The sequence below is a fragment of the Enterobacter sp. 241F3 genome (assembly GCF_034106785.1).
Taxonomy (GTDB): domain Bacteria; phylum Pseudomonadota; class Gammaproteobacteria; order Enterobacterales; family Enterobacteriaceae; genus Enterobacter; species Enterobacter vonholyi.
Genome location: NZ_JAWNDD010000003.1, coordinates 1 through 57,671 on the forward strand (window position 1 = coordinate 1; position 57,671 = coordinate 57,671).

Annotated in this window: 49 protein-coding genes, 4 tRNA genes, 1 pseudogene and 1 other annotated feature (1 of these 55 running past the window's edge); of the genes and pseudogenes, 26 read left to right on the forward strand and 28 right to left on the reverse strand. The window is 55.9% G+C overall.

The window, feature by feature from the left end:
• The 5 genes and pseudogenes from UR504_RS10430 to ugd form a co-directional block, all read left to right on the forward strand.
• Positions 1-596: pseudogene (locus UR504_RS10430) on the forward strand (hypothetical protein); the annotation flags it as partial.
• Between the two features lie 6 nt (positions 597-602).
• On the forward strand, positions 603-2,030 hold the full coding sequence (gene cpsB / locus UR504_RS10435) for a mannose-1-phosphate guanyltransferase (RefSeq protein ID WP_210867535.1): 1,428 nt from the start codon (positions 603-605) through the stop codon (positions 2,028-2,030).
• A 67-nt stretch (positions 2,031-2,097) separates the two neighbouring features.
• Positions 2,098-3,468, forward strand: coding sequence for a colanic acid biosynthesis phosphomannomutase CpsG (gene cpsG, locus UR504_RS10440; protein WP_274240324.1), 1,371 nt, complete (start codon positions 2,098-2,100; stop codon positions 3,466-3,468).
• Positions 3,469-3,635: 167 nt separating this feature from the next.
• A complete protein-coding gene (gndA, locus tag UR504_RS10445; RefSeq protein ID WP_028013772.1) occupies positions 3,636-5,042 on the forward strand; it encodes an NADP-dependent phosphogluconate dehydrogenase in 1,407 nt (468 codons plus the stop codon).
• 226 nt (positions 5,043-5,268) lie between these two features.
• Entirely contained in the window at positions 5,269-6,435 is a 1,167-nt protein-coding gene (gene ugd, locus UR504_RS10450) for a UDP-glucose 6-dehydrogenase (protein WP_133294762.1), read from the forward strand.
• A gap of 48 nt (positions 6,436-6,483) precedes the next feature.
• Here the strand turns inward: ugd and UR504_RS10455 are convergent, their stop codons facing one another.
• A complete protein-coding gene (locus tag UR504_RS10455; RefSeq protein WP_302235153.1) occupies positions 6,484-7,488 on the reverse strand; it encodes an NAD-dependent epimerase in 1,005 nt (334 codons plus the stop codon).
• 192 nt (positions 7,489-7,680) lie between these two features.
• Here UR504_RS10455 and wzzB point away from each other — a divergent pair, with 192 nt between their 5' ends.
• Entirely contained in the window at positions 7,681-8,661 is a 981-nt protein-coding gene (gene wzzB, locus UR504_RS10460) for an LPS O-antigen chain length determinant protein WzzB (protein WP_182930939.1), read from the forward strand.
• 39 nt (positions 8,662-8,700) lie between these two features.
• On the opposite strand, the gene hisIE is transcribed toward wzzB, so the two are convergent.
• The 9 genes from hisIE to hisL form a co-directional block, all read right to left on the reverse strand.
• Positions 8,701-9,312, reverse strand: coding sequence for a bifunctional phosphoribosyl-AMP cyclohydrolase/phosphoribosyl-ATP diphosphatase HisIE (gene hisIE, locus UR504_RS10465; protein ID WP_271369707.1), 612 nt, complete (start codon positions 9,310-9,312; stop codon positions 8,701-8,703).
• The gene (hisF, locus tag UR504_RS10470) at positions 9,306-10,082 is read right to left on the reverse strand and encodes an imidazole glycerol phosphate synthase subunit HisF (RefSeq protein WP_111966136.1); all 777 of its coding nucleotides are present in this window, start codon (positions 10,080-10,082) and stop codon (positions 9,306-9,308) included. Before hisF ends, hisIE begins: the two co-directional genes overlap by 7 nt.
• Positions 10,064-10,801 carry a 1-(5-phosphoribosyl)-5-[(5-phosphoribosylamino)methylideneamino]imidazole-4-carboxamide isomerase gene (gene hisA, locus UR504_RS10475; RefSeq protein ID WP_271369708.1) on the reverse strand — a complete coding sequence of 246 codons (738 nt, stop codon included), beginning with the start codon at positions 10,799-10,801 and terminating at the stop codon, positions 10,064-10,066. Before hisA ends, hisF begins: the two co-directional genes overlap by 19 nt.
• Positions 10,801-11,391 carry an imidazole glycerol phosphate synthase subunit HisH gene (hisH, locus tag UR504_RS10480; protein WP_115875775.1) on the reverse strand — a complete coding sequence of 197 codons (591 nt, stop codon included), beginning with the start codon at positions 11,389-11,391 and terminating at the stop codon, positions 10,801-10,803. The genes hisA and hisH overlap by 1 nt, the downstream gene beginning before the upstream one ends.
• Positions 11,391-12,458 carry a bifunctional histidinol-phosphatase/imidazoleglycerol-phosphate dehydratase HisB gene (gene hisB, locus UR504_RS10485; protein ID WP_271369709.1) on the reverse strand — a complete coding sequence of 356 codons (1,068 nt, stop codon included), beginning with the start codon at positions 12,456-12,458 and terminating at the stop codon, positions 11,391-11,393. Before hisB ends, hisH begins: the two co-directional genes overlap by 1 nt.
• Positions 12,455-13,516 (reverse strand): histidinol-phosphate transaminase, encoded by a 1,062-nt coding sequence (gene hisC, locus UR504_RS10490; protein ID WP_115875773.1) that lies wholly within the window; start codon positions 13,514-13,516, stop codon positions 12,455-12,457. The genes hisB and hisC overlap by 4 nt, the downstream gene beginning before the upstream one ends.
• Complete coding sequence (gene hisD, locus UR504_RS10495) at positions 13,513-14,817, reverse strand: histidinol dehydrogenase (protein ID WP_302235159.1); 1,305 nt, start codon at positions 14,815-14,817, stop codon at positions 13,513-13,515. The genes hisC and hisD overlap by 4 nt, the downstream gene beginning before the upstream one ends.
• 5 nt (positions 14,818-14,822) lie before the next feature.
• The gene (hisG, locus tag UR504_RS10500; protein WP_000886595.1) at positions 14,823-15,722 is read right to left on the reverse strand and encodes an ATP phosphoribosyltransferase; all 900 of its coding nucleotides are present in this window, start codon (positions 15,720-15,722) and stop codon (positions 14,823-14,825) included.
• 45 nt (positions 15,723-15,767) lie between these two features.
• Positions 15,768-15,891 (reverse strand) — a sequence feature (His leader region).
• Positions 15,867-15,917 (reverse strand): his operon leader peptide, encoded by a 51-nt coding sequence (gene hisL, locus UR504_RS10505; RefSeq protein WP_001364200.1) that lies wholly within the window; start codon positions 15,915-15,917, stop codon positions 15,867-15,869. It overlaps the preceding feature by 25 nt.
• Before the next feature lie 175 nt (positions 15,918-16,092).
• On the opposite strand from hisL, the gene UR504_RS10510 reads away from it, so the two are divergent.
• From UR504_RS10510 to plaP, 4 genes are all read left to right on the forward strand, one after another.
• A complete protein-coding gene (locus UR504_RS10510; protein ID WP_143345288.1) occupies positions 16,093-16,917 on the forward strand; it encodes an SDR family oxidoreductase in 825 nt (274 codons plus the stop codon).
• 41 nt (positions 16,918-16,958) lie between these two features.
• The gene (locus UR504_RS10515; RefSeq protein WP_248174574.1) at positions 16,959-17,888 is read left to right on the forward strand and encodes a LysR substrate-binding domain-containing protein; all 930 of its coding nucleotides are present in this window, start codon (positions 16,959-16,961) and stop codon (positions 17,886-17,888) included.
• Between the two features lie 219 nt (positions 17,889-18,107).
• Positions 18,108-18,170, forward strand: coding sequence for a membrane protein YoeI (gene yoeI, locus UR504_RS21550; protein WP_111966150.1), 63 nt, complete (start codon positions 18,108-18,110; stop codon positions 18,168-18,170).
• Positions 18,160-19,518 (forward strand): putrescine/proton symporter PlaP, encoded by a 1,359-nt coding sequence (plaP, locus tag UR504_RS10520; protein ID WP_023312362.1) that lies wholly within the window; start codon positions 18,160-18,162, stop codon positions 19,516-19,518. The genes yoeI and plaP overlap by 11 nt, the downstream gene beginning before the upstream one ends.
• Positions 19,519-19,640: 122 nt before the next feature.
• Here the strand turns inward: plaP and sbcB are convergent, their stop codons facing one another.
• Entirely contained in the window at positions 19,641-21,077 is a 1,437-nt protein-coding gene (gene sbcB, locus UR504_RS10525; protein WP_302235546.1) for an exodeoxyribonuclease I, read from the reverse strand.
• A gap of 198 nt (positions 21,078-21,275) precedes the next feature.
• On the opposite strand from sbcB, the gene dacD reads away from it, so the two are divergent.
• The 4 genes from dacD to UR504_RS10545 all read left to right on the forward strand — a co-directional run bounded on the left by dacD (position 21,276) and on the right by UR504_RS10545 (position 24,680).
• Positions 21,276-22,442, forward strand: coding sequence for a serine-type D-Ala-D-Ala carboxypeptidase DacD (dacD, locus tag UR504_RS10530; RefSeq protein WP_032646438.1), 1,167 nt, complete (start codon positions 21,276-21,278; stop codon positions 22,440-22,442).
• A gap of 119 nt (positions 22,443-22,561) precedes the next feature.
• On the forward strand, positions 22,562-23,035 hold the full coding sequence (gene sbmC, locus UR504_RS10535) for a DNA gyrase inhibitor SbmC (RefSeq protein ID WP_149367481.1): 474 nt from the start codon (positions 22,562-22,564) through the stop codon (positions 23,033-23,035).
• Positions 23,036-23,127: 92 nt separating this feature from the next.
• Entirely contained in the window at positions 23,128-24,186 is a 1,059-nt protein-coding gene (locus UR504_RS10540) for an FUSC family protein (RefSeq protein WP_133294755.1), read from the forward strand.
• A gap of 158 nt (positions 24,187-24,344) precedes the next feature.
• Positions 24,345-24,680, forward strand: coding sequence for a DUF496 family protein (locus UR504_RS10545; protein ID WP_008499467.1), 336 nt, complete (start codon positions 24,345-24,347; stop codon positions 24,678-24,680).
• A 46-nt stretch (positions 24,681-24,726) separates the two neighbouring features.
• On the opposite strand, the gene UR504_RS10550 is transcribed toward UR504_RS10545, so the two are convergent.
• Complete coding sequence (locus UR504_RS10550; RefSeq protein ID WP_302235162.1) at positions 24,727-25,062, reverse strand: gamma-glutamylcyclotransferase family protein; 336 nt, start codon at positions 25,060-25,062, stop codon at positions 24,727-24,729.
• A 53-nt stretch (positions 25,063-25,115) separates the two neighbouring features.
• Positions 25,116-25,191, reverse strand: a tRNA-Asn gene (locus UR504_RS10555).
• Positions 25,192-25,352: 161 nt separating this feature from the next.
• On the opposite strand from UR504_RS10555, the gene emmdR reads away from it, so the two are divergent.
• Together emmdR and UR504_RS10565 are read left to right on the forward strand one after the other, a co-directional pair.
• Positions 25,353-26,807, forward strand: coding sequence for a multidrug efflux MATE transporter EmmdR (gene emmdR, locus UR504_RS10560; RefSeq protein WP_127731578.1), 1,455 nt, complete (start codon positions 25,353-25,355; stop codon positions 26,805-26,807).
• A 103-nt stretch (positions 26,808-26,910) separates the two neighbouring features.
• Positions 26,911-26,986, forward strand: a tRNA-Asn gene (locus UR504_RS10565).
• 136 nt (positions 26,987-27,122) lie between these two features.
• Here the strand turns inward: UR504_RS10565 and UR504_RS10570 are convergent.
• The 3 genes from UR504_RS10570 to shiA form a co-directional block, all read right to left on the reverse strand.
• A complete protein-coding gene (locus tag UR504_RS10570) occupies positions 27,123-28,895 on the reverse strand; it encodes an aminopeptidase P family protein (RefSeq protein ID WP_302235165.1) in 1,773 nt (590 codons plus the stop codon).
• Between the two features lie 18 nt (positions 28,896-28,913).
• The gene (locus UR504_RS10575) at positions 28,914-30,368 is read right to left on the reverse strand and encodes an AMP nucleosidase (protein ID WP_111966061.1); all 1,455 of its coding nucleotides are present in this window, start codon (positions 30,366-30,368) and stop codon (positions 28,914-28,916) included.
• Between the two features lie 73 nt (positions 30,369-30,441).
• The gene (shiA, locus tag UR504_RS10580; RefSeq protein WP_320739680.1) at positions 30,442-31,755 is read right to left on the reverse strand and encodes a shikimate transporter; all 1,314 of its coding nucleotides are present in this window, start codon (positions 31,753-31,755) and stop codon (positions 30,442-30,444) included.
• A 254-nt stretch (positions 31,756-32,009) separates the two neighbouring features.
• Between shiA and pagP the strand changes: the two genes are divergently transcribed.
• Positions 32,010-32,585 carry a lipid IV(A) palmitoyltransferase PagP gene (gene pagP / locus UR504_RS10585; RefSeq protein WP_045403108.1) on the forward strand — a complete coding sequence of 192 codons (576 nt, stop codon included), beginning with the start codon at positions 32,010-32,012 and terminating at the stop codon, positions 32,583-32,585.
• On the opposite strand, the gene UR504_RS10590 is transcribed toward pagP, so the two are convergent.
• The 3 genes from UR504_RS10590 to UR504_RS10600 are packed head-to-tail and all read right to left on the reverse strand — an operon-like array spanning position 32,582 to position 37,691.
• The gene (locus tag UR504_RS10590; protein WP_271369717.1) at positions 32,582-33,547 is read right to left on the reverse strand and encodes an acyltransferase; all 966 of its coding nucleotides are present in this window, start codon (positions 33,545-33,547) and stop codon (positions 32,582-32,584) included. The two genes, pagP and UR504_RS10590, sit on opposite strands and share 4 nt — an antisense overlap.
• Positions 33,544-36,606: an efflux RND transporter permease subunit gene (locus tag UR504_RS10595; protein WP_320739683.1), complete on the reverse strand. Its 3,063-nt coding sequence runs from the start codon at positions 36,604-36,606 to the stop codon at positions 33,544-33,546. The genes UR504_RS10590 and UR504_RS10595 overlap by 4 nt, the downstream gene beginning before the upstream one ends.
• The gene (locus tag UR504_RS10600) at positions 36,606-37,691 is read right to left on the reverse strand and encodes an efflux RND transporter periplasmic adaptor subunit (RefSeq protein WP_302235172.1); all 1,086 of its coding nucleotides are present in this window, start codon (positions 37,689-37,691) and stop codon (positions 36,606-36,608) included. Before UR504_RS10600 ends, UR504_RS10595 begins: the two co-directional genes overlap by 1 nt.
• A 396-nt stretch (positions 37,692-38,087) precedes the next feature.
• Between UR504_RS10600 and UR504_RS10605 the strand changes: the two genes are divergently transcribed.
• The 3 genes from UR504_RS10605 to ldtA all read left to right on the forward strand — a co-directional run bounded on the left by UR504_RS10605 (position 38,088) and on the right by ldtA (position 42,218).
• Positions 38,088-38,519 (forward strand): universal stress protein, encoded by a 432-nt coding sequence (locus UR504_RS10605; RefSeq protein WP_127731568.1) that lies wholly within the window; start codon positions 38,088-38,090, stop codon positions 38,517-38,519.
• A 47-nt stretch (positions 38,520-38,566) separates the two neighbouring features.
• Positions 38,567-41,260, forward strand: coding sequence for a cation-transporting P-type ATPase (locus tag UR504_RS10610; protein WP_302235173.1), 2,694 nt, complete (start codon positions 38,567-38,569; stop codon positions 41,258-41,260).
• 61 nt (positions 41,261-41,321) lie between these two features.
• The gene (gene ldtA, locus UR504_RS10615) at positions 41,322-42,218 is read left to right on the forward strand and encodes a L,D-transpeptidase (protein WP_302235174.1); all 897 of its coding nucleotides are present in this window, start codon (positions 41,322-41,324) and stop codon (positions 42,216-42,218) included.
• 117 nt (positions 42,219-42,335) lie between these two features.
• Here ldtA and UR504_RS10620 read toward each other — a convergent pair.
• A tRNA-Asn gene (locus UR504_RS10620) sits at positions 42,336-42,411 on the reverse strand.
• 320 nt (positions 42,412-42,731) lie between these two features.
• On the opposite strand from UR504_RS10620, the gene nac reads away from it, so the two are divergent.
• Together nac and cbl are read left to right on the forward strand one after the other, a co-directional pair.
• The gene (gene nac / locus UR504_RS10625; protein WP_111966053.1) at positions 42,732-43,649 is read left to right on the forward strand and encodes a nitrogen assimilation transcriptional regulator NAC; all 918 of its coding nucleotides are present in this window, start codon (positions 42,732-42,734) and stop codon (positions 43,647-43,649) included.
• 96 nt (positions 43,650-43,745) lie between these two features.
• Positions 43,746-44,696 (forward strand): HTH-type transcriptional regulator Cbl, encoded by a 951-nt coding sequence (cbl, locus tag UR504_RS10630; RefSeq protein ID WP_111966052.1) that lies wholly within the window; start codon positions 43,746-43,748, stop codon positions 44,694-44,696.
• Between the two features lie 54 nt (positions 44,697-44,750).
• Here the strand turns inward: cbl and UR504_RS10635 are convergent, their stop codons facing one another.
• Positions 44,751-45,671 (reverse strand): LysR family transcriptional regulator, encoded by a 921-nt coding sequence (locus UR504_RS10635; protein ID WP_127731566.1) that lies wholly within the window; start codon positions 45,669-45,671, stop codon positions 44,751-44,753.
• Between the two features lie 141 nt (positions 45,672-45,812).
• On the opposite strand from UR504_RS10635, the gene UR504_RS10640 reads away from it, so the two are divergent.
• A complete protein-coding gene (locus UR504_RS10640; RefSeq protein WP_302235178.1) occupies positions 45,813-46,202 on the forward strand; it encodes a RidA family protein in 390 nt (129 codons plus the stop codon).
• 191 nt (positions 46,203-46,393) lie between these two features.
• Here UR504_RS10640 and UR504_RS10645 read toward each other — a convergent pair.
• The 6 genes from UR504_RS10645 to UR504_RS10670 all read right to left on the reverse strand — a co-directional run bounded on the left by UR504_RS10645 (position 46,394) and on the right by UR504_RS10670 (position 54,600).
• Positions 46,394-46,469: transfer RNA gene (locus tag UR504_RS10645), tRNA-Asn, on the reverse strand.
• A gap of 164 nt (positions 46,470-46,633) precedes the next feature.
• Positions 46,634-48,823, reverse strand: coding sequence for a TonB-dependent siderophore receptor (locus UR504_RS10650; RefSeq protein WP_115875755.1), 2,190 nt, complete (start codon positions 48,821-48,823; stop codon positions 46,634-46,636).
• Positions 48,824-48,849: 26 nt separating this feature from the next.
• Complete coding sequence (locus UR504_RS10655; RefSeq protein ID WP_302235179.1) at positions 48,850-50,175, reverse strand: lysine N(6)-hydroxylase/L-ornithine N(5)-oxygenase family protein; 1,326 nt, start codon at positions 50,173-50,175, stop codon at positions 48,850-48,852.
• The gene (iucC, locus tag UR504_RS10660; RefSeq protein WP_302235180.1) at positions 50,172-51,914 is read right to left on the reverse strand and encodes an aerobactin synthase IucC; all 1,743 of its coding nucleotides are present in this window, start codon (positions 51,912-51,914) and stop codon (positions 50,172-50,174) included. Before iucC ends, UR504_RS10655 begins: the two co-directional genes overlap by 4 nt.
• Positions 51,911-52,858 (reverse strand): GNAT family N-acetyltransferase, encoded by a 948-nt coding sequence (locus tag UR504_RS10665; protein WP_302235181.1) that lies wholly within the window; start codon positions 52,856-52,858, stop codon positions 51,911-51,913. The genes iucC and UR504_RS10665 overlap by 4 nt, the downstream gene beginning before the upstream one ends.
• Entirely contained in the window at positions 52,858-54,600 is a 1,743-nt protein-coding gene (locus UR504_RS10670; protein ID WP_302235182.1) for an IucA/IucC family protein, read from the reverse strand. The genes UR504_RS10665 and UR504_RS10670 overlap by 1 nt, the downstream gene beginning before the upstream one ends.
• A gap of 138 nt (positions 54,601-54,738) precedes the next feature.
• On the opposite strand from UR504_RS10670, the gene UR504_RS10675 reads away from it, so the two are divergent.
• Positions 54,739-55,950, forward strand: coding sequence for an MFS transporter (locus UR504_RS10675; protein WP_115875750.1), 1,212 nt, complete (start codon positions 54,739-54,741; stop codon positions 55,948-55,950).
• Here UR504_RS10675 and mtfA read toward each other — a convergent pair.
• Entirely contained in the window at positions 55,947-56,744 is a 798-nt protein-coding gene (mtfA, locus tag UR504_RS10680) for a DgsA anti-repressor MtfA (RefSeq protein ID WP_111966040.1), read from the reverse strand. The genes UR504_RS10675 and mtfA overlap by 4 nt on opposite strands.
• 215 nt (positions 56,745-56,959) lie before the next feature.
• On the opposite strand from mtfA, the gene UR504_RS10685 reads away from it, so the two are divergent.
• Together UR504_RS10685 and UR504_RS10690 are read left to right on the forward strand one after the other, a co-directional pair.
• Complete coding sequence (locus UR504_RS10685) at positions 56,960-57,106, forward strand: DUF2256 domain-containing protein (RefSeq protein WP_071530926.1); 147 nt, start codon at positions 56,960-56,962, stop codon at positions 57,104-57,106.
• A protein-coding gene (locus UR504_RS10690) for a cryptochrome/photolyase family protein (RefSeq protein WP_302235184.1) crosses the window boundary here: on the forward strand, positions 57,103-57,671 show its 5' portion. The gene runs 961 nt beyond the window's last position; 569 of the gene's 1,530 nt are visible here — the first part of the coding sequence; it begins with the start codon at positions 57,103-57,105; its stop codon lies beyond the right edge, outside the window. Before UR504_RS10685 ends, UR504_RS10690 begins: the two co-directional genes overlap by 4 nt.

Consider the following 57,671-nt stretch of genomic DNA (forward strand, 5'->3'; position numbering starts at 1 on the left):
GTCAAAAATATAAAATACCATACTTACCTCTATTTTATAATTCATGTCATCATGATGAACAACATGATCACGATAAAAAAATAATATTCGACTATTGCTTCATTGGTAGCTATCATGGTGATCGTGTAAATGTGCTTTCTCGTTTTTTAGGTCCTAAAAAAACAATCAAGTCTTATGTTAAGATATATTTCCAAAGTCGATTGCAGTACATTTTTTATTACCTCTTAAATCCCGCATTGCGTTCTTGTCCAAAAGAATGGGTAACTTTTAAACCAATCTCAAGAAAAAAACTAGAAGAAATTACTGCTGTAAGTCATCATACTATTGATATCCATCATCAGAAACAAACGGGTCTGACGATGCGTACATGGGAAACACTCCAAAGTAATAGCAAGCTCGTGACAACTAACCCAACAGTGCTGGCACATATTAATAGCCATAATGTTACGGTTATTGATCGAGATACAGGGCTTGAGTGGTCTACCGAGCAATGTGATAAATATATTAAAAATCTTATTAGTGAAGATGAACGTGTTAAAATTTCAGGATGTTTATCTTTATCTGAATGGGTTGATGCGTTGTTAACAAAGGGTTGATTATATATGAGTCTTTTTCCAGTAATTATGGCTGGGGGAGCAGGTAGTAGGTTGTGGCCGCGTTCTCGTGAGCTTTATCCGAAACAGTTTCTTTGTCTAACAGGGGAGCTGACTATGCTGCAAACAACCATTAATCGTCTTAATGGTATTGCATGTGAAAACCCGATTGTGATTTGTAACGAGCATCACCGTTTTATTGTTGCTGAGCAGTTGCGTCAGCTTGATAAACTAACTCAGAATATCATTCTTGAACCAACAGGAAGAAATACTGCTCCTGCTATAGCATTAGCTGCTCTAACCATTTTACGTACTACGCAGTCTGAGGATTCTCTTATTCTTGTTCTTGCTGCAGATCATGTCATCAAGAATGAAGATGCTTTTCGTCAAGCTGTTAGTAGTGCAATACCTCTTGCAGAGATGGGAAAGTTAGTCACATTTGGTATTGTTCCTAATCAACCTGAAACGGGGTACGGTTATATTCGTCGTGGTACATGCGTATCTGAAAATAACTTTAAATTTGCCTTTGATGTAGCTCAATTTGTTGAAAAACCCGATTTGGTTACGGCTAAGGAATATATTGCCAGTGGTGATTATTACTGGAATAGTGGCATGTTTTTGTTCAGCGCATCACGTTATTTGGAAGAGTTGGCGAAATTCCGACCTGATATATTGGCCGCTTGCGAAGAGGCAATCGCTGGCGTTGACCCTGATCTGGATTTTGTCAGGGTAGACGAACAGGCATTTCTGGCCTGTCCTGACGAGTCAATTGATTATGCCGTTATGGAAAAAACTGCTGATGCGGTGGTCGTGCCAATGAATGCAGGCTGGAGCGATGTTGGCTCCTGGTCTTCATTATGGGATATCAGTGATAAAGATCTCAGCGGCAATGTTCATCATGGCGATGTCATCAGCTATGCAACGGAAAATAGCTACGTCTACGCTGAGTCTGGCCTGGTGACTACGGTTGGGGTGAAAGATCTGGTGGTTGTCCAGACCAAAGACGCTGTGCTGATTGCCGATCGTAACGCCGTGCAGGACGTTAAAAAAGTGGTGGAGAAGATCAAGGCGGATGGCCGCCACGAGCACCACATTCACCGCGAAGTATACCGTCCGTGGGGCAAGTATGACTCGATCGATACGGGTAATGGGTATCAAGTGAAAAGACTGACTGTGAAGCCAGGTGAAGGATTGTCTTTACAGATGCATCATCACCGAGCTGAGCATTGGATTGTGGTTTCAGGTACTGCCCAGGTAACTTTGGGTGAGGAAGTGAAATTGCTCCGAGAAAATGAGTCTATCTATATCCCTCAGGGAGTTCGTCACTGCCTCGAAAATCCAGGAATAATACCTCTTAATATCATTGAAGTGCGTTCCGGAACGTATCTTGGAGAAGATGATATCGTTCGTTTTAAAGATCGCTACGGGCGAATCTGATTACCATTAATCCATGCCATTAACTACATATTTGAAATGGACATGATTCTCCGAAGGAGCGAAGCCTATGAAAAAATTAACCTGTTTTAAAGCCTACGATATTCGCGGCAGGCTGGGCGAAGAGCTGAATGAAGACATCGCGTGGCGCATTGGCCGCGCGTACGGCGAATACTTAAAACCGCAGACCATCGTGCTGGGCGGCGACGTGCGTCTGACCAGCGAATCCCTGAAGCTGGCCCTGGCGAAAGGGCTGCAGGATGCGGGTGTGGACGTGCTGGATATCGGCCTTTCCGGAACCGAAGAGATTTACTTTGCCACGTTCCACCTGGGCGTGGACGGCGGTATCGAAGTGACGGCCAGCCACAACCCGATGGACTACAACGGGATGAAGCTGGTGCGCAAGGGCGCCCGTCCTATCAGCGGCGACACCGGCCTGCGTGACGTGCAGCGCCTGGCGGAAGCCAACGATTTCCCGCCGGTGAACGAGGCGAAGCGCGGCAGCTACAAAAAAATCAACCTGCAGAAAGAGTACATCGACCACCTGCTGGGCTACATCAACGTGGCAAACCTGAAGCCGCTGAAGCTGGTGATTAACTCCGGCAACGGCGCGGCCGGCCCGGTTGTCGATGCCCTGGAAGCGCGCTTTAAGGCCCTGAACGTGCCGGTGACCTTCGTGAAAGTGCACAACACCCCGGACGGCAACTTCCCGAACGGTATTCCTAACCCGCTGCTGCCGGAGTGCCGCGACGACACCCGCAACGCGGTGATTGAGCACGGTGCGGACATGGGTATCGCCTTTGACGGTGATTTTGACCGCTGCTTCCTGTTCGACGAGAAAGGGCAGTTCATCGAGGGCTACTACATTGTCGGCCTGCTGGCGGAAGCGTTCCTCGAGAAAAACCCGGGCGCGAAAATCATTCATGACCCGCGCCTTTCCTGGAACACCGTCGACGTGGTGTCAGCGGCGGGCGGCACGCCGGTGATGTCCAAAACCGGTCACGCCTTCATCAAAGAGCGCATGCGCGAAGAAGACGCCATCTACGGCGGCGAGATGAGCGCCCACCACTACTTCCGTGACTTTGCCTACTGCGACAGCGGGATGATCCCGTGGCTGCTGGTGACCGAACTGCTGTGCCTGAAGGGACAGACGCTGGGCGAGCTGGTGCGCGACCGTATGGCGGCTTTCCCGGCGAGCGGGGAGATCAACAGCAAGCTGGCGGAGCCGGCCGAGGCGATTGCCCGCGTGGAGCAGCACTTTGCGATTCACGCGCTGGAAATTGACCGTACCGACGGCATCAGCATGGCGTTCCCGCAGTGGCGCTTTAACCTGCGCTCGTCCAATACCGAGCCGGTGGTGCGCCTGAACGTGGAGTCCCGCGCTGACACGGCGCTGATGGAAGAGAAGACGCAAGAAATTCTGGCTTTGCTCCGGAAGTGAGGGTCTGCCGCCAGCGTATATCTGGCGGCTTGACTGTACCTGGATTGTGCAATCAGTGTGACATAGATCAGCAAAAGCTATTCATGTCACCTAATACTGAGTTAACATCTCAACCACATTTCAAGCCGCGCATAAGCCGTGGTGACCACACCTGACAGGAGTATGTAATGTCCAAGCAACAGATCGGCGTTGTCGGTATGGCAGTGATGGGGCGCAACCTGGCGCTGAACATCGAAAGCCGTGGTTATACCGTCTCCGTTTTCAACCGCTCCCGTGATAAGACCGAAGAAGTCATTGCCGAGAACCCTGGCAAGAAACTGGTTCCTTTCTATACGGTGAAAGAGTTCGTTGAGTCTCTGGAAACGCCTCGTCGTATCCTGTTAATGGTGAAAGCTGGCGCAGGTACCGATGCAGCTATCGACTCCCTGAAGCCTTACCTCGAAAAAGGTGACATCATCATTGATGGCGGTAATACCTTCTTCCAGGACACCATTCGTCGTAATCGTGAACTTTCTGCTGAAGGCTTTAACTTCATCGGTACCGGTGTTTCCGGTGGTGAAGAGGGCGCTCTGAAAGGCCCATCCATCATGCCTGGCGGCCAGAAAGAAGCATACGAACTGGTTGCGCCTATTCTGACTAAAATCGCTGCTGTTGCAGAAGATGGCGAGCCGTGTGTGACTTATATCGGTCCTGACGGTGCCGGTCACTATGTGAAAATGGTGCATAACGGCATCGAATACGGCGACATGCAGCTGATTGCTGAAGCTTATTCCCTGCTGAAAGGCGGTCTTAACCTTTCTAACGAAGAGCTGGCTGAAACCTTTACCGAGTGGAACAAAGGCGAACTGAACAGCTACCTGATCGACATCACCAAAGATATCTTCACTAAAAAAGATGAAGAAGGTAAATACCTGGTTGATGTGATTCTGGACGAAGCAGCGAACAAAGGCACCGGTAAATGGACCAGCCAGAGCTCTCTGGATCTGGGCGAACCGCTGTCACTGATCACCGAATCCGTCTTCGCGCGTTACATCTCTTCCCTGAAAGAGCAGCGCGTTGCGGCATCTAAAGTGCTGTCTGGCCCTCAGGCTAAACCAGCGGGTGATAAAGCCGAATTCGTTGAAAAAGTGCGTCGTGCACTGTACCTGGGTAAAATCGTCTCTTACGCGCAGGGCTTCTCTCAGCTGCGTGCGGCATCAGACGAGAACAACTGGGATCTGAATTACGGTGAGATCGCGAAGATCTTCCGCGCGGGCTGCATCATTCGTGCGCAGTTCCTGCAGAAAATCACCGATGCCTATGCTGAAAACGCCGGTATCGCCAACCTGCTGCTGGCACCGTACTTCAAGAAAATTGCTGACGAATATCAGCAGGCGCTGCGTGATGTGGTTGCCTACGCTGTCCAGAACGGTATCCCGGTTCCGACCTTCTCTGCTGCAGTAGCCTACTACGACAGCTACCGTGCGGCTGTTCTGCCAGCTAACCTGATTCAGGCACAGCGTGACTACTTCGGTGCGCATACTTACAAACGTACCGATAAAGAAGGCGTGTTCCATACCGAATGGATGGAATAAGTTAACTTACTCGCTGTCATCAAAACCCGGAGCCTGTCTCCGGGTTTTTTTATGCAAAAAATGTCGCCTGTTATTCGAAGTAGTCTGAATCTCGCCCCGCTCGTAGTGATTACTCCTGGTTTGCCTTGACAGTTCAGTTTGCCAGGAGGTACAAAGCCCAACAGTTATGTTTATCGCGATGGTCTGGTGGCCATCAGTACAGTTAACTCACAGAAGTCATTAGCGAATGAAAATAACAATCTCCGGAACAGGGTATGTCGGTCTTTCTAACGGCATTCTGATTGCCCAGAATCATGAAGTGGTTGCGCTGGATATCGTGCAGGCCAAAGTGGATATGCTCAATCAGAAAAAATCGCCGATTGTGGATAAAGAAATCCAGGACTATCTCAGCAATAAATCGCTGAATTTCCGCGCCACGACAGATAAAGAAGATGCATACCGCGATGCGGATTACGTCATCATTGCGACGCCTACTGACTACGATCCTAAAACCAACTATTTCAACACCTCAACGGTAGAAGCGGTAATCAAAGACGTTATCGCGATCAACCCTGATGCGGTGATGGTGATTAAATCGACCATCCCTGTCGGTTTTACCAAATCCATTAAAGAAAAATTCGGTATTGATAATATCTTCTTCTCGCCGGAATTCCTGCGTGAGGGGAGAGCGCTTTACGATAACCTGCATCCTTCGCGTATCGTTATTGGCGAACGTTCTGAGCGCGCTGAACGTTTTGCTGCGTTGCTACAGGAAGGGGCGCTGAAGAAAGATATTCAGGTGCTGTTTACCGACTCCACTGAAGCTGAGGCGATCAAGCTCTTCGCGAATACCTATCTGGCAATGCGAGTGGCTTATTTCAATGAACTGGACAGCTACGCAGAGAGCCTCGGACTGAATACCCGTCAGATTATTGAAGGGGTATGTCTCGACCCACGCATTGGCAACCACTATAACAACCCGTCATTTGGCTACGGTGGCTATTGCCTGCCAAAAGACACTAAGCAACTGCTGGCAAACTATCAGGCGGTGCCGAATAATCTCATTTCGGCGATTGTTGATGCGAACCGTACCCGTAAAGATTTCATCTCTGACTCCATCCTCGCGCGTCAACCCAAAGTGGTGGGCGTATATCGTCTGATCATGAAGAGCGGTTCCGATAATTTCCGCGCCTCTTCTATTCAGGGGATCATGAAGCGCATTAAAGCCAAAGGGGTTGAGGTTATCATCTATGAGCCTGCCATGCCGGACGATCAGTTCTTCAATTCTCGTGTGATCCGCGACCTGGATGCATTCAAGAAAGAAGCCGATGTCATCATTTCAAACCGCATGGCTGAAGAACTGGCTGACGTAGCAGACAAAGTCTATACCCGAGATCTCTTCGGTAGCGACTAATTCTCTTGCTCCATAAAAAACCCGGCGGATAAGCCGGGTTTTTTATTTTCAGACTTTGTAAAACTCGCGGTACCAGTTAACGAAGTTTTTCACTCCATCCTTAACCGAGGTTTGCGGTTTAAATCCGATCACCTCATAAAGAGCCTGGGTATCGGCACTGGTCTCCAGAACATCCCCTGGCTGGAGAGGCAGCATGTTTTTCTCTGCTTTTGTACCCAGTGCTTCTTCCAACGCGGTAATGTAGTCCATAAGTTCGACCGGCGAGCTGTTACCAATGTTGTAAACGCGATACGGCGCGGAGCTGGTCGCCGGGGAACCGGTCTCAACGGTCCAGTCTGCATTAGCCTGAGGAATGACATCCTGCAGACGAATAATGGCTTCGGCGATGTCGTCGATGTATGTGAAGTCGCGCTTCATTTTGCCGTAGTTGTAAACGTCGATGCTTTTGCCTTCAATCATCGCTTTGGTGAATTTAAACAGTGCCATATCCGGACGGCCCCATGGACCATACACGGTAAAGAAGCGCAGCCCGGTGGTCGGCAAGTTGTAAAGATGCGAATAGGTGTGCGACATCAACTCGTTGGCTTTTTTAGTCGCGGCATAGAGCGAGACCGGATGATCCACGGAGTCGTCAGTGGAGAAAGGCATCTTGCGGTTGAGACCGTATACGGAGCTCGACGAGGCATACAGAAGATGCTGAACATTGTTATGGCGACAGCCTTCCAGCACGTTGAGATGCCCAATAAGGTTGGCATCAGCATACGCGTGCGGGTTTTCCAGGGAGTAACGCACACCCGCCTGCGCGGCAAGTTGAATCACACGGTCAAACTTCTCAGCCGCGAAAAGCGTGGCCATACCTTCCCGGTCGGCTAATTCCAGCTTGTGAAAGGTGAAACGCTCAGATTTTAACAGTTCCAGGCGTGCCAGCTTCAGGTTGACATCGTAGTATTCATTGAGGTTATCGATACCGACAACCTGATGACCAGCCTCAAGGAGGCGTTTACTGACATTCGCACCGATAAAACCTGCGGCACCCGTGACCAAAAATTTCATAGCTTCCCTCATAAACCCTATTCTTTAGATGCCGTAACGCATCACATGGCATCTATGATAGCGCGAAGGGGGTTGTTTACATAACCCATCTTTCCGATATTACTCATCGGATTCTTATAGAAAAATCGCCAGTAATCGTTAAACTATACAAACTTAATTATGTTTGCCCTTTTTTTATCAGTTAGGGATTGTATGACGCAAAACAATAATAGCCAGGTCATCCGAAGCAATGATCCTGAGCAAATTGATTTACTTGATTTAGTGTTCCAGCTGTGGCGTGGGAAGTGGGTGATAGCAGCCTTTGTTGTTGTTTGTATCGCCCTGGCAATTGGATATATCTCTGTCGCAAAGGAAAAATGGACCTCAAGTGCGATTATTACGCAACCAGATGCGGCTCAGATTGCCAGCTATTCTAATGCGTTAAATATCCTGTATGGTACCGCAGCACCTACAATGGTTGACAACCAAACGCGCGCAATTGGCCGTTTTAACGCCTCATTCTCGGCATTGTCACAGGCGCTCGAAAATCAGGCTGTGCCTGAAAAACTTATCATTGAGTCAACGGTTAAAGGGCAGCCGCTCCCGTTAAGTGTCTCTTATACCAGTACTTCTGCAGACGCTGCGCAAAAGCAGCTGGCGCAGTTCATTCAGCAGGTTGATGAGCAAACAGCTAAAGAGCTCGCCGCTGACCTTAATGACAATATTAAGGAGCAGATCAAGACCCTGAAGGATTCTCTGAAAAACCAGGAGAGGGTAGCTCAGGAGCAAAAAGATCTGCGTATAAAACAGATTGCTGAGGCGTTGAAGAACGCAGAAGCGGCAAAAATTACCTCGCCGCAGCTTCAGCAAACCCAGGAAGTGACTCAGGAAACGATGTTCCTGCTGGGAAGTGAGGGGCTGAAATCAATGATTGACAACGAAGCTTCTCTCCCGTTGGTCTTCCCAAGAGCCTATTATCAGACCAGGCGAAATCTACTGGACATCCAGAATCTGAACGTAAACCCGGAAACGATCCACGTTTACCGTTATGTTATGAAGCCGGAACTCCCTGTACGTCGTGACAGCCCGAAAAATGCGATAGTTCTAATTCTGGCCGTGCTGCTGGGTGGAATAATTGGTTCTGGAGTGGTGCTTGGCCGCAACGCATTGCGCAACTACAAACCAAAAGCCTGATTTGCAGATAAAAAAAACCGGGGATATTCCCCGGTTTTTTTATTTGTGCCGTTTGCGAAGATTTTCAATCACCGCCGTCAAATCCAGCTCCTGATCCTGCAGCAGCACCAGCAGGTGATACATCAGGTCCGATGCCTCATTCGTCAGCTCCTCGCGGTCATGCACCGTCGCGGCCAGCGCGGTTTCCACGCCTTCTTCACCCACCTTCTGCGCAATACGCTTGGTTCCGCTGGCGTACAGCTTCGCGGTATACGAACTTTCAGGGTCAGCCGTTTTACGCTCTGCCAGCAGCTGTTCCAGTTGATACAGGAACAACCACTGGTGGCTCGCCTCGCCGAAGCAGCTGCTTGTGCCCTTATGGCAGGTTGGGCCGATTGGGTTTGCCAGCACCAGCAGGGTGTCGTTATCGCAGTCTGGCGTAATGCTCACTGCATTCAGGAAATGACCCGAGGTCTCGCCTTTGGTCCACAGGCGCTGTTTCGTGCGGGAGTAGAAGGTCACTTTGCCGCTGCCGAGCGTTTTCGCCAGCGCGTCCTGGTTCATATACCCCAGCATCAGCACTTCGCCTGAGACGGCATGCTGGACAACCACCGGCAGTAATCCGTCCGTTTTTTCCCAGTCCAGCTGCGCCTGTTGTTGCTCTGTTAACATACCCTGATCTCCACGCCCTGGTCGGCCAGGTACGTTTTTAACTCACCAATATTAATAATCTGCTTGTGGAACACGGAAGCGGCCAGCGCGCCGTCCACGTTCGCATCGCGGAAGGCTTCCAGGAAATGTTCCATGGTGCCCGCGCCGCCGGAGGCAATCAGCGGAACGTGGCAGACCTCACGAACTTTTTTCAGCTGTTCGAGGTCATACCCGTTACGCACGCCATCCTGATTCATCATGTTGAGGACAATCTCGCCAGCGCCACGCTTTTGCACTTCCTGCACCCAGTCGAGCGTTTCCCACTGCGTCACGCGCGTGCGGCTTTCATCCCCCGTGTACTGGTTGACGTGATACTTGCCCGTTGCGGCGTCATACCAGGTGTCGATCCCGACCACAATACACTGCACGCCAAAACGATCGGCGAGGCGGGTAATGAGCTCCGGGTCGGCCAGGGCAGGGGAGTTGATGGAAATCTTGTCGGCGCCAAACGAGAGAATTTTGGCGGCGTCGTCAGCGGACTTAATTCCGCCCGCCACGCAGAACGGAATGTCGATCACTTCCGCCACGCGTTCCACCCAGCTTTTGTCGACCACGCGGCCATCGCTGGACGCGGTAATATCGTAGAACACCAGCTCGTCTGCGCCTTCATCAGCATAGCGTTTTGCCAGCGGAACGATGTCGCCAATGATCTCGTGGTTGCGGAACTGCACGCCTTTCACGACCTGGCCGTCACGTACGTCCAGGCAAGGGATTATCCGTTTTGCCAGCATTGAATAGCCTCCGTCACAGTAAATTTACCTTCCAGCAGAGCCCGGCCCACAATCACACCCTGCACACCGGTACCGCGCAGCGCGGCTACGTCGCCTATATCACCGATACCGCCGGAAGACTGGAACGCTATCTGCGGATAACGCGCACAAACCTCTTCATAAAGCGAGACGTTGGAGCCAGCCAGCGTGCCGTCGCGGGAGATGTCAGTGCATAACACGTGCTTCAGGCCAACGGGCAGATAGATATCAACCAGCTCTTCCAGCGTCACGCCGGAGTTTTCCTGCCAGCCGCTGACGGCCACCTGCTTGTTGTCCTGTTCGTCAATACGCACGTCCAGCGCCAGTACAAGGGCGTCGGCGCCAAAGCGGCGGAACCAGCCCTTCACCGTCTCAGGATCTTTCACGGCGGTTGAACCTACCACCACGCGGGCCACGCCAGCGTCCAGCAGCGCCGCGACGTCATCTTCCGTACGCACGCCGCCGCCAACCTGTACCGGCACATCAACACCCGCAATAAGTTGTTTAAGCAGCGGGATCTGGCGTTTCGCCGGGTCTTTCGCGCCAGTCAAATCCACAAGATGCAGTACCTGCGCACCCTGGGCGGCATAATCCTGCAGACGCGGCAGCGGATCGTTTCCGTAGTCTCGCTGCTGCCCGTAATCACCCTGATGCAGACGGACAACCGTACCGTCAATTAAATCTAACGCGGGAATAATCATCACATCTCCAGGAAGTTTTTCAGCAGCTGCGCGCCCGCGGCGCCAGAGCGCTCCGGGTGAAACTGCACGCCGAAGAAATTATCTTTCTGTACGGCTGCCGTAAACGCCTCGCCGTAAGTGCACTGGGCGATCGTATTCACGTTCACCGGCATGGCGTAGCTGTGCACGAAGTAAAAATACGCGCCGTCTTCGATGCCGCGAAACAGCCTGTCGCCCGCTTTGGCGTACACGCGGTTCCAGCCCATATGCGGCAGAGGCAGACCGTGATCAGTCATTTTCGGCACGTCTTCGTCAATAATGCCCAGCAGGTCAACGCCGTTATTCTCTTCGCTGCGGCGGCCCAGGATCTGCATGCCCAGGCATATGCCCAGCACCGGCTGGGTACAGGCCTTGATCAGATCGATCAGATCGCGTTCGCGAATCTGATCCATTGCAGCCTGCGCGGTACCTACGCCCGGTAAAAAGAGTTTGTCGGCTCGCAGCACCACGTCCGGGTCACGGCTCACCGCCGGCTCGTAGCCGTGGCGCGCAATGGCCGATTTTACGGAGTTAAGGTTGGCGCATCCGGTATCCAGAATCACCACATTCATTACAGCACTCCTTTTGATGAGGGCAGGGCGTCACCTTCCACGCGAATTGCCTGGCGCAGGGTACGACCAAAGGCTTTGAAGAGACTCTCAACGCGGTGGTGGTCGTTCTTACCTTTGGTCTTCAGGTGCAGCGTCAGGCCCATGGTATAAGACAATGAACGGAAGAAGTGCTCCACCATTTCAGTGCTCAGATCGCCCACGCGCTGGTAATTGAAGTCTGCTTTATATTCCAGGTGCGGGCGACCGGAGATGTCCATGGCGCAGCGCGCCAGACACTCGTCCATCGGCAGGACAAAGCCAAAACGGTTGATGCCGCGTTTATCACCGAGCGCAAGCTTCAGTGCTTCACCCAGCGCCAGGCCGGTATCTTCCACGGTGTGGTGATCGTCAATGTAGAGATCGCCTTTTACCGTAATTTCCATGCGGAAACCGCCGTGGGTGGCAATCTGGTCGAGCATGTGGTCGAAGAAACCTACTCCAGTGTGGATCTTGCTGCCGCCTTCGCGGTCCAGCCAGATCTTCACATCAATCTGCGTCTCTTTAGTGTTACGTTCAACGTGCGAGTAGCGGTCGCGTTTTGTCAGCTGCTCGCCAATCATCGTCCAGTTCAGGTTGTTGCGGTCGTATCGCAGTCCCGCGATGCCCATGTTTTCCGCCAGCGTAATATCGGTGATGCGATCGCCGATAACATAGCTGTTGGTTTTATCCAGCGCATCTTCAGCCAGGTAGCGCTCAACCAGCTTCACCTTTGGCTTACGGCAGTCGCACTCGTCGGCCGGCATGTGCGGGCAAATCAGCACCTCATCAAATACCACGCCCTGAGAGGTCAGCACCTGCATCATTAAATTATGCGGGCCGTCAAAGTCTGCCTGCGGGAAGCTGTCGGTACCCAGACCGTCCTGATTGGTGATCATCACCAGCCTGTATCCGGCTTTTTGCAGCTTGAGCAGCACCGGGATCACGTCCGGTTCAAAGGCCAGCTTGTCGAATCGATCGACCTGAAAATCGGCTGGTGGCTCCGAAATAAGGGTGCCGTCACGATCGATAAAAAGGATCTTCTGGGTCATACTTTCTCCGCTTTCAGGGCGTCAATTACGCGCTGGCTCTCTGCGCGGGTGCCGACGGTAATGCGCAGGCACCCGCTCAGAGAAGGTTGTTTATTCTGGTCTCGTAAGATAATGCCCTGATCCCATAAAGATTTAAATACGGCACTCGATGCGGTGAAGCGTACCAGGATGTAGTTGGTTTCCGAGTCGAACACCTGCTCCACGCACGGGATATCCTTCAGGGCAGTCACCAGATACTGACGTTCCTCCAGGATTTGCGCCACGCGCTCGCGCATCGCGTTGATCCCCTGAGGCGTCAGCGCCTGTGCCGCAATATCGGCTACCGGCGTCGAGAGGGGGTACGGAGCGATCACCTTCAGCAGCAGGTCGATGACCTCTTTATTCGCCAGCGTAAAGCCGCAGCGCAGGCCCGCAAGGGCGAAAGCCTTCGACAGCGTACGCAGCACCACCAGGTGCGGATACTCTTCCAGCCAGCCAGCCAGCGTCGCCTGCGGGCAGAACTCGATATAGGCTTCGTCGGCCACCACCAGCGCTTTACCGCGCGTCATCTCCAGCAGGGTGCGGATATCCTGCGGGTTAATAATCTGCCCGGTCGGGTTGTTTGGACTGCAGACAAAGACGACTTTAACGCCCTCAAGATTGTCGGCAATGCCCTGCAGATCCAGCTGCCAGTTCTCCAGTGAGAGCACGTTGCGGCACGCCACGCCGAAGGTTTCCGCGCTGACGCTGTACATGCCGTAGGTCGGCTGGCAGTACATGACGGCGTCTTTGCCCGGCTCGCAGAACGCGCGGATCAGCAGCTCAATACCCTCATCCGCGCCGCGGCTGACCAGCACCTGATCTGGCTTCACGCCAGCATACTGCGCGTAGTTTTCGATTACCGCCTTCGGCTGACACTCCGGATAACGGTTCAGCGTTTGCTGCGACAGCTCAAACTGCACCGCAGTCGGGAATTCGTTAGCATTCAGCCAGACATCCCCTTTGCCGCCCAGACGACGCGCAGACTGGTAAGGCGTCAGGCGACGGACATTTTCGCGGGCTAATTCTTCAATGTTCATGCTTGCTCCTTCAGGGCTGCAACGCGCAGCGTAACGGCATTTTTGTGGGCGGTCAGGCGCTCGGCGGCAGCCAGGGTTTCAATGGTCGAGGCCAGTGAGGCAAACCCTTCGCGGGAGAGTTCCTGCACGGTCATGCGCTTCTGGAAATCCGCCAGGCCGAGGCTGGAACAGGTTGAGGTGTAGCCGTACGTGGGCAGCACGTGGTTGGTGCCGGAGGCGTAATCGCCCGCTGACTCCGGTGACCAGTCGCCGAGGAACACCGAGCCCGCGCTGGTAATGCTGTCGACCAGATCGCGCGCGTTGCGGGTCTGAATGATCAGGTGCTCCGGACCGTACTGGTTGGAGATGGCAATACACTGCTCCAGATCGCGCGCCACAATCAGGCGGCTGGCCGCTAACGCCTGGCGTGCCGTTTCGGCGCGAGGCAGGTCGGCAAGCTGACGCTCAACGGCTTCGCCCACGCGTTTTGCCATATTGGCGTCCGGCGTCAGCAGGATGACCTGCGAGTCCGGGCCGTGTTCCGCCTGTGAAAGCAGGTCGGATGCCACGAAATTCGGCGTTGCGCCGCTGTCGGCAATCACCAGCACCTCAGACGGGCCGGCAGGCATATCGATGGCCGCGCCGTCCAGACGCTGGCTGACCTGGCGCTTGGCTTCGGTCACATACGCATTGCCCGGACCAAAGATTTTGTCGACCTGCGGAATGGATTCCGTGCCGAACGCCAGGGCAGAAATCGCCTGCGCGCCACCCACTTTATAGACCGCCTGCACGCCGCACAGCTTCGCCGCGTAGAGGATCTCGTCGGCAATCGGTGGCGGCGAGCACAGCACCACTTTCTGACACCCGGCAATCCGCGCGGGAGTTGCCAGCATCAGTACGGTGGAGAAAAGCGGCGCAGAGCCGCCGGGAATATAGAGGCCGACGGAGGCAACCGGGCGGGTTACCTGCTGGCAACGCACGCCGGGCAGGGTTTCGACATCTACGGTCTGCAGCTTCTGCGCGGTGTGGAATGTATCAATGTTTTTCACCGCAACAGCCATTGCCTGCTTGATGTCGTCACCCAGACGATTGCTGGCATCAATGATTTCCTGCTCGGTAACCTGTAATGCGCCGACTTCCGTCTTATCAAACTTCGCACTGTATTCACGCAGCGCGTCATCGCCACGGGCTTTGACGTTATCCAGGATTTCTGCCACTGTGAGCGAGATGCTTTCAGAGGCGGAAATCGCCGGGCGCATCAGGAGCTCGCGCTGCCGTGCGTCGCTACAGGTATTCCAGTCGATGATTGTGTTAAAGCTCATGGCCATTACTCCATCATCTTCTCAATCGGCAGCACCAGGATGGAGCTTGCACCCAGCGCCTTCAGTTTTTCCATGGTTTCCCAGAACAGGGTTTCGCTGCTCACCATGTGCATCGCCACGCGCTGCTGATCGCCCGCCAGCGGCAGGATGGTTGGGCGCTCGGCGCCCGGCAGCAGGGCAATCACTTCATCCAGGCGCTCGGTTGGGGCGTGCATCATGATGTATTTGGATTCACGCGCCTGAATGACGCCCTGAATGCGGGTCAGCAGCTTGTCAATCAGCTGCTGCTTGGCATCCGCCATCTCCCCGTCGCGCTGAATCAGGCACGCTTTGGAGCGGTAGATCACTTCCACTTCGCGCAGGCCGTTCGCTTCCAGCGTCGCGCCGGTAGAGACCAGGTCACAGATGGCGTCCGCCAGACCCGCACGCGGCGCCACTTCAACGGAGCCGTTCAGCAGGCAGGATTTAAACTGCACGCCTTTCTGATCCAGATAACGCTTTAACAGGTGAGGGTAGGAGGTGGCAATACGTTTGCCGTTCAGCGCGGCCGGACCGTCCCAGGCTTCATCAACCGGCGTTGCCAGCGACAGGCGGCAGCCGCCGAAGTCCAGACGACGCAGGGTGAAGTAACGCGGATCTTCGCCCTGCGCGCGGCGGGTCAGCAGCTCTTCTTCCAGCACGTTTTCCCCGATGATGCCGAGGTCAACGACGCCATCCATGACCAGGCCGGGAATATCGTCATCACGCACGCGCAGAATGTCGATGGGCATGTTTTCAGCCAGAGCAATCAGGCGCTGGGTGTGCAGGTTAATTTTAATCCCGCAGCGGGCCAGCAGTTCGCGTGAATCGTCACTCAAACGGCCTGATTTTTGAATAGCTATGCGTAAACGTGAGTTATCTAACATTCTTTATTCCTCGTTAACCTGTTTTAACCTGTCTGAATTCGGTCCAAAAAAAAGCCCCCGGAAGAAGATCTTCCGGGGGCTTTTTCATGCGTTCATGCACCACTGGAAGATCCAAACGTCTTCCAGCACACATCGCCTGAAAGACTAGTCAGGATGATGGTGATGATGGTGGTGTTTAAATTGAACACGTGTCATATAAATTCTCGATGAATGCTTATTCATTTGATGTCTTTTAACCTAAACCAGTTGTGCGACATATTGCAAGGGCTTTTTTTGATCATTAATTCATTTCATATTGATGCTATGAATTGTGTGTTCTGCCGGGCTGGCGTAGCCTTATGAAAGACGAGTGAGAGTCAGGAGAATTCGCATGAAAAAGGTCGCGATTGTCGGTTTAGGATGGCTGGGAATGCCGCTGGCGATGTCATTAGCCGCGAAAGGCTGGCAGGTGACCGGGAGCAAGACCACCCGAGATGGGGTCGAAGCGGCGCGCATGTGCGGTATTGATGGCGTTGAACTGCGTCTGGAGCCGGAGCTGGTGTGTGATGCGGACGATCTGGACACGCTGATGAACGTGGATGCGCTGGTGATTACGCTACCCGCGCGGCGCAGCGGACCGGGCGAATCATTTTATCTGCAGGCGATGCAGGAGATTGTCGACAGTGCGCTGGCGCATCACGTACCGCGCATTGTTTTCACCAGCTCGACGTCGGTCTATGGCGATGCTGAAGGTGTGGTAAAAGAGAACTCTGAGCGCCGTCCCGTTACGGCGAGCGGTCAGGTACTGAAAGAGCTGGAAGACTGGCTGCATAATCTTCCCGGCACGCAGGTTGATATCGTGCGTCTGGCAGGATTGGTGGGGCCTGGACGCCATCCAGGACGCTTTTTTGCCGGAAAGACGGCGCCAGACGGCCAGCATGGCGTGAATCTTGTCCATCTTGAGGATGTTATTGGCGCGATTGAGCTACTCTTACAGGCTCCGAAAGGCGGACACATCTATAATATATGTGCACCGTCTCATCCGGCGCGCAGCACCTTTTACCCGCTGATGGCACGTCAGCTTGGCCTGGCTCCGCCGGTCTTTAGTGAGGCAAAAGATGACAGCAAAGGCAAAATTGTTGATGGCAATCGCATTTGTCATGAGCTGGGGTTTGAGTATCAGTATCCCGATCCGCTGGTGATGCCCATGGAATAAGACCCGCAGCGGAGACGATCGCACACCAGAAGGGGGCGAGCATGAAACCGCTGCTGGATGTTCTTATTATTCTGGATGCACTGGAAAAAGAGGGGAGCTTTGCCGCTGCGTCGGCAAAGCTCTACAAAACCCCATCTGCGTTGAGCTATACCGTTCAAAAACTGGAAAGCGATCTCAATATTCAGATCCTCGATCGCTCCGGGCACCGCGCTCGTTTTACCCGAACCGGACAGATGCTGCTGGAAAAAGGCCGCGAAGTTCTGCATACCGTTCGCGAGCTGGAAAAACAGGCCGTTAAGCTCCATCAGGGATGGGAAAACGAGCTTGTTATTGGCGTGGATGATACCTTTCCGTTTTCTCTTCTGACGCCGCTGATTGAAGCTTTTTATCAACACCACAGCGTGACCCGTCTTATCTTTATCAACGGCGTGCTGGGTGGCTCCTGGGATGCTTTAACCCAGGGCAGAGCGGATATTTTTGTCGGTGCACTCCATGAGCCTCCCCAGCTGAGCGATTTTGGTTTTGCCCGGCTGGGCGTGCTGGAGCAGGTATTTGCCGTGGCACCCCATCATCCCCTGGCTCAGGAGCCTGAGCCGCTTAACCGCCGCGTGATTAAAGGCTACCGCGCGATTGTGGTGGGGGACAGCTCTCGTCCGGAATGTGCGATTTCCTCGCAGCTACTTGATGAGCAGGAGGCCATCACCGTTTTCGACTTTAAAACCAAGCTGGAGCTGCAAATAAGCGGCCTGGGCTGCGGCTATTTGCCCCGCTATCTGGCGCAGAGGTTTATTGACAGCGGTGCGCTTGTTGAAAAACAGGTACTTGCTCAAAACAGCCATGAGTCGGTGTGGGTGGGCTGGAATGAACAGACCGCCGGGCTGGCCAGTGCCTGGTGGCGCGACGAAATTTTAGCAAATAGTGCTATCGCCGCTGTTTATGCTCAGGGCAGCGTCGAGAAATCAGCCAGTTAGCAAAAAGAAAATTACCCGCTGCGTTGCAAAGTATTGCCTTTTGTATCCGATGTGGGGCAAAATGCCGCCGCTGCAACCAAATGAATAATCGACGATATAAAAGGCGTCGGTTATTTTTTTTTGCATGTACGAAACGAAACTAAAAACCAAGAGGCCGGGCTTCGTACCGGATAGATATTTACTAAAATCCGACAGTTGTTGTCGCTGAGGAAGAAACAAATGGGGCAATTTTTCGCTTACGTGGCGGTTATCACCTTAAAGGAGAATAACTATGTCGCATAACGCAACTCCAAACACCTCTCGCGTGGAATTACGTAAAACGCTTACGTTGATTCCGGTTGTTATGATGGGCCTGGCCTATATGCAACCGATGACGCTGTTCGATACATTCGGTATCGTATCAGGCCTCACAGACGGTCATGTGCCGACGGCTTACGGCTTCGCGCTGATTGCGATCCTCTTTACCGCGCTGAGCTACGGTAAGCTGGTTCGCCGCTATCCGTCTGCCGGTTCCGCCTACACTTATGCACAGAAATCCATCAGCCCGACGGTTGGCTTTATGGTGGGCTGGTCTTCGCTGCTCGACTACCTGTTCGCGCCGATGATCAACATTCTGCTGGCAAAAATCTATTTTGAAGCGCTGGTGCCATCGATTCCATCCTGGATGTTCGTCGTGGCGCTGGTGGCCTTTATGACGGCCTTCAACCTGCGCAGCATTAAGTCTGTTGCCAACTTTAACTCCGTTATCGTTGTGCTTCAGGTTGTCCTGATTGCCGTTATTCTTGGCATGGTGATCTATGGCGTGTTCCACGGCGAAGGCGCTGGTACGCTGGCGAGCAGCAAACCGTTCTGGTCTGGTGATGCGCATGTGATCCCGATGATTACCGGGGCAACCATTCTGTGCTTCTCCTTTACCGGTTTTGACGGCATCAGCAACCTGTCCGAGGAAACGAAGGATGCAGAGCGCGTGATTCCTCGTGCCATCTTCCTGACGGCGCTGATTGGTGGTCTGATCTTTATTTTCTCGACCTATTTCCTGCAGCTGTACTTCCCGGATATCTCTCGCTTCAAGGATCCGGATGCGTCTCAGCCAGAAATTATGCTGTATGTGGCGGGTAAAGCGTTCCAGGTAGGTGCGCTGATCTTCTCCACCATCACCGTACTGGCATCCGGTATGGCCGCGCATGCAGGCGTTGCGCGTCTGATGTACGTAATGGGCCGCGATGGCGTATTCCCGAAAAGTTTCTTCGGCTACGTGCATCCAACCTGGCGTACCCCGGCGATGAACATCATCCTGGTCGGTGCGATTGCGCTTCTGGCAATTAACTTTGACCTGGTGATGGCAACGGCGCTGATTAACTTTGGTGCGCTGGTGGCGTTTACCTTTGTTAACCTGTCGGTTATCTCTCAGTTCTGGATCCGTGAAAAGCGTAACAAAACGCTGAAAGATCACTTCCAGTATCTGTTCCTGCCGATGTGTGGTGCCCTGACCGTGGGCGCGCTGTGGGTTAACCTGGAAGAGAGCTCGATGGTGCTTGGCCTGATTTGGGCGGGTATCGGCCTGATTTACCTGGCCTGCGTTACGAAGAGCTTCCGTAACCCGGTTCCGCAGTACGAAGACGTCGCGTAAGACTGTGTCGGGTGGCGGTTACGCCTTACCCGACCTACATAACCCGTAAGCCCGCGTAAGCGCAGCGCCGCAGGGCAAAAAAAACCGGAGACCATCGCCTCCGGTTTTTTTATTTCTGACTTTCAGACTATCTCTTGCGCGTACTGGAACAGGGATTTCAACAGTGCCTGTTTCTCAGCATTCCCTTCATACTGGCCATAAAGCATTTCCAGCTCCTGAGCGTAGCTGTGCAGATACTCTGGGGTAAATACGTTGCGACGGTGCTGCAGCCAGCGTTCCTGCTCTGCTTCATCCAGGGTTCCCGGGTAATTACGCGCGCGGTAATTAAACATCAGCTTTTCGATGCGCTTATCGGCGAAGGTGATATCAAGCGCCGGTAAGTTACGCGGCTCGGTTTGCAGAACGATATTCATGGCCGCGCGATCGGCATCACTGAAGAAACCATTATAGAGCTGGGCATCCACGTTTTCAGACGGCACGAATGGCTCCGCCTCGGCAAAGATAGCAACCACTTTCTCGCGCACCTGCGGGTTTTCGCGCAGCACTTTCAGGTTATCGAGGCAGTGCTGGCGGTTGATGCCCAGCCTGTCAGCATCTTCCGGGCGCAGCGTGTTCGCCTGCGCCAGGACCGGACATTTATTTATGTGCACCAGTTTGACCGGCACCGCAGGCAGATCGCCGAGTTCATTCTTCGGCGTGTACAAACGTTCGCGCAGGGTATCGCTGTCGAGCTCCAGCAGGGGTGAAATATCGCCCGCCAGGTCCACCATGATGACCGCATTACGGTTGTCCGGATGCCACGCCAGCGGGGCAACCCAGCTGGTATTGCCGCGCCATGCACCAAACATGCCGGAAATATGCACCAGCGGCTTCATCTGCGGTACGTCGATAAGGGTCATAAGCTTCTGCTTGCTGCGATGGCTTAGCAGATACTCAAACAGCCGGGGCTGTGCGCTTTTCACCAGCTTCGCCATGGCAATGGTGGCATAGACGTCCGCCATCGCGTCGTGGGCGTTGCTGTGCTCGATACCGTTGGCGCGCGTCAGGTGTTCCAGCCGGAAGCTGGTCAGCCCTTCCTCATTTTCCGGCCAGTTAATGCCTTCAGGACGCAGGGCGTAGCAGGCGCGCATGATGTCGAGCAAATCCCAGCGTGAATTGCGGTTCTGCCAGCTCCAGGCATAGGGATCGTAGAAGTTGCGATAAAAGATATTGCGCGTCACTTCGTCATCGAAGCGGATGTTGTTGTAACCGACCACGCAGGTATTGGGGACGGTAAACAGATCGTGGATGCGTCGGGCGAATTCTGCCTCGTTAACGCCTTTCTCCCGCGCTTCCTGAGGGGTGATGCCGGTAACCATGACCGCGCCGGGCTGCGGCAGGTAGTCATCCGCAGGCTTGCAGTAAAAGACCTCGGGCTCGCCAATAATGTTGAATTCGTCGTCGGTACGGATGGCGGCAAACTGCGCCGGTCGGTCCAGCGCCGGGTGAGTGCCAAAGGTTTCGTAGTCGTGGAACAAAAAAGTCGGGGGAGCGGCAGAGTCAGACACCAGTAATACCATCCTGTTAAAAAATGACGTCACTATGTTAAACGATCGCGCGGGTCAGACCGAATAAAAAGCACCGCCGCGTGGCAAATTTGCGCGCCAGCTTCAGAGAAAAATCTGCGCTCTGTCACATTTTATTGCAATTAAGCCAGGTAACGACATCAGAACTCCCGTAAAAAGGTCATCGATTTTTACTGACCTGAGGATATACCGTTGAAACGCCGTCTGTTTATTGCTGTTTCTTTACTCGCTTCGAGTGTCTCATCTGCTTTTGCGGCCGAACCACTGGATTTTTCGCCGCAGCCTCCGGCCATTCAGGCTGGCTCCTGGGTGCTGATGGACTACACGACTGGTCAGATTTTAACGGCGGGCAACGAACATCAACAACGTAATCCGGCGAGCCTGACCAAGCTGATGACGGGCTATGTGGTTGATCGGGCCATTGATAGCCACCGCATTACGCCGGACGACATTGTCACCGTAGGGCGTGACGCGTGGGCAAAAGGTAACCCGGTTTTTGACGGCTCGTCGCTGATGTTCCTGAAAGAGGGCGATCGCGTCTCCGTGCGCGATCTGAGCCGCGGCCTGATAGTCGATTCCGGCAACGACGCCTGCGTGGCGCTGGCCGATCACGTGGCGGGCGGGCAGCCGCAGTTCGTGAAAATGATGAACGACTACGTGCAGAAGCTGAACCTGCGCGATACGCATTTTGAAACCGTCCACGGGCTGGACGCGCCGGGCCAGCACAGCTCCGCCTATGACCTGGCCGTACTCTCCCGGGCCATCATCCACGGCGAGCCTGAGTTTTACCATATGTACAGCGAAAAGAGCCTGACCTGGAACGGGATCACCCAGCAAAACCGTAACGGCCTGCTGTGGGATAAAACCATGAACGTGGACGGCCTTAAAACGGGGCATACCTCGGGGGCTGGCTTTAACCTGATTGCGTCTGCCGTAGACGGCCAGCGCCGTTTAATCGCTGTGGTGATGGGGGCGGACAGCCCGAAAGGGCGTGAGGACCAGGCCCGAAAACTGCTGCACTGGGGACAGCAGAATTTCGATACGGTGCAGATCCTGCATAGCGGAAAAAAAGTGGGGACGGAGCGCATCTGGTACGGCGACAAGGAACAGGTGAAACTGGGAACCGACCAGGACTTCTGGCTGGCCTTGCCGAAAGCGGAAGTGCCGAACATCAAAGCCAAATACGTGCTGGATAAAAAAGAGCTGGAAGCGCCGATTGCCGCGCATCAGCGGGTCGGAGAAATCCAGCTCTATGACCGCGACAAAGTGGTAGCCCACTGGCCGCTGGTAACGCTGGAAGCCGTTGATAAAGGCGGCCTGTTCTCTCGACTGAGCGATTACCTGCATCACACGCTATAAGTCCTGCTGAGCAGACTGGCAGGGTTGCGAGTCTGCTCACATAATAAACACTCCTCGTTTGCTGATAATGATAATCCAGTTTTATAGTGTATAAATATACAGTAATAAATGGAGGCAGCATGGACTACAGCATTAAGCAGCAACAGAAACGTAAGATTGCCGGTTTTCATTTGGTCGGCCCGTGGGAACACACGGTAAAGCAGGGCTTTGAACAGCTGGTCATGTGGGTTGACGGGCGTCACATTGAGCCGCTGGAGTGGGTTGCGGTCTATTACGATAACCCGGATGAAGTCCCGGCAGAAAAACTGCGCTGTGATACGGCCGTTACCGTACCGGACGATTTCGTTATTCCGGAAAACAGCGAAGGCGTCATGATGACGGAAATCGCGGCCGGGGACTATGCCGTGGCGACGGCTCGCGTGGAAAACTACGACTTCGCCACGCCCTGGTATCAGTTCTTCAATTCCCTGCTGCAGGACAATAAATACCAGATGGCGCTAAAGCCCTGCTTCGAACGCTATCTCAATGACGGCAATGCGGACGGTTACTGGGATATCGAAATGTATATCGCCGTCGAGCATAAAACGGTTTAAGCCTGCTAAATGAAGGGTTTTTCAGCCGGGATCGATCCGCCCGGCTGAAAACACAGTACAATTGTGGTTTGCCGTGTAGCTGGAGAGCGGGTGTGCGTCCCGACAAATCATTAACTCCTTTTGAAATTCGGTTGTATAAACATTACCGCGTTGTGCACGGGTGTCGCATCGCGCTGGCTTTCGTATTGACGTTTGTACTGGTCCGTTTGCTGGACGTTCCGGAAGGGACGTGGCCGCTGATCACGCTGGTGGTGGTGATGGGGCCCATCTCGTTTTGGGGGAACGTGGTCCCGCGCGCCTTTGAAAGAATTGGCGGGACGGTTTTAGGCTCTGCCCTGGGTCTTATTGCGCTGAAGCTGGAGCTCATCTCATTTCCGGTGATGCTGGCATGGTGCGGTGCCGCTATGTTTCTCTGCGGCTGGCTGGCGTTGGGCAAAAAGCCCTATCAGGCGCTGCTGATTGGTATTACTCTCGCGGTGGTTGTCGGGGCGCCCGCCGGGGATATGACCACGGCGCTGTGGCGAAGCGGGGATGTCATCCTGGGGTCACTGCTGGCCATGCTTTTTACCGGTATCTGGCCGCAGCGCGCTTTTCTGCACTGGCGTATTCAGATGGCTAACTACGTTACCGCCTTTAACCGCGTTTATCAGGCCGGTTTTTCCCCTAATCTGGTCGAGCGCCCGCGGCTGGAAAAGCACCTGCAAACCATCCTTAACGACGTGGTTAAAATGCGCGGCCTGATCACGCCCGCCAGCAAAGAAACCCGCATTCAAAAATCGATTTTCGAAGCTATCCAGACGGTAAGCCGCAACCTGGTCTGCATGCTTGAACTGCAAATCAACGCCCACTGGGCTTCGCGTCCCAGCCATCTGTTGATGCTTAATGCGCAGACCCTCAAAGAGACTCAGCAGATGACGCAGCAAACGTTGTTGACCATCGCTCATGCGCTCTATGAAGGCAACCCGCAGCCGATACTGGCCAACAGCGAGCGACTGAATGAGATCGTCGCGGAGCTGAAGCAGTTAATCAATGAACGCCAGAGCGATAACGTGGCGGAAACGCCTATTCATGGCTACGTCTGGCTGAGCATGGAACTGGCGCGGCAGCTTGAGCTGTTATCGCACCTTATTTGCCGGGCGCTGCGCAAATAAAAGGCGTATGTGACGGCTGCTGCTTCGATTCAGCAGCAATTGGGGTTATGATAGCTTTAAACGATATACTCATTGTCATTCGCAGCCGCTGTCAGTAAGGTTATTGTTACAACGGTTGCCTTAACGAATCCGACTCTCACATTATTAGGGGTGTAAAAATGGAAACTACCAAGCCTTCGTTCCAGGATGTTCTGGAATTCGTCCGCCTGTTCCGCCGCAAAAACAAACTGCAGCGTGAAATCCAGGACGTTGAGAAGAAGATCCGTGACAACCAGAAACGTGTTCTGCTGCTCGACAACCTGAGCGACTACATCAAGCCAGGCATGAGCGTTGAAGCTATCCAGGGCATCATCGCCAGCATGAAGAGCGACTATGAAGACCGCGTTGATGACTACATCATCAAAAACGCAGAGCTGTCCAAAGAGCGTCGCGACATCTCCAAGAAGCTGAAAGTGATGGGCGAAATCAAAAACGGAGAAGCAAAAAGCGAGTAATCGCAGCGGATTGTGAAAAAGGCTCTCTGGTGACAGAGAGCCTTTTTTATGGCTCAGAACGCGGCTGTAGCTGGTAAATCCAGGCCTGAACCTGCTTGCCTTCAGAGGTGGTCACTGCGACCTCAACCCGGTCATAGCCGTCTTCAAATTCATCCAGCATTTGCCAGTGTGCGGCAAGGTTATCAGAGATAAACAGATAGCCTTCGACGCGGGGACCATCAGGGCGGAGCACGATCCCCGGGAAGTCCGCCGCAGCACCCCAGCCGCGTTCGTAAAACGTGCCGGATACGGAACCGGCCAGCCATTCGCCGCCGATGTTCTCAAGAATATGCGCATTAGAATGGCCCGGGCGCAGCGTGCCGTAGACAAACAGAGCGTTCATTTTCCCTCATCCGCAAAGCAAAAAGCCTGCTTTAAAAGCAGGCTTTTTAAATTTGGCTCCTCTGACTGGACTCGAACCAGTGACATACGGATTAACAGTCCGCCGTTCTACCGACTGAACTACAGAGGAATCGTTGTGGAGGCTTATCTTAGCGGCGAAAAAAGTTTTGTCAAACCTGATCTTAGGGAAAATCGACCGATTGCTGATTCTGTCGTCAGTTTGTTGTAAATCCACACATCTTTTTCTGGAAAATACTTTGCAGGATTAGCATTTGTCCCCCATCATTTGAAATGGAGTTTCAACTTTTCTCGCTAAGGTCCATTTTGAACGTCACTGCCTCCTTACGCCAGGCGATAACGCGCACGCCATGGTATGCAAAACGTAAAAGCTATCGTGTCCTGTTCTGGCGTGAAATCACCCCTCTTGCTGTGCCTATCTTCCTGGAAAATACCTGTGTTCTGCTGATGGGGGTTCTGAGCACCTTTCTGGTGAGCTGGCTGGGTAAAGAGGCGATGGCTGGGGTTGGGCTGGCGGACAGCTTTAACATGGTGGTGATCTCGTTCTTTGCCGCCATAGACCTCGGGACGACGGTGGTGGTGGCCTTTAGCCTCGGCAAGCTGGATCCCAAACGTGCACGCGAGGCGGCCCGCCAGTCGCTGATGATCATGACCATTTTTTCGATCGTCCTGGCGGCGGTGATCCACTATTTTGGTAAAGAGATTATCGACTTTGTCGCCGGGGAGGCCACGAACGAGGTTAAAGACCTGGCGCTGACCTACCTGGAGATGACCGTCATAAGCTATCCGGCAGCGGCCATTGCCCTTATTGGCAGCGGCGCGCTGCGCGGGGCGGGCAACACCAAAATTCCGCTACTGATCAACGGCGGGATGAATATCCTCAATATCATTATCAGCAGCGTGCTGATCTACGGCGTGTTCTCGTGGGACGGGCTGGGGTTCGTCGGTGCCGGACTGGGTTTAACCATTTCACGCTATATCGGTGCGGCAGCCATCATCGGGGTACTGATGGCGGGGATCACCCCCTCGCTGCGCCTCACGCTGAAAAGCTATTTCCGCCCCTTTAATTTCGCCATTATCTGGGAAGTGATGGGGATCGGCATTCCCGCAAGCATTGAATCTGTGCTGTTTAACGGCGGGAAATTGCTGACGCAGATGTTTGTCGCCGGGATGGGCACCGACGTGATAGCCGGTAACTTTATCGCTTTTTCTATCGCCTCGCTGATTAACCTGCCGGGTAACGCGCTGGGGTCGGCATCGACCATCATCACCGGTAAACGGCTCGGGAAAGGGCAGATAGGCCAGGCGGAGCGGCAGCTGCGGCATGTTTTCTGGCTGTCGACCATTGGACTGACGCTGATCGCCTGGGGAACTGCGCCCTTTGCCGGGCTGATGGCCTCGTTTTATACCCACGAAGACGACGTTAAAGAGGTCGTTAAGATCCTCATCTGGCTCAACGCGGCCTTTATGCCCATCTGGGCGGCCTCATGGGTATTGCCCGCCGGGCTGAAGGGGGCGCGCGACGCCCGCTTTGCGATGTGGGTTTCGATGCTCGGCATGTGGGGATGTCGCGTTGTGGCGGGGTATACGCTCGGGGTAATGCTCGGATGGGGAGTGGTCGGCGTCTGGCTGGGGATGTTCCTCGACTGGGCCGTACGTGGGGCGCTGTTCTACTGGCGGATGGTCAGCGGGCGCTGGCTGTGGAAATATCCGCGGAAAAATGCCTGACAATTGCGCGAAGTGGAGAATAATTCGGCAAACGATCGGAAATATGCATTCTGCCTTTGACATCCCGGGGGAGCATCGATAATATGCGCCCCGTTCACGCGATTCCTCTGTAGTTCAGTCGGTAGAACGGCGGACTGTTAATCCGTATGTCACTGGTTCGAGTCCAGTCAGAGGAGCCAAATTTAAAAAGCCTGCTTTTGTAGCAGGCTTTTTGCTTTTCTGCGCCGGGTAAAATTGTCGGGTGGCGGCTTCGCCTTACCCGACCTACGAGACTGTAGGCCCGGCAAGCGCAGCGCCACCGGGCAACAAACCGAACTACTGTTTGACGCGAACCGGCGCCGTCGCCTCTACCAGCCACGGACGCGCATCGCTGTTCACCAGCGGTGACAGCGCCTCACGGACCTGCTGGTGATACGCATCCAGCCACTGTTTTTCCTGCTCGCTCAACAGATGCAGCTCAACCTGACTTAAGTCGATCGGGATAAGCGTCAGCGAGGCAAATTTGCAGAATCCCGGGCGGCTCTCCACAATCTCCACCTGGTTTTCAATACGAATACCGTGGCTATCGCCCAGATAGTAGCCCGGCTCGATAGTCATGATATTTCCCGCCACCAGCGGCCACGGGTTGACCTTTTTGGCGATGCGATGCGGGTTCTCATGGATCAGCAGCTGGTGCCCCACGCCGTGCCCCGTACCGTGATCGTAATCCAGCCCCATCTCCCACAGCGGGCGACGCGCAAACGCATCCAGCTGATGTCCCTGAGTCCCGGAAGGGAACTGCAGGGTAATCAGCGACAGGAAGCCTCTCAGCACGGCGGTGTAGTGCAGGCGCTGCTCCGGGGCGACTTTACCCCATGCCAGCGTGCGCGTGGCGTCAGTGGTGCCATTAGCGTACTGACCGCCGGAATCGTTCAGGTAAAAATGGTCATGGCCGATAGGCTTATTGCTGGCCTCGCTCGAATGATAGTGGCACATCGCCGCATTGCTCGAAGACGCGGAGATGGTCGCAAAACTCTGCTCGATAAACCCCGGCTGCTGTTTGCGGAACGCCAGCTGCTGCGCCTGGACTTCCAGCTCTGTTAGCGGATTTCCTGCCGCCTCGCGAAGCGGCACTTCGCGGCTCAGCCAGGCGAGGAAGTTGACCCACGCGGCACCGTCCTGGTAATGACACTCGCGATAGCCTGCCAGTTCTACCGGGTTTTTGGTGGCTTTCATCAGGGTGATAGGGTCCGTCCGCCAGACAATTTCTCCGCGTGGTTCAATGGCGAAGCGCAGGGCAACCGGCGCGGAATCGGCATCCACCATCACCCGTTTGCCTTCAGCAATCTGCTGGCAGCGTTCGACAAAGGCCTTCTGTGGCGCAATGGTGAACGCACTGCGGACGTATTCAGGCAGGGCGCCGAGCTTGTTGTCGTTAACAAACCACTCAACGTGACCGTCACGTCCAAGAAGGGCAAAGGAGAGCGGTACCGGGCTGTATGGGATATCCGCGCCACGAACGTTTAACAGCCAGGCGATATTATCCGGCAGGGTAACGGCGAGATAATCGGCATGGTTTGCAGCCAGCACGGCGGCAACGCGCTGACGTTTGTCTTCGCTGCTTTCACCGCTTATCGCAACCGGCATTTCACGGATAAGCCCCGCCGGTGCGGCAGGGCGATCGGTCCATAAGGCGTCAAACGGTGACGCGTTCAGCGGCACGAGCGCGCACTGTGTGGCAGACAGCTGCGTAAACTCGGTATTCGTCATCAGCATTGGGTCAAAACCGATGCGAGTGCCCGCCTCGACGTTTGCCGTCAGCCAGTCTGCCAGCGGCTCGTTGTGCAGGTGGTGAATTTCAATCTCGTCCAGATTCACCTGAACGCGGGCCTGGACCTGATAGCGCCCGTCAACGAACAGCAGCGCTTTATCCTTCAGTACCAGCGCGACGCCGGCAGAGCCGTCAAAGCCCGTCAGCCAGGCCAGCTTTTCGTCGTACGGCGCGCAGTATTCGCTCTGCCATGCATCCGCGCGCGGGACGATCATCCCGTCGAGATGGCTGGCCTCAAGCCAGTGGCGCAGGGCAGAGAGCGGTGATGTGCTGGACATTGTTTTTCCTTATCGTTATTAGCGGAACGGCGGCTCGTTGAAGGTGCGCAGCTTGCGCGAATGCAGTCTGTCACCTTCCGCCCGAAGCAGGTCGATGGCGCGAATGCCGATTTGCAGATGCTCTGAGATAGCCCCTTCATAGAAACGGTTGGCCTGGCCGGGCAGCTTAATTTCGCCGTGCAGCGGCTTATCGGAAACGCACAGCAGCGTGCCGTACGGAACGCGGAAGCGATATCCCTGCGCGGCGATGGTGGCGCTCTCCATATCGATCGCCACCGCGCGGCTCAGGTTGAAGCGCAGCGCCGATGCGGAGTAACGCAGCTCCCAGTTGCGGTCATCCGTCGTGACGACCGTACCGGTGCGCAGCCGCTGCTTAACTTCTTCTCCCGGCATGCCGCTGACCTCTTTGGTGGCGTCGTACAGCGCACGCTGCACTTCGGCGATGCTCGGGATTGGAATATCCGGCGGCAGCACGGCATCAAGCACGTGGTCATCACGCAGATAGGCGTGGGCCAGCACGTAGTCGCCAATCAGCTGGCTTTCACGCAGGCCGCCGCAGTGACCAATCATCAGCCACACGTCCGGGCGCAGTACCGCCAGATGGTCACAGATGGTTTTGGCGTTTGACGGGCCGACGCCGATGTTGATCAGCGTAATGCCCTGACCGTCGGCGGTGATAAGGTGCCAGGCGGGCATCTGGTGTTTTTTCCACGCCAGATCGGAGATAGCCTGCTCGGGCGCTTCGGTCTCCGCGGTGATCCAGATCCCACCCGCGCAGGAGAGCGCGATATACGGGCTTTCAGGGTCGAGGATCTGGCTGCAGCCCCATCGGACAAACTCATCAACGTAGCGGGTGTAGTTGGTAAAGAGCACGAACGGCTGGAAATGTTCGACTGGCGTACCGGTGTAGTGGCGCAGGCGCGCCAGGGAGAAATCGACCCGGCGGGCGTCAAAGTGCGACAGAGGAGAAAATTCGGCCGGGTGATAAATCCCGTCTGCCGTTTCATCGCCAATCTGCGAAAGCTCGGTGGTCGGGAAGTGGCGGGTCAGCCCCGCGCTCATGGAGCGGTCAAGAGTTAACGCCGAACCGTCAATCACGTACGGATAAGGGATCTCATGCTGCGAGGGCTCAACGGAAATGTGCGCGCCGTAATCCTGATACAACAGCGTAAGCTGTTCTTCAAGATACGGGCGGAACAGCGCAGGGCGGGTGACGGTGGTGCTGTAGCAGCCGGAGTGGGTAAAGCGCGCGTAGGCGCGGGTTTTGGGATTACTGCTGGCGCTGCCGTCCCAGGTCACAGAGAGCGATGGATAAACAAAAAGGCCCTCGGTTCTGGCCTTTTGGTCGGGGAGTTTCCCTGTTTCGATGTATTCGCTGATGGCGCTGCGCAGCGCGTTGACGGACTGTTCATACAGCGCGTCGAGTTTTTCCAGCGCCTGAGCCGGGGTCAGGCTGGAGCCCTTATTATTCATCTCTGTCTCCTTGTTCCACAGGTGTGCGACTCTACCCGATAGTATGTCACACGCCTGTGAAACAAAAGTGAGATCAGCGGTGGCTCGTCTCTTTCATCAGCAGCGCCGTTGCCGCCGACAGCAGGCAACCGGCCAGAAGATAAATCGCCACGCTGTGCCAGTTGCCGCCGGAGAAGGTCACCAGAGCAGCGGCAATAAACGGCGTAAACCCGCCGCCGACCACGCTTGCCACCTGGTAACCCACGCCCGCGCCGCTGTAGCGGTAGCTGGCGCCGAACAGTTCGGTAAACATCGGCTGCTGCACGCAGACCACCATATCGTGAGCGATGTTCGCGAGCATGATGGCAAAGAAGACAATCCAGAAGATCGACTGCGCCTCCAGCGCCATAAAGAATGGCCAGGCGCTGAGGGTCCCAATCAGCGCGCCGGTGATGTAAACGCGACGGCGACCAAACCTGTCCGCCAGCCAGGCGAAGCAGGGGATAGTCAGGCAGCTGATCCCGCCGACCAGCAGGCCAATGTTCAGGAACAGTTCGCGCGACAGGCCGAGATTCTGCGTCGAGTAGTTCAGCGCAAAGGCGGTGACGATATACATCGTCAGCAGCTCGCACAGGCGCAGGGCGATAATTTTCAGAAAAGCGCCAGGGTGCCGGACAAGGGCTTCCATGACAGGAAGTCTTCTGTTAGCGGCCGGTTTTTCCTGCTGCTTTTCGAACTCTGCCGACTCCTCCATTCCGTTACGGATCCAAAGCGCGGCAATGACCAGCACGATGCTGAAGATGAACGGAATGCGCCAGCCCCAGCTCAGGAACTGCTCGTCGGTGGTGAGCTGGCTGATGAGCGACACCAGCCCTGTGGAAAGCAACAGCCCTACGCCGTACCCAACCTGCACGCCGCTGCTGTAGAACGCTTTCTTATTTTTTGGCGCGCTCTCAACGGATAGCAGCGCCGCGCCGCCCCATTCGCCCCCCACGGCAAAGCCCTGAATAGCGCGTAATGTCACCAGCAGCACCGGTGCCCACCAGCCAATGGCGGAAAACGAAGGGAGAATGCCAATCAGCGCGGTGGCGATCCCCATCATCCAGACGGTGAGCATCAGCATGCGCTTGCGGCCGAGACGGTCGCCGAAGTGGCCGAAGATCACACCCCCCAGCGGGCGAAACAGAAAGCCAACGCCGAAGGTAGCAAACGCGGCGAGCGTGCCCATCGCAGGGCTGACCTGGGGGAAGAATTCGTGGTTAAACACCAGCGCGGCGGTAATGCCGTAAAGCAGAAAATCATACCAGTCGACGACGGCACCCGCGAAGCTGCCGAGTGCGGCGCGGCGGGCACGATTGAGCGAAGGGGTCTCCGCGTTGGGACGATCGGAGATGAGGGTGGAGTCCATAGTTGTCCTGTCCGTACTAATTTTTAATTATTGGTATAAGAAAAGGTCACTCACATTGCGCCGTCATATAAACGGAACCTATGAGACTACCGCGACAAAACGCCCGAGAAAACGTTTTTATCTTTCCTGAAGGTGCTGAATAAATAAATTTCATCTTCGCCTGCAGCGAGATAATTGTGTCTTCTGGCTCCGTTACAGGCTGAATGGTTTACAGTAATAGTGACCGCCGCGTGAGTTAAGCTGAGGGAATAATGATGCAACGCACCTTTTCGGCATTCTGGATGATTCTGTTTTTATTCGTCGCACCGCTTCATGCGGAGCCCAACGTCTATGGTGAACAGCGTATCAGCGGCTGGTGGAACGCGCTGACGGACGATATTTCGCAAACCTGGGAGCAGCCTCAACGTTACGATCTGTACCTGCCGTTTCTGAGCTGGCACGCTCGCTTTATGTACGACAAAGAAAAAACCGATAAGTACAACGAAATGCCGTGGGGCGGTGGCCTGGGCGTTTCCCGCTATAACGAAGAGGGCAACTGGAGCGCGCTTTTCGCGATGATGTTCAAGGACTCGCACAACGAATGGCAGCCCGCGATGGGCTATGGCTGGGAGAAGGGCTGGTATCTGGATAATGCCAAAGATTTCCGCCTTGGGCTCGGTGCTGCAGCGGGCATCACGGCGCGAGATGATTTTGCAAACTATGTACCGCTACCGTTCATTTTCCCGTTGTTCTCTGCCGGCTACAAGCGCGTTACCGTCCAGTTCACCTATATTCCTGGAACCTATAACAACGGCAACGTGCTTTTTGCCTGGCTGCGCTTAGGCTTTTAAAGGGTGATCACTTTTTTTGCCACGGCGTTAGACAATACCAGCATGGAAAAGAGAACAGAGGTGACGAACGTAAGCACAATCAGCGCCAGCTTCATTCCGAGAGAGGTCACCGGTATCAGCGCCGTCAGCAGATGAAACACCGAGTAGTGCACAATATATACGCCGGTCATCGTTTTGCTGATGGCGGCCAGAATGGACTCCTTGAATTCAGCATTGCGGCGAAAGCGCACGCCGTTCGCCGCAATCACCAGGGCAATAATCAGGATGTAGATCTGCGAGCCGGTGAGAATAAAGGCGTTTCTGTCGGCCTTAAACAGGGCAAAAAAGAAGTGGCGCTCGTAAAACCAGGTGAAGAGATAGATAAACGGGATGGCGATAACCGCCGTCCTGACTACATTTTTGCGGCTTATCCACTCGGCGATTTTAGGGTCGCAGAAAAGTTGCCCCGTCAGATAAAACAGCAGCCACGTCCACAGCCGATACTGCGGTGAAAGAGAAAGGACGTGCGTTTCAGGATAAAGCGCCGATAACAGATCGTATCCGTAGGAAAAGAACAGCAGGGCAGCAATCGTGCCGCTGAGCAGCGATCTCCGCTGGCTAAGCCACTCCACCACCGGGTGGAAGGTGTAAATTACGACAAAGGCGAACACGAACCAGGGCTGGATTAAATACCCGCGCTGATAAGGCTCCCACAGGTAGTAGATCGTTATCCAGAACAGAAAAACTATCACCAGGCTTTTAATTTTACCCAGCTGCCAGCGCGTGCCGTGCCGGGATTGTCCGTCGAGATAGCCCGACACCACAAAAAACAGCGGCGTGGCGATGGTCGAGATAAAGGTTAAAAACCCGAGGATCCAGTGATAGTCATAATCATAATGATCCCAGGTGTTGTAGATGGTAAAGAAGGTCACCGCCGTCATACAGCCCAGCGTCTTGATAATGTTCAGCCCTGTCGCATTCATTGTTGTTTGGCTTCGTCCTTACGATGGAAACACGCGTAGATCACGGGGAGTACCAGCAGCGTCAGGATTGTAGCAAACCCCAGTCCAAACATAATCACAACGGCCATGCTCTGGAAGAAAACGTCCAGCAGCAGCGGAGCCAGGCCAAGTACGGTAGTGAACGCGGTGAGCAGGATAGGGCGCAGGCGCGAGGTGGCGGCATAAACGATCGCGCTGTGCTGATCCTTTTGCATTTTCTGCTGTTCAATCTCTTCCACCAGCACGATGCCGTTGCGGATTAGCATTCCGCTCAGGCTCAGCAGACCTATCAGCGCCATAAAGCCAAAGGGAATGCCGGTAATTAAAAATCCTGGCGTGACGCCAATCAGCGCAAGCGGTACGGTCAGCCAGATTGCGACGGCATTTTTTACCGAGCTGAACATCAGCACCGTAATGACAAACATCACCAGGTACCCGAGGGGCAGCGTTGTGAATAGTCCTTGCTGCGCTTCGCTGGAGTTTTCCGCATCGCCTCCCCACTCGATGCTGTAGCCGTGTGGCAGGGTAAGGGCATCCACTTGCGGCTTGACGCGGGAGAGAATATCGCCGGAGGTTTGCTGGCTAAGCGGGTCCGGGTCCGTCTGAACCGTCAGTACCCGCGAGCGGTCGCGTCGAAGGATGAGCGGATCTTCCCACTCCAGCGAGAAGCTGCTGACGACGTTACTCAGCGGGATATACTGCTGCCGCGCCTGGCTCCACACCAGCACGTTGTTCAGGTGGCTGGCATCCAGCCTTTCATTTTCCGGGGGCCTCACCACCACGGGCAGCAGGTCGCTGCCTTCCCGATACAACCCCGCCCGGCTGCCGGAGAAATTCATTTCCAGCGCGTTGTCGACGTCCTGCTTATCCACGCCAAGCTCGCGTCCCAGCGCGGCGACGTACTGCGGACGTATCACTTTGCTGCGGTTTTGCCAGTCGTTTCGGACGCTGCCCGTGGCCGGGTCGCGCGCCAGAATATCGTCCACCTGGCTGGCAATCAGGCGCAGCCTGTCAGGATCCGGGCCTTTAATACGCACTTCAATGGCGCTGTCGCCGGAGGGGCCAAACATCACCCGTTTGGTGCTGGCGTTGACCTGCGGATAGTTTCGCGCGATGTACTCATCCACGTAGCGCGTCAGAGCGGCGATGTTGCGCTGGTCATCCATGCGCACCATGATCTGTGCGTAGTTGCTGTACTGCCGCTGTCCGCTGTAGGTCAGAATAAAGCGCATGCTCCCCTGACCGATGGTAGAGACGGTGGTTTCCACGCCGGGCTGGCCCGTGATGGTTTTCTCAATATCACCGGTCATTTTCTCGGTCCATTTGATATCGGTCCCGTAGGGTAACCACAGGTCGACAAAGAAAATCGGCGTGTTGGACGACGGGAAAAAGTTTTGCCGCACCGCGCCAAAACCCCAGACAGACGCGGCCAGCAGGGCGGCCATCACTACCAGCGTCGGTGCCTTATGGTGCAGCAGCGTGTTAAGCAGGCGCTGGTAGAGGCGGTAGAGACGTTTGTCGTAAGGATCTGACTCGTCGGCGCTGTCCGGCGCGCTGTCGTTTTTAAACAACCACCACTTAATCAGCACCGGGGTGAGGGTGAGCGCCGAGAACCAGCTCAGCATCAGGGAAATCAGCAGCACCTGGAAAAGGGATTTACAGTATTCCCCGGTGGAATCCTGCGACAGCCCGATAGGCGCAAACGCCAGGATGGCGATCACAGTCGCCCCCAGCAGCGGCAGGGCGGAGCGGCGGATGATATTATTAACGGCGGTTAACAGCGGTGAGCCCTGCTGCCGGGCAATCAACACCCCTTCGACAATCACGATGGCGTTATCCACCAGCATGCTGAGGGCGATAATCAGCGCCCCGAGCGAGATCCGCTGCAGCTCAATGCCACAGAGATACATAATCAGCAGCGTGCCCAGCACGTTAAGGGCCAGAGAAACCGCGATGATTATCCCGCTGCGCACCCCCATAAAGATCAGCAGCACGCCGATGACGATCGCCAGCGCCATCAGGAAGTTAATAATAAAACCGTTAACAGAGTGGCCCACTTCGGCTGCCTGATCGTAAAACAGGTCTATCTGTATGCCTGCCGGTTTTTCCGCCGACATCTGGTTTAGCTTCGCCTCCAGCGCGTGGCCCACATCGATCACATTCACGCCGGGAATAAACGAGACGCCCATGGTGACGGCTTTTTTGCCGTTGGCATGGTAGATACTGGCCGGCGATTCGTTTAGCCCGCGCGACAGCGTGGCGATGTCCCGCAGACGCGTCGCCGCCCCGGTGCCGGAAGGCGTGATGATAAGATCCGCCAGTTCATCAAGATTCTCGAATTCACCGGTCGGGTGCAGACGAATGGATTCGCTGCCGGAGGTGATTTCTCCGGCGCTGGAAACGACGTTAAGTCTGCTGAGCAGAGCGGAAAGCTGGTTCAGCGTAATGCCGCGCGCGGCCATTTTGGTCAGAGAGATATCGATGTTGACCTGCTGGCTAATGGCCCCGCCGATGGCGACCTTCGCAACCCCGGGAACCAGAATTAACTCGCGGCGCAGCTGTTCCGCATATCTCACCAGTTCAGGATTACTGAATTCATCCCCGGAAATGGCGAAGAAGAAGCCGAATACGTCGCCGAAATCGTCATTTACAAAGGGCGTGACGACGCCGGGCGGGAACTGACGCGAGGCATCGCCCACGCGGCGGCGCAGTTCATCCCAAATCTGCGGCAGTTCGTTCGAGTGATAGCGTGACGCAATGTTAACGGTGATTTGCGACAGACCGTTTGAAGAGATGGAGCTCACGTTGTCCAGATAAGGCAGCTGCTGAAGGGCATTCTCCAGCGGAAGCGTCACCTCTTCTTCAACCTGCTGAGCGGATGCGCCGGGGTAGTGGGTGACCACCACTGCGGTTTTGATGGTAAAGGCGGGGTCTTCCAGCCTGCCGATATTTAACAGGGCGAAAATACCCCCGATGCCCAGCAGCAGAATCGTTAGCCAGACGCGTACGGGGTTATTTATAAATTGACGAGAAATATCCATTACAGTCCCCGTTCACGCGTCCAGATACGCACCGGCTGGTTAGCATGGAGTTCCCCAACGCCTGCGGCAACCACGCGTTCGCCCGCTTTAAGTCCGCTGACGATCGTCACGCCTTCGCTACTCACTTGACCTACGCTGACCTTGCGGTCTTCAAGATGGAGCGCGTCGCCTTCTCCTGCCACGACCCAGACGTGCGGCTCATTGCGCGGGCTGTTGTCCGGGTTAAATACGGCCTCAACCGGTACGACCAGCGCCTGAGCGCCTGCGCCAGCAGGGAGGTTGGTTAAATTGATGGTCACCGTACCGCTTACGCCACCGACGGCGGGAAAATCATCTGGTCGCGGCATGGTCAGTATCACCTGCCAGGTCAGGGTATTGCTGTCGCTGCTGCCCGAGTGCTCTTTGTAGACGGCGGTAAATTCCCGATCCGGAATGGCGTTAATTCTTACCACGGGGCGATACTGCGCGTTGCGGATATCAAAGGTCTTAAACAGGTTCTCAGGAATACTAAACACAACGTCCAGCAGGTCGGTGCGGGTTAACGTCGCGATGGGCTGACCGGCTGACACCACCTGATGGTTTCGGACATGTACGCTGGCCACCGCCCCGCTAAAGGGGGCGACGAGCGTCATCTGATTCAACTCTTCTCGGGCAATTTGTAGCGCCGCATTCGCCGAATCGCGGTTCGCGCGCTGCACGTCCATTTCTGCTTTCGAAATCGCCTGGCGGCCCGCCAGCGTCTGGAAGCGATCGAATTGCCTCTGGGCCAGCGTCGCCGCCGTTTGTCTGTCGTTAACCCGCTGCTGGGCTTCACGGGCGTTCAGTCTGGCAAGCTGTTGTCCCTGTTTAACGGCTGCGCCCTGACGTACATCGAGCACTTCAATTTGGCCTGCGCGCTTGAAGGAAAGGTCTGTAGCATCGCCCGATTCAATGCGAGCGGGGAAAACGCGCTGCTGGGCGTGACCGGGAACCGTCACCTCCGCCACTTTTACCATCCTGGGCAGGGGGGACGCTTGCTTGGGTTTCGGGTCGCACGCCGTGAGCGTTAACAAAACGAACGGTAAAAGAGAGAGGTAGCGGTTCACTGTATTCCCCTAATAAATAACTGTTTTATTTATTCCATAACCTGGACAGGGGTGACACTATTCAGCCAGAACAGTGACGACCATATAGGTAAATAAACCAATCGCCGTGCTGGCGATAATAGCAAGCGCGATAAACATACCCAGGCGGATCAGGCTTAAACCATACATAAATTCCTCCATGAGCCGGAAGCGGTGGCTGACTATGAGCATAGTCTGCGAAAAGATAAATGTTAAATAACCATTATCAGTGGGCAAGCGCTAAACCTGATATTCCTGTGCTACGTTTAATATCATCCATCTCTTTTTACCGTAACTGGCATTAAGGGCAACCCCCTGCATTTAATGCGTTTTTTTGCTTCATTCACTCTCGTGTTGGTTATAAAAAGGATGCTCGATATGTATAAAAACATTCTCGTTCCGGTGGATGTCTACGAGACAAGCCTGGCGGATAAAGCGTTGCAGCATGCACATTTTCTGGCGCAAAGCGCATCGGGTGACATTCATTTGCTGCACGTCATGCCCAAATTTTCAGCCGAACTGACGCGCGGTTTTATTTCAGATGCGCGCAAGATGGATGAATATATGATTAATAATTCGAAAGAAAAACTGTCTGACCTGGTCAAAAAATTGAATCTGCCGGAAGATCGTGTCCATCTCCATGTTCGTAGCGGAAATGTTCGTGATGAGGTTATTAAGCTGGCGGATGAACTTGCTGCTGGCGCGATTATTGTCGGCTCTCGAAATCCCAATATTCAAACCCATTTGTTAGGTTCGGAGGCGGCAAGTATTGTCCGTTACGCCCATGTTCCTGTTTTCGTTATTCGTTAATTACATGAAAGCAAGGTGATTTCTGAATAGAACCTGAGGAAGGAACGATGAAAACAGGAAAACCTGAACGTCCGTATTATCAACAAACCGTTGACGAAACCCTGTCGAATATCCACTCCACTCTGGAAGGACTTAGCGGCACTGAGGCATCAGCCCGACTTCAGCAGCATGGTGAGAATGCGTTGCCGCAAAAAAAGGGCAAACCCGCCTGGCTGCGCTTCCTTGCGCATTTTAACGATGTATTGATTTACGTTCTGCTGGTGGCCGCGTTGCTTAAGCTCTTAATGGGCCACTGGGTAGACATGTTTGTGATCCTTGGGGTTGCCATCATTAACGCCCTGATTGGCCATATCCAGGAGAGCAATGCTGAAAAATCGTTGCAGAGTATTCGCAATATGCTCTCCAGCGAAGCCGTGGTGGTACGACAGGGGAATCATGAAACGATCCCCACCACGGCGCTGGTCCCGGGAGATATCGTGGTGATCCGTGCCGGGGATCGTATCCCTGCGGACCTGCGCGTCATTGAAGCGCATAACCTTCGCGTGGAGGAGGCCATCCTGACCGGCGAATCCACCGTTGTTGAGAAAAACAGCGATGCGTTAAGCGGGGAACGGCCGTTAGGTGACCGGTATAATCTGCTCTACTCAGGCACCACCGTTAGCTCCGGCGGCGGTAAAGGCGTGGTGGTGGCAACCGGGGGCGAGACCGAGCTTGGCCACATCAATCAGATGATGTCCGACATTGAAAAGCACCGCACGCCGCTGATGGTGCAGATGGATAAGCTCGGTAAAACCATCTTTATTACTATCCTGGTCATGATGGTGGCGCTGTTTGTCTTTAGCCTCCTGTTCCGGGATATGCCGGTTTCTGAACTGGTGCTGTCGCTTATCAGCCTCGCCGTTGCCGCCGTGCCGGAAGGCCTGCCGGCCATCATTTCCATCATCCTTTCGCTTGGTGTACAGGCCATGGCGCGACGCAAGGCCATCATTCGCAAGCTGCCTACGGTGGAAACGCTGGGTGCGATGACGGTCATCTGCTCGGATAAAACCGGCACCCTGACGATGAATGAAATGACGGTCAAAGCGGTGATTACCGCTGACACGACCTATCGCGTGGAGGGCGACAGCTACGAACCGGTGGGGAATATTCACCCCGTAGATGACCCGACGCCCGTCAGCGTGACGCAGGGTTCCCTGCTGGAACGCTACCTGCGTACAATCGACCTCTGCAATGACAGCCAGCTGATCAAAGACGAGCAGGGGCTGTGGAAAATCACCGGCGGTCCGACCGAGGGCGCGCTGAAGGTGCTGGCGGCGAAAATTTCGCTTCCACCGCTTGATACCGAAATGCGCAGCAAAATCCCGTTTGATTCGCAGTATAAATACATGTCCACCCTGTACCGGCTGGGCGAAGAAGAGGCGATTTTAATCACCGGCGCGCCGGACGTCCTGTTCCGCCTCTGCCAGTACCAGCAGACGAATGACGGACTGCAGCCTTTCGATCAGCCTTACTGGGAAGGAAAGATTGAAGAGTATGCCCGGGAAGGGTTGCGTATGGTGGCTGCGGCCTGGAAACCTGCCCGCGAGGGACAGCGCGAGCTGGATCACCCGGACCTCCATGATGGCGTGATCCTGCTGGGTATTGCAGGAATGATGGATCCGCCGCGTCCGGAGGCCATAACCGCGATTGCCGACTGTCTGCAGGCCGGGATCCGCGTGAAAATGATCACCGGCGACCACCCGCAAACGGCCATGAGCATTGGGCAAATGTTGGGGATTGGTAACGCCGCAAGCGCTATCACCGGACGCGAGCTGGAGGCAATGGACGATCGTCAGCTGAGCGACGCCGCGCAACAGTACGATATTTTCGCCCGAACCAGCCCGGAGGATAAATTCCGCCTCGTGCAGGCCCTGCAAAGTAAACAGGAAGTGGTGGGCATGACCGGGGATGGCGTAAATGATGCCCCGGCGCTCAAGCGGGCGGATGTGGGTATCGCCATGGGGATTAAGGGGACGGAAGTCACCAAGGAAGCCGCCGACATGGTGTTAACGGATGACAACTTTGCCACCATTGCCAGTGCGGTGCACGAGGGACGTCGGGTTTACGATAACCTGAAAAAAACCATTCTGTTCGTTATCCCGAGCAACATCGCGCAGGCCCTGCTGATCATCATCGCGCTGCTGGCGGGGAACCTGATCCCGCTCACCCCGGTCCTTATCCTGTGGATGAACATGGCGACGTCGGCAACGCTGTCGTTTGGCCTGGCGTTTGAAGCGGGTGAAAAGGACATCATGAACCGCCCACCGCGTAAGGCGAATCTGCATGTGATGGATGGCTATGCCATCTGGCGCGTGGTGTTTGTCGGTCTGATGATTGCTATTAGCGCCTTCGTGCTGGAAGCGTGGCTACAGCCGCGCGGCTATTCGGCGGAATTTATCCGTACCGTGCTGCTGCAAACCCTGGTGACCGCGCAGTGGTTCTACATGCTTAACTGCCGCGTTAATGATGGCTTCTCGCTGAGCAAAGGCCTGCTGGCGAATAAAGGGATTTGGATCGTGAGCGGCGTACTGCTGGCGCTACAGCTTCTTATCATCTACGCACCGTTCATGCAGATGCTGTTTGGCACCGAAGCGCTGCCGTTCCGCTACTGGGTCATCACCTTGCTGATTGGTTTTGTGATGTTCCTTATTGTCGAGGCGGAGAAAGTGCTGACGCGCAGGTGGCGCAAAACCGAAGCGTAATAGCGTAAACTGAGAAAGCCTGCCTGAGCCCGGGCTTTCTCTTTTTTGAGCACAGGATATTATGATGCGACTTACCTGGTTCGTCCTTGCGCTGTGTGCCGCTATACCCGGCGCGTTTGCCGTAACCTATACCCTACCGCCGGAAGGAAGTCGTCTGGTGGGAACCCCGATTATCATCACCGTTCCTGAAGGTAACACGCTGCCTCTGGAAGCCTTTGCCGCGCAGTACGGGCAGGGGCTAAGCAATCTGCTGGAAGCGAACCCGGGCGTAGATCCTTTTTTGCCTAAATCCGGCACCCGGCTGACGATCCCTCAGCAGCTGATTTTGCCCGACACCGTCCGCGAGGGCATTATCGTGAATGCTGCGGAAATGCGTCTCTACTATTATCCGCCTGGCGGCAATACCGTTGAAGTTCTGCCCATCGGCATCGGTCAGGCCGGACGCGAAACTCCGCGTAACTGGGTGACGGCCGTTGAGCGTAAGCAGGAGGGGCCAACCTGGTCTCCGACGCCGAACACGCGCCGTGCCTATGCGGCAGAAGGGAAAACGCTTCCGGCATTCGTACCCGCCGGGCCGGATAACCCGATGGGCTTGTATGCGATTTATATTGGCAGGCTGTATGCCATTCACGGCACAAACTCGAATTTCGGCATCGGGCTACGGGTGAGCCAGGGCTGTATCCGTCTGCGCAATAACGACATCAAATACCTTTTCGATAACGTTCCCGCAGGAACCCGCGTGCAGCTTATCGACAGGCCGGTTAAAGTCACCACCGAGCCGGACGGCAGCCGCTGGGTGGAAGTTCACGAGCCATTATCACGCAACCGCGCGGAGTTTGAATCGACCAGTAAAGTGCCGCTGCCCATTTCAGCCGCGCAGCGAACGCAGCTGATAAACGAGGGGGCAGGAGCCGAACTGGAACGGCGGTCCGGGATGCCGGTGAAGCTTGGCATGTAAAGGCATAGTGCGGGGACACACGAGTCCCGTAGGGCGGGTAAGGCGAAGCCGCCACCCGACAATTTTACCCGACGCAGGAAAGCAAAAAGCCTGCTTCAAAAGCAGGCTTTTCAAATTTGGCTCCTCTGACTGGACTCGAACCAGTGACATACGGATTAACAGTCCGCCGTTCTACCGACTGAACTACAGAGGAATCGTGTGAACGGGGCGCATATTATCGACCTGCGTTCGCCTTGTCAAAGGGTGGATCTACGCCTTTTGATCGTTTGCTGACAAAATCGGCAAAGTGATGTTTTTGGCAGCGGAATGCACCGTCATGGTGCGGGTATACCCCTAATGGGGCAGATCATAAACTGCTGTTTCGGTAATAAAACCCCCCTCCATGATTAGGTTTCCTTATTTTCAGGCGCTTAGCGCCCAATTCAGACCGCCTGGTAAAAGTGGCATTCATATTGCAAAACCTGTTCAACAACGACAGCCGGTTCCGGCACAGCATTTCGAACAGGGGGCAAAATGAACTTAAGACGACTGAAATACTTCGTAAAAATCGTCGATATCGGCAGCCTGACTCAAGCGGCAGAAGTGCTGCATATCGCGCAGCCTGCGCTGAGCCAGCAGGTGGCTACTCTGGAAGGCGAGATGGATCAGCAGCTACTGATTCGTACCAAACGCGGCGTTACGCCAACGGAAGCAGGCAAAATCCTCTATACCCACGCACGCACCATTCTTCGCCAGTGTGAACAGGCGCAGCTGGCGGTGAACAACGTAGGCCAGACGCTGAGCGGGCACGTTTCTATCGGCCTGGCGCCGGGAACGGCCGCGTCCTCTATTACCATGCCGCTGCTGCAGGCTGTCCGCGCCGAGCTGCCTGAAGTTCTGGTCTATCTGCACGAAAACAGCGGTTCCGTACTGAATGAAAAACTGCTCAACGGCCAGTTAGATATGGCGGTTCTTTACGATCGCTCCCCGGTCGCCGGGATCACCAGCCAGCCGCTGCTGAAAGAAGATCTCTACCTCGTGGGCACCCGCGACTGTCCGGGTCAGAGCGTAGACCTTACCGCCGTGGCAGAGATGAACCTCTATCTGCCGCGCGACTACAGCGCCGTGCGCGTGCGCGTGGACGAAGCGTTCTCCCTGCGCCGCCTGACGGCCAAAATCATCGGTGAAATTGACTCAATCTCCACGCTCACCGCGGCCATTGCCAGCGGGATGGGGGTGACCGTGCTGCCGGAATCCGCAGCCCGCTCGCTGTGCAGCGCGGCAAACGGCTGGATGGCGCGGATCACCACGCCTTCCATGAGCCTGCCGCTGTCGCTGAACATGTCTGCTCGCGGTTCGCTGTCGCCGCAGGCGCAGGCGGTAAAAGAAATTTTGATGTCGCTGGTAAGCAAGCCGTCGCTTGAGAACCGTGAACTCCAGCTCGTGAGCTGATATTCCATAAAAGCATAAGATGCTGGTTTTTATTATTTGTTCTGCAGCGCGACAGACTCTAACAATAGAGCTATGTCAGATGCGCCGGAGTGAATCGTGAATTTCCAGCAACTTAAAATCATCCGTGAGGCGGCCAGGCGGGACTACAACCTGACCGAGGTCGCCAATATGCTTTATACCTCTCAGTCCGGCGTCAGCCGCCATATCCGCGAGCTCGAAGAGGAACTGGGCATAGAGATCTTTATCCGTCGCGGCAAGCGACTGCTCGGCATGACGGAGCCGGGTAAGGCTTTGCTCACCATCGCAGAGCGGATCCTCAACGAGGCCAGCAACGTGCGTCGTCTGGCGGATCTCTTCACCAATGACGCTTCGGGCGTGCTCACCATCGCCACCACCCACACCCAGGCGCGCTACAGCCTGCCGCCGGTGATCAAAGCGTTCCGCGAACTTTTCCCTGACGTCCGTCTGGAGCTTATTCAGGGCACGCCGCAGGAAATTGAAGTGCTGCTGCAAAACGGTGGGGCGGATATCGGTATCGCCAGCGAACGCCTGAGCAACGACCCGCTGCTGGTGGCGTTCCCCTGGTTCCGCTGGTACCACAGCTTATTACTCCCGGTCGATCATCCGCTCAATCAGGTCTCTCCCCTGACGCTGGAAGACGTTGCGAAATGGCCGCTCATTACCTACCGCCAGGGGATCACCGGACGCTCGCGTATTGATGAAGCCTTCAACCGTAAAGGATTAACGCCGGACATCGTGCTGAGCGCGCAGGATTCTGACGTGATCAAAACCTACGTCGAGCTGGGGCTGGGCATTGGGCTGGTGGCGGAACAGTCCAGCGGAGAACGCGAAGACGGTAACCTGGTGCGTCTTGACACGCGTCACCTGTTTGACGCCAACACCGTATGGCTTGGCCTGAAGCGCGGACAGCTGCAGCGCAACTATGTGTGGCGCTTTATCGAGCTGTGCAATGCCGGGCTGTCGGTGGATGAGATTAAACGTCAGGTCATGGAGCCGGAAGAAGTGGCGATTGATTATCAGATTTAGGTGCGGGTTTGCCCGGTGGCGCTGCGCTGGCCGAATCAGGGGGCAGGGATGTCGTCACTTGTTGTAAGTAGTGGGGACATGCTGCTGCATCAACTCAACGATCCAATCAATAAAAACGCGCAGTCTGGCGTTGACATGGCGGTTAGGCGGAAATGCCAGGTACAGGGGCATTGGAGCAATACGCCAGCGTTCAAATAGCGGAATCAAGGCACCGCGAGCCTGATGTGCTGCCGCCATATAGACCGGCAGCGCAATCACGCCCAATCCCGCTAGCCCAGCTTCGAGGTAAGCATTGCCATCATCCACGGCAAGTACATAGTTGCCCGTGATTTCAATATGTTCACTCTCATCGTTCAGTACCAGAGGATCAATCTTACCGGTGCGTGAGGATAAGAATCCCACTATGCGATGGTCGGTATTTTCCAGCTCTCGCGGGTGCGCAGGGGCGCCGAGGCGTTCCACATAGCTCGGTGCGACGTAAACACCGATTTGCAAATCGCCGACATGGCGTGCGATCAGGGACTGGTCGTTGATTTCGCCGCCCCGCACGACACAATCCACGTTGTCGCCGATCAGATCCACCACCCGGTCACTCACGCCCATGTCGAACTGAATTTCAGGGTAGCGCGCGTGAAAAGCCGGTAGCGCGGGCACCAGCACCAGGCGGGCGAGAGGAGTCGGCACATCTACCCGCAGGCGTCCCCTGGGCGTCATCGTCGCACTGGACAGGCTGTTTTCAGCATCTTCCATGTCCGCCAGCAGGCGGATGACGCGCTCGTAGTAGACCGCGCCATCAGGAGTAACGCCGAGCCTGCGGGTGGTGCGATGGAGCAATTTGACGCGCAGGCGCGCTTCGAGCTGCTGAATGAGCTGCGTCACTGTAGTTTTGCTCATATGAAGCGTTTGGGCAGCCTTTGTGAAGCTACCTGCCTCCACCACGCGAGCAAAGGCGCGCATCGCGTCGAAACGATCCATCCCTTGTCCTCTCTTTTCACCGATTGTTTGGATATTACAAACAATGATGGACAAAGTCGCTTGTTTATCCGCCCGAACCTGCACCTGTAAAGTGTCTTTATGTTCAACGGGCTGATTTCGCCCTATTTCAAAGGTACAAACATGACAACACGCGAAGCTGTTTTTCCCCTCGGACGCCAGGCGCTCTATGAGCGCAATCGGTATTCACCGGCCATCAAATCCAACGGTTTCCTGTTTGTTTCGGGGCAGGTGGGTAGCCGCGAGGATGGTTCGCCTGAGCCCGATCTGAAAGCGCAGGTCAGGCTGGCCTTCGATAATCTTATTGCTGTCCTCGCGGCTGCGGGCTGCACGTTCGATGACGTGGTTGACGTGACCCTCTTTGTCGTCGATCCCGAGTCAAACCTCGACGCAATCTGGAGTATCCTGCCAGAATATTGGGGGGAAGCGCCTTACCCTACGCTGACCGGGGTCGGCGTGACGTGGCTGTACGGGTTCCAGTTTGAATTTAAGGTGATTGCCAGGCTGCCCTGAGTATTACTGGTCTTTCCGCCAGTCGAAAATAAGACAGAGGAAAAATGATGAGAGCAGCGGTTTATTGCCCGGAGGCGCTGCGCTTACCGTGCCCCAGGGTCCCCTGGGCCGGGTAAGGCGAAGCCGCCACCCGACAAATTTCCGGACGCAGAAAAGCAAAAAGCCTGCTTCAAAAGCAGGCTTTTCAAATTTGGCTCCTCTGACTGGACTCGAACCAGTGACATACGGATTAACAGTCCGCCGTTCTACCGACTGAACTACAGAGGAATCGTGTGAACGAGGCGCATAGTAGCGACCTCAGTTCGCCTTGTCAAAGGGTGAAAACGCGCTTTTTGTTCGTTTGCCGACAATTTCAGCAAATCGCTGATTTTATAGTAAATTTGCGTTGAAATTACACAGCGAAATGCGCCGCCCGCAGGCGGCGCGCAGGATTAGAACAGTACGGAGTAGTTCAGACCAAACGTCCGTCCACGGCCTTTATAGGTATACAGACCCGGTGCACCGTAGGTTGGGCTATACAGCCCCGGCGCGCGCTGGCCCCAGGCGGTGGTGTAGTCTTTGTCCAGCAGGTTTTCCACGCTGAAGCTGACCTTACCCACCGGCAGGGCGTAGCTGCCCAGGAAGTCGACCGTGTTATAGCCATCAATCTTCTTGCCGTCGGAGTCTGACACGTCAAAGGTCTGCGTGCTCTGCACGCGCAGGGTCCAGTCGCCCGGCGCCCAGTTGACCCACGCGCTGGCTTTCGACGGGCTGGCGCTGTCAACCGTCAGCTTCTCCCATTTCCCGTTTTCGCGGGTTTCTGACTTGATGGCGTTAAAGTTCGCGCCCGTGCTCCAGTCGCTGTCGGTGAAGAAATAGTCCACCTGACCTTCCACCCCGTAGATACGACGCTTGTCGTCTTCCAGGTTGATGGTCATATCCGTCTTGTTGATGGTGATGGTTTTATCCGAGAGCGAGTAATATGCCGCGACCTGGGTGCGCAGGTTATCCCCGGTGTAGCGCCAGCCCAGCTCATAAGCGTTGACCTTGATACCGTCCAGCGTCGAGTCGTTGACATTGACGCTGTTCAGCAGGCGATAGTGACCGTTGCTGAGCTGATAGGTGCCGGAGCCGTAGTACTTCGCCAGGTCCGGAATTTCGAAGCCCTGGGAGAAGTTAAACCACAGCTGCTGCTGTTCGGTCAGGCGACCGAGGATCCCGGCGTTAAACAGGAAGTTGTTGTAATCGGTTTTACCGCCCGGCACCGCGTCGGCGGAGGCTGCTTTCCCGGTGGCGATGGCCTGCTGCTGGGTGTAACCGACAAAATCGTCTACCTTGTTCTCGGTGTACTGGTAGCGCACGCCGCCGCTCAGGGTGATGGCGTCAATATCGTAGCTGGCCTGCAGGAACGGGGCGAGGTTGGTGATGCTGTAGCCCGGGTAGCGGCCCACGTTGTAGGCGTTATCCAGCTCCATGCCGCCGCTCGCTGCGGCCTTGCTCAGGTTAAAGAACTGCTGGTTGGCATCGAAGGTTTCGTGGTCGGCATCCACACCCCAGGTCAGCGTTAAATCGTCCACCGGCTTGCTGTTCAGCGTCAGCTTGCCGCCGTAAAAATCGGTTTTCTGCTGCGACGCGCCGATGCTGCTCACCACGCCTTTGGTCAGGGTCGGGAACGGATAGTAGGTCAGGCTCTCGTCGCGATAATAAATCTGCGCAACGAGATCCTGGCCCCAGAAGTCGGTATTGGAGTACTGCAGGTTGATCAGATGGCGTTCGGTACCCGGTACGCGGTCAGAATCCAGATTACCTTTGTTGTACGCGGTCGCATCCCCCGTGACCGCCGAGAAGTTCTTCCCGAGATACAGACCATGCTTACCGTCGGACTCGCTCTTGTAGTACTGGGTAGTCAGCTGCAGCTGCTGATGATCGTCGATGTTAATGGTGCCTGTGCCCATCACGTCAATACGGTCAGAATACTGTAATCCGGTCTGGGTGTTATCGATGATCACCTCGTTGCCGTTGCCGTCATACCAGCCGCCGTAGCGCTGATACGACACCGACAGACGACCGGAAGCGTTATCGTTGCCGCCGCTGACCGCTGCCGACACGTTCTCATCGTGGTCGTTATGGCTATTAAACCCGCTCTTTGTCCCGGTCTGGAACTCGACCTCGGTCTCCGGCTGGCCCTTTTTGGTGACGATGTTCACCAGGCCACCGGTGCTGCCGCCGCCGTAGAGTGACGTTGCGCCGGAGATGACTTCGATACGGTCAATGTTGAACGGATCGATAGAGTCCAGCTGGCGGCTGTCGCTGCGGGACGAGTTCAGGCGAACGCCGTCCACCATCACCATCATGGAGCGGCCGCGCAGGTTCATGCCGTAGTTGGTACGGCCCTGGCTGCTGACGTCCATGCCCGGGATCAGCTGTGCCAGCACCTCTTTAATCTCTTTCCCGCCCTGAACCTGCTGTTCAATTTCAGCCCGTTCAATGACCCAGGTAGTCTGCGCCATCTCCGCCACGCTGCGGTGCGCGCGGCTGGCGGAGACAACGATATTTTCTTCCTTTTGTTCTTCCGCCCACGCAGAGGTAGAAAGCATTGCAAGCAAACAAGGATTTAAAACCCAAAGATGAGAACGTTTCATTGTTATGTTGACCCTGATTGTGTGTGTCAGTACTCGGTGGTTTTTGCTAAGGATTTAAAAACCTGACTGTTCTCCGGGCTGGTGGTGCTTCGCCAGTGGATAACGCCAGGGGTGGTAGCCAGCTCAAACGGCTCGTCGCCGTGCGCGCGATTCAAAATTCGCGCCGCACGCCAGGCCATCAGGCTGAGCTGGGGTTCGGCAATGCCGAGACGGTGCATCCCGGCATTCACGGCGAACAGGCGGTTGCTCTGCGGGCCATCCCATTCGAGGGTGAAATCGTTGTTGATGCAGAAGGCTTCGTCCGTATCCAGATGCAGGCGGTGAGACAGCGGCGCGAGGAACGCAGGCTGCACGGCGCGATAGCCGGTGGCGAAGATCGTCACGTCGCTCTCCAGCTGCTCGCGGCCGCCGTCGAGATGATGCTTTATGCTCAGGCACTGGCCGTTTTCCAGGCGCGTCAGGGCCGTCACCGAGCGGGACGGCATCAGGTGCGCCCAGGGTTTTTCACGCAGCACTTCAAAGCGGTGGTACATGGCGCGGTAAATCGCCAGCAGGGACTCGGTGGTGATGCCGTCGGAGGTCATCTTCTGCTCGTGCAGCATTTGGCGACGCGCCTCTGCACCGAGCGTAGAGAAGCTGTCCACGTACTCCGGCGTGAAATACTCGTTAGCAAAGGCGGCTTCATCCAGCGCGTTGTAGTTGTTGCGGCGCGAGACCCAGTTCAGGCTCAGCGGCTGGCCCCATTCGCCACGGAAAATATTCAGGAACAGGTCGGCGCCGCTCTGGCCGCCGCCGACGACGGTAACGCGTTTGCCGGTGAGATCCGGCGTGCGCAGCATCATCTCGCTGGCGTGGAAGCAGGTATCGTCCTGTGTCGTAACGCAGTCCGGCAGGTTAATCTGTTTGCCAATCCCCACGCAGACGTGGCGCGCCAGGAAGCGGTCGCGCTGGGTCACCACCTCAAACAGGCCGCTTTTCTCATCAAAGTTCACCTGCTGCACCTGCTGGCTGAAGGCAAGGTTGGTGAGGTTGTCTGCCGCCCAGCACAGGTAGTCCGCAAACTCTTCGCGGGAGACGGTGCGCTGCTCGGTGGTCAGGAAGCGGTAGAACTTTTTGCGCTGCACCAGGTAGTTCAGGAAGCTGTGGCGGTTGGTCGGCTCAACGGCGCTGACCAGATCCTTCAGGAAGCTGGTCTGCATGTGGCAGTCCGGCACCATCATTCCCGGGTGCCAGGAGAAGTGCGGTTTACGCTCGAGGAACAGCGAGCTAAAGCCGTCCAGCCCTTCCGCCAGCGCGGCGACGCTGAGGTTAAAAGGGCCGATACCAATGCCGATGAAATCATAGGTTTTCATTGCGCTGACTCCCTGGAGGCCAGAAAAAGAGGGTTGTCTAGGTCGGTGACGTAGTTCGGCAGCATGCGGCTGCCGCCGTCGTGTTCGGAGAAGGTCAGTTTGACCGGGTTGAGGATCACGCGAATAATCTGCGGCTTGAAGAGATCGAATTTGGCGAAGCGTTCCGCAAGCTCGGGGTGCGCGGCCATATAGCGGTGCAGAACCCCGGCGAGGATCTGATAGAAACGCGTTTCGCTGACGCCGCTTTGCAGCGTGAGGCGCGAGATAAAACGCAGCACCGTCACAAAGTTGCCGGTTTGCAGATCGTGAATGATGTAATCCGCGCTCAGGCGCGCCGTGACGGCCTTCACCTGTTCCGGCAGGCTCTGGGCCTGCGGGAAATCCTCGTCCACCAGGCGCATATCGCCCTGGAAATCCTTCAGCAGGATGCGTTGGGGAATGTAGTCCTTCATCACCAGCGTCACGTTCTGCCCGTGGGCGATCAGCGCCACGCCGTAGCGGCAGAGCAGGTGATAGAACGGGATCACCGTTGCCTCAAACAGCTTTTCCAGCCACGCTTCGGCGCTTAACCCCGAGCGTTTAATCCACGCGTCGATCAGCGGGCGCCCGTCGTTGTCGGTTTCCATTAGCGCCGCCAGCAGCACCGCCTGTTCGCCGTCCTGAAGATAACAGGATGGGTTCTCGCGCCAGATCACCCCCAGCATCTCCTGATAGCGATAGGGCGCTTTCGGCAGCGCCGCATAGCCGGGGTGCGACAGGTATCCGGCTGCGGGTTCGCCCAGTACCTGCGCGCCAGAGCGGGCAAGCGTAGCGTCGCTGGCGAACTGCTGCTGCAGCCAGCGCGAGGCCAGCGGCCCGGCGGCAATGTATTTGCCCGGAATACCGCGATAGCAGGAGGTGTTGTAGATCGTCAGCGGAAGCTTGATGTCAAACGGCGCGCGACGGCTGGCGTTGGTGAGCGTGCGCAGGGACTGCTGCGCCAGATACTCGTCGCCAAATTCGCCCAGCTCAACCATCTCACCGCGCGCCAGCTGCGCCAGGAAATGAATGGCGATTTTCTGCTGCCACTGCCACGGATGCAGCGGCACCGGCAGCCAGCCGTCGTTGAGACCCAGCGCCTGCCAGCGGGCGTCAAAGCGGGTGCGCTCGGCGTTGTCCATGGCGCTGGCCAGCAGGGCGCTGATATCGCAATCGACGTCGCTGCTCCAGACCAGATGCTCCCGCTGAACGGCAACCCAGTGCAGACGAAAACGTCCGCGGTACTCCGGCGCGTACTGGCGCAGCGCGTCCAGACCCCAGCCGCGGCGGCCTTTGTTGAAAATAAACTTCGGGTGGCCGCGCATCAGACACTGTAATTCGTCCGGGTCGAGGTGGATCAGCGCGTCCGCGTCCAGCGCGTCACGCGCCTGCAGCAGCTGCATATCGCCGCGAAGCGTGGCGTAGAGATCTTCCATGTGCTCCGCCGTTTGCGCGTCGCTCATCTCCAGCACCGCTGCCAGCTGCAGCAGCGCGCTCTCCGCCTCCACGGCGGCACCGCTGGCGGCGATCAGGCTGTCCGGGTCGATATGCAGCCAGCCCCAGATCCCGCGCGCGGCGCGAAACTGCCATGACTCGTTGCCCATGGTGATGCGCCAGGCGTCAGACGAAACTGGCTCGGCGCGCAGGGTGCGTTCATACTCCAGCTCGGCGAGGATCTTCGCCACCATCTCGCGGTTCACTTTTTCCCAGAGCGCGTTCACAGGCCCACCTCGCTGAAGAAGCGGTGACGCTGGCTCATGATGAGGCGCGAGCGCTTGTGCGGGAAGTCGAACTCTTTCACGGTGTCGAAACCGGCAGAGGCCAGATGGCGGAACAGGCGCTGGTTGTCGAAGCGCGGCTCGGCGACGATGCGCGCGGTGCGCGGTTCATCGAGATACAGATAGTGGCTCAGGCCGCGCAGCCAGCTGCGGATGTACTGCGCGCCGCGCCAGTTCTCTTCGCCCACCAGCATGTGTAGCCCGCGGTCAAACGGCTGCCAGCGATAGTGGCGGCCAATGCGGTCTTCCGCCGCCCAGTAGAGTTCAAAATAGCCAAACGGCTGGTCGTCGAAGCAGCCGATAACCGGGTAGCAGTAGGTCGAGTCGAGCTGACGGCGCAGGTAGTTTTCCTGCTCGGCCTGCGGGCCCGCCATCTCCCAGAAGGCGTTCACGCGCGGGTTGTTCATCCAGCGGGTAAAACGCTCGCCGTCCAGCGCCACGTCGGCCACGCGGAAGCTGAGGGTGCGCTTAATCTGCGGATCGTAACGGCGATACACTTCACCCTGCGGGCGGCGAGGGCGCAGCGGGAAGTACAGCTGACGGCTCTCGTCAAACTGCATTCCGCCGCTCGCCTGCGGCCGTTCGCCTTTCAGCCACAGCGGCAGCTGCCAGAAGGCGTCGCGCGCCAGATAATCTCCGTGGGCCAGGCCAAACAGCGCCCGAGCCTGGGGTTCATCCTGCCAGTCCGCCCACGGCAACGTAACGCCGGTCAGCGCGGGGGCGGCAACAAACAGCTGATCCAGCGCTTGCACCAACCAGCCGTCCGGGAGCCCCTTCAGACGCTCCAGCACCGCGCTGCCGTCGAGACCCAACGTCAGCGGCAGCGCGCGATCCGTTGCGGTGCAGCGAAAGCCGTAGCCGGAATGGACAATATTCGCGATGGCCATCACGCCTTCTCCTTGTAAAACGGGTTGCTAAAGTCGAAATAGATCACCGCCGGATCGGCGATGGTGTTTTCATTGCGATCGTGCAGGTAGCAGAAGAAGTTGCCTTTGCAGTTCCAGGTCGGGCTGTCGAGAACGTAGTCGAGGCAGCGGGTCTGCTTCGCCGTGCGGCGCAGTTGGGCCAGCGCAGCACGCACCCGGCACATCAGGCTCTCTTCGCTGTCGAAACCGGCGGCAGCGAGGGCGGCGGTGACGGCAAGGGTAGAGTTCAGCAGCAGGTAGTAAGGGAAGTAGCGCAGCAGCTGGCTCTCGCCGAAGCGGTTTTCCACCTCCGTTTCGCCAGCTTCTTTCAGCCACGCGTCGGCACTTTCGGTCCACGCGCTGCCCTGGCAGTCGCGGTAGATAAGTCCGATCGGGAAATCCTGCTGCATCTCAACGAGGATATTTTGCTGGTGCGCCAGCAGGACCAGGCCGTAGTCCGCCTCGGCGCTGAACAGCGGAAGCAATACGCGGTCGCAGTAGGCGTCCAGCCAGCAGCGGGCGGCCTGGGCGAGCGGTAAATCAAGACGCTGGCTCAGACGGCGCACCGCCGCGGCCAGCAGGCTGTCGCCGCCGTCCGGCGCGGCCTGCGTCAGGCTGACCAGCACGTTGGTCTGGGTGTCTGGCGTATCGAACAGCAGATTGACGCGCAGGGCCATCAGGCTCTCTTCCTGAATAGCGCCGCTTTCGTCACGCAGCCCCGCCCAGCCGTCTTCCTGCATCACGCGCATGGTCGGGTAGCGCGCCTGTAATTCCTGCCAGCGTTCCGTTTTTGCCAGACGCGCCAGGCGCATGCCGCGCTTCACCTCTTTCACCGACAGCGTGCGCACGGAGTTGGTCAGGCGCACGCTGAGAGAGAACTTAATCATGTCGCTGTTGGTTTCGCTGTAAAGCGAGCGTGACGAGCTGGTGGGCAGCCACTGCGCGCCCGCTTCACCCAGGTCCTGCAGTGAACCGTTTTCTGCCAGACGCTGGCACCAGTCCTGCTCCAGCAGATAGTCGGCCTGCCACGGATGCATGGGCAGCAGCCAGCGGGTGTCGGTGAATTGGCCGAGCAGCTCGGGCGCGCTCTGGGCCGCAAAGCGCAGCAGACGTTCGCGCAGGGAGACGTTCAGGCTGTCGCCGGCAACGAGCGTGCTCTCAACGGCAAACCAGCGCAGCGGGAAGCGGGAGGCGAAATCGGGCAGGTAGCGGCGCGCCTCGGCTTCGTTGAACGGCTCGTGCGACTTCGGTGCCGGGTGAAACGCGTGGCCGACCAGCAGCGCCTGTTCCGCGTCGGCAAACGTCAGCGGCTTATCGCGCAGTGTTGCCCAGTTGTGGCGTAAATCAATCGCCTGCCAGGTGTGGGCATGGCTTTCGAGAACGCGCTGCTTAAAACGCGCCAGCGTATCGGCATCCAGCGAGCCTTTTACGGACGGTTTTTCAATAATTAAATCAACCAGTTGAGAGAATGTGACGGCGTCACCGTTATCACTCTTGCTATGAATCAGCGTTGCCGGGAAACGGTACTGATGGTGCTGGGTGGGAGAGAAATAGCGTACCGGTACCCGAAGCGCCTGGGTTTGGGAAAGCGGGATATGGATCTCAGATAGCGCATCCGCATCGGTAGCGGGGAGATAGCGCCAGTCCTTCGTTTCGCGCAACAGGGCGTTTAAAAAACACTGGGCTGCAACGTCTGTACCGGCGGCGCGGAGCAGAGCACGCATAGATGTACCTCATTCCATGATTGATAATAATTCTCGTTATGATATTCATTCTGTTTACAGTCGCAACCATTTTTGCAATATTTGTTTTCATAAACTTCATAATTTCCACACATTTATTGACACTATGTTCACATTCTCATGCGCGCTGACTCTGAAATATTGACCGAAAACGTCACCTCAAAAGCCAACTGGCCCCTGGCGTTATGTGCGGGTTTATTAGGTATCGGGCAAAACGGCCTGCTGGTGATGCTCCCGCAGCTGGTGAACCTGACCGGGCTGTCGCTCTCGGTCTGGGCCGGACTGTTGATGTTTGGATCCATGCTTTTTTTACCCGCATCGCCCTGGTGGGGGCGTCAAAGCGAGCGAAAGGGGTGTAAGTACGTGATGCTCGCCTCGCTGGGCGGCTATCTGGCCAGTTTTGTAGTGATGGCGCTGATGGTCTGGGCGATGGCGGCCGGAAGGCTGGATACGGTCTGGGGGCTGGCGGGGCTTATATTCTCGCGCCTGCTCTACGGACTGACGGTCTCGGGGCTGGTGCCTGCAGCCCAGACGTGGGCAATTCAGCGTGCGGGACTGGAGAAAAGAATGGCCGCGCTGGCGACGATAAGCTCCGGCCTCAGCTGCGGGCGTTTGCTCGGCCCGCCGCTGGCGGCGCTGATGCTCAGCGTTAATCCGGTGGCGCCGCTCTGGCTGATGGCGGTTGCGCCGCTTATCGCTCTGCTGCTGGTGCTTCGCGAAGTCGCTGATCCGCCGCTACCGCCGGTAGCCCACCAGGCAACCCGCCTGCAGGCCTCCATGCTGCCGTTCCTGCTGCTGGCGCTGCTGCTGGCGGCGCTGGTAAGCCTGATGCAGCTTGGCCTGTCGCCGCATCTTAGCCCGTTGCTGGACGGCAACGCCCGGGAGATCAGCCATCATGTCGCGTTTCTGCTGAGCCTTGCCGCGCTGGCCACGCTCGCGGCACAGTTTCTGGTGGTCCGCCCGCAGCATTTCACCCCGATGACGTTGCTCTGCGTAGCGGCGGTGTTGATGGTGGCAGGACTAGGGCTGATGACTGTCGCCGGTTTAGCGCTGTTCTACGTGGGGATTGTTATCACGTCACTCGGGGCGGCGATGGCCACGCCGGGCTACCAGCTGCTGCTTAACGACAGGCTGACCACCGGGAAAGGGGCGGGCGTTATCGCCACCAGCCACACGTTAGGCTACGGCGTCAGCGCGCTGCTGGTGCCCGTGGTGACGCGTTTTTACGGCGAGCAGTCTTTAACGGTAGCCGCATGGGGAATGGCATTGCTGTTTTTAGCGTTGAGCATAGGGGTACGGTCAACCGAGCGTCCCCCTGCTGAAAAACCTTAATGGATCTGGCGGGAGGAATGGCCGCCAGACTCCTCATTTTGCCGCAGACGCTGCAGGGGATCCTGCTGATAAAACTGGCAGAAACGCTGCCACAGCGCCGGGAAACGGGGCGCGAAGAGCTCGGGCGCGCTGAAGAAATACTCCGAGAGCACCGCAAAGCACTCGGCCGGGTCGGTTGCCGCATAGGCGTCAATGCTGGCCGCGCTTTCGCCGACTAGGTCTATTTCATCCTGGATGTTATCCATCGCCGCGTGCAGATCGTGCTCCCAGCCCGCCACTTCGCGAAGCGGGATAAATGGAACGCCGCTGGCGCGATCGCCGTTGCGGGTATCCAGCTTGTGGGCTACCTCATGGATAATCAGGTTAAAACCGGAGGCGTCGAACGAGTCCTGAATGTCGAGCCAGTTCAGAATAATCGGCCCCTGCTGCCAGCTTTGTCCGGACTGCACCACGCGCTGGTTGTGCACCAGCCCGATATCGTCCTGCCATTCGTCATCCACCACGAAAGGTGCGGGATAGATAAGCACTTCGTGGAAACCGTCCAGCCACTCAATGCCGAGCTCAAGCACCGGAAGACAGAAAAGCAGGGCGATGCGGGCGTTTTTAAGCGGATCGAGCTCGAAACCCTGCAGTGGAACCAGGCGTTTTTGCTGTAAAAAACGATCCGCAAGCTGAACCAGTTTCGCTTGTTCATCCGGCTTAAGATTAGCCAGAACAGGGATTGTCAGCGCGTCATTCCATGGCAGCGCCATATCCCGGCCAGCTTCATTCGTTTTCCAGGGCCACTTTATCATCGCTTTGCTCGCAAACTCGTTACTTGAACAAAAATGGGAAAGTCAGGTTCGGTTAAGATGCCAGAAAATCGCGCACTGCGACAATTCCAGCCTGAATAAACTATCATTCGTACGTAGCGGTGGGTAGCGGTTTGCGGGCATCACCTTCATTTTGTGAAGTCTGTCGTAGCCTTCATCCACAGGTTCAGTGAAGAAATCAGTACGGTATTGAAAAGATGAGCGATTTTAAAGGTAACAAGCAGGACCTGCCCAGTCGGCTGTGTGTGCACTGCCAGCGACCCATGACGTGGCGCAAGAAATGGGCTAAATGCTGGAATGAGGTTAAATACTGTTCCGAGCGCTGTCGCAGGAGCCACCGTTGACCGAGCTGCGTCTGATCCTGGGCGATCAGCTTAATCCGCATCACAGCTGGTTTGATACCTGCAGTCCGAACGTCATTTACGTGATGCTGGAACTCCGGGCCGAAACCGCCTATGTGCTTCATCACGCCCAGAAAGTTATCGCTATCTTCGCCGCCATGCGCGCGTTTGCCTCTGCATTAAAGGAGAAGGGGCATCGGATGAGGTATGTCCGGCTCTCTGACGGCTCAAACCGCGGCGCGCTTGAAGACAATCTCAACGCGCTTGTCGCGCATTACAGCGCGGGTAGGGTGATATGGCAGGAGCCCGACGAATGGCGTCTGGATACGCAGCTGCAGGCGTGGGCGAAGACGGCCTCCGTTGAAACGGCCTGCGTCAGCAGCGAGCATTTTTTCACCACGCGGGAACAGGTCAGCGCGTTCTTTGCAACGCGCAAAAGCTGGCGAATGGAGTACTTTTACCGGGAAATGCGTCGTCAGCACGGCATTCTTTTGACATCAGAAGGCGAGCCGGAAGGGGGGAAATGGAACTTCGATGCTGAAAACCGCAAGCGCTGGTCCGGCGAGCC

Coding starts and splice junctions, on each gene's coding strand:
- hisC (WP_115875773.1), bottom strand. CDS start 13,516: ATGAACATTGAAGAATTAGCCCGCGAAAATGTCCGTCGCCTGACGCCT.
- UR504_RS10455 (WP_302235153.1), bottom strand. CDS start 7,488: ATGAAATTTTTGGTCACGGGTGCCGCAGGTTTTATCGGTGCGAATGTC.
- hisIE (WP_271369707.1), bottom strand. CDS start 9,312: ATGTTAACAGAGCAACAACAGGCGCAGCTGGACTGGGAAAAAACGGAC.
- hisH (WP_115875775.1), bottom strand. CDS start 11,391: ATGAATGTGGTGATTCTGGATACCGGATGCGCCAACCTTAACTCCGTA.
- UR504_RS10650 (WP_115875755.1), bottom strand. CDS start 48,823: ATGAAACGTTCTCATCTTTGGGTTTTAAATCCTTGTTTGCTTGCAATG.
- UR504_RS10665 (WP_302235181.1), bottom strand. CDS start 52,858: ATGGCCATCGCGAATATTGTCCATTCCGGCTACGGCTTTCGCTGCACC.
- UR504_RS10675 (WP_115875750.1), top strand. CDS start 54,739: ATGCGCGCTGACTCTGAAATATTGACCGAAAACGTCACCTCAAAAGCC.
- UR504_RS10610 (WP_302235173.1), top strand. CDS start 38,567: ATGAAAACAGGAAAACCTGAACGTCCGTATTATCAACAAACCGTTGAC.
- ugd (WP_133294762.1), top strand. CDS start 5,269: ATGAAAATAACAATCTCCGGAACAGGGTATGTCGGTCTTTCTAACGGC.
- nac (WP_111966053.1), top strand. CDS start 42,732: ATGAACTTAAGACGACTGAAATACTTCGTAAAAATCGTCGATATCGGC.
- UR504_RS10515 (WP_248174574.1), top strand. CDS start 16,959: ATGAAACCGCTGCTGGATGTTCTTATTATTCTGGATGCACTGGAAAAA.
- UR504_RS10640 (WP_302235178.1), top strand. CDS start 45,813: ATGACAACACGCGAAGCTGTTTTTCCCCTCGGACGCCAGGCGCTCTAT.
- plaP (WP_023312362.1), top strand. CDS start 18,160: ATGTCGCATAACGCAACTCCAAACACCTCTCGCGTGGAATTACGTAAA.
- UR504_RS10590 (WP_271369717.1), bottom strand. CDS start 33,547: ATGAATGCGACAGGGCTGAACATTATCAAGACGCTGGGCTGTATGACG.
- cpsB (WP_210867535.1), top strand. CDS start 603: ATGAGTCTTTTTCCAGTAATTATGGCTGGGGGAGCAGGTAGTAGGTTG.
- hisA (WP_271369708.1), bottom strand. CDS start 10,801: ATGATTATTCCCGCGTTAGATTTAATTGACGGTACGGTTGTCCGTCTG.
- mtfA (WP_111966040.1), bottom strand. CDS start 56,744: ATGATAAAGTGGCCCTGGAAAACGAATGAAGCTGGCCGGGATATGGCG.
- UR504_RS10595 (WP_320739683.1), bottom strand. CDS start 36,606: ATGGATATTTCTCGTCAATTTATAAATAACCCCGTACGCGTCTGGCTA.
- shiA (WP_320739680.1), bottom strand. CDS start 31,755: ATGGACTCCACCCTCATCTCCGATCGTCCCAACGCGGAGACCCCTTCG.
- hisD (WP_302235159.1), bottom strand. CDS start 14,817: ATGAGCTTTAACACAATCATCGACTGGAATACCTGTAGCGACGCACGG.
- sbcB (WP_302235546.1), bottom strand. CDS start 21,077: ATGGTATTACTGGTGTCTGACTCTGCCGCTCCCCCGACTTTTTTGTTC.
- cpsG (WP_274240324.1), top strand. CDS start 2,098: ATGAAAAAATTAACCTGTTTTAAAGCCTACGATATTCGCGGCAGGCTG.
- wzzB (WP_182930939.1), top strand. CDS start 7,681: ATGACGCAAAACAATAATAGCCAGGTCATCCGAAGCAATGATCCTGAG.
- gndA (WP_028013772.1), top strand. CDS start 3,636: ATGTCCAAGCAACAGATCGGCGTTGTCGGTATGGCAGTGATGGGGCGC.
- UR504_RS10570 (WP_302235165.1), bottom strand. CDS start 28,895: ATGTCCAGCACATCACCGCTCTCTGCCCTGCGCCACTGGCTTGAGGCC.
- ldtA (WP_302235174.1), top strand. CDS start 41,322: ATGATGCGACTTACCTGGTTCGTCCTTGCGCTGTGTGCCGCTATACCC.
- UR504_RS10510 (WP_143345288.1), top strand. CDS start 16,093: ATGAAAAAGGTCGCGATTGTCGGTTTAGGATGGCTGGGAATGCCGCTG.
- hisB (WP_271369709.1), bottom strand. CDS start 12,458: ATGACCCAGAAGATCCTTTTTATCGATCGTGACGGCACCCTTATTTCG.
- UR504_RS10635 (WP_127731566.1), bottom strand. CDS start 45,671: ATGGATCGTTTCGACGCGATGCGCGCCTTTGCTCGCGTGGTGGAGGCA.
- emmdR (WP_127731578.1), top strand. CDS start 25,353: ATGGAGTTTCAACTTTTCTCGCTAAGGTCCATTTTGAACGTCACTGCC.
- hisF (WP_111966136.1), bottom strand. CDS start 10,082: ATGCTGGCAAAACGGATAATCCCTTGCCTGGACGTACGTGACGGCCAG.
- UR504_RS10550 (WP_302235162.1), bottom strand. CDS start 25,062: ATGAACGCTCTGTTTGTCTACGGCACGCTGCGCCCGGGCCATTCTAAT.
- pagP (WP_045403108.1), top strand. CDS start 32,010: ATGCAACGCACCTTTTCGGCATTCTGGATGATTCTGTTTTTATTCGTC.
- UR504_RS10655 (WP_302235179.1), bottom strand. CDS start 50,175: ATGAAAACCTATGATTTCATCGGCATTGGTATCGGCCCTTTTAACCTC.
- UR504_RS10575 (WP_111966061.1), bottom strand. CDS start 30,368: ATGAATAATAAGGGCTCCAGCCTGACCCCGGCTCAGGCGCTGGAAAAA.
- UR504_RS10685 (WP_071530926.1), top strand. CDS start 56,960: ATGAGCGATTTTAAAGGTAACAAGCAGGACCTGCCCAGTCGGCTGTGT.
- UR504_RS10605 (WP_127731568.1), top strand. CDS start 38,088: ATGTATAAAAACATTCTCGTTCCGGTGGATGTCTACGAGACAAGCCTG.
- sbmC (WP_149367481.1), top strand. CDS start 22,562: ATGGACTACAGCATTAAGCAGCAACAGAAACGTAAGATTGCCGGTTTT.
- UR504_RS10545 (WP_008499467.1), top strand. CDS start 24,345: ATGGAAACTACCAAGCCTTCGTTCCAGGATGTTCTGGAATTCGTCCGC.
- hisG (WP_000886595.1), bottom strand. CDS start 15,722: ATGTTAGATAACTCACGTTTACGCATAGCTATTCAAAAATCAGGCCGT.
- UR504_RS10670 (WP_302235182.1), bottom strand. CDS start 54,600: ATGCGTGCTCTGCTCCGCGCCGCCGGTACAGACGTTGCAGCCCAGTGT.